We start from the raw sequence: 54,946 nt of genomic DNA on the forward strand, positions 1-54,946 counted from the left end.
GCCCGGGAACGCACTGAACAATACAGGTCCCGGCGCCCTTCGTTCAAACCGCTCGCAGATGGCGCAGCAGTCCGCGCCGCCCGGCCCGCATCATCAGGCGGTGGTTGAGGCGGAAGAGCGGGCGTCCAGGCACGGCCAGCCGCCTGAGCAGGGGCTTGGTCACCTCCACGACCTGGTCGTACCGGGCCAGCGTCCCCGGCCCGGCCGCCGTGACGGTCCAGCGGGCCCAGCCCTCGATGTCTCCGGACACGGTGACCTCCAGCACACCTGCGTCGGGGGCGCGGCGGGTCTGCCGTGCGGTGAAGGTCATGTCGTAGGGCAGCAGGGAGCGGATGGTGATCACGCCCGTGTCGGCGTCCAGCCGGGTCACCGCGCGGACCTGCGGCCACCAGAGCGGATAGTCCTCGGGCCGCTCCAGCACCGCGTACACGGCGGCCGGCGGGGCGGGCAGCGGCCACAGGCTGCGGAAGCGGTAGTGGGTCCAGTCCATGGGGGGAGTGTGCCCGTGCCCGTGCCGTGCATAAATCTGAGTACGCGTACTCATGTGCCGCGCCGTGGTGTGGACCAGACTCGGGGGCGAGCGCCGCCGCCCGTGCGACGGCGCTCCCCTTCACCCGCCCCGGGCCCCGGCCAGGGCATCCGGTCGCCGAGCAGCGCCAGGTACTCGATGGCCGCGAGGCCGTAGAGCGCGGTGTCGTTGCTGGACACCCAGCTCACCTCGCCGCCTTCGACCAGGGTGGCCGCTCCGGTCAGCCTCTCTTGAACCTGGGCATGTCGACCAGGTCGGATCGGACGACCGTCGGGTCGGTGACGATGCCTGCCTTGACGCGGTGGTAGCCGTCGGTCCACCACTCTTTTGTCGATGACGAGCGCCATGGTGTGGGAACCGACGGGAATTCCGAGCTGCATTCCGTCGGCCTCGCCGACCTTCGCCACACCGTCCCGGAAGTGATCCAGGGTCAGATTGCCTGCCTGCCCTTGGGACTTGAGGTCGAGCAGAATTCCTCGCTTGTCGTACTTCCGGAGAAAGGTGACGGCGTTTTGGAAAACGTCCGGCGGATTACCACCGGCGGCCTGGGTCTGGAACTTCTCCCAGAAGGACTGGTACGTCTGGAAGCCGGCCTTGACCTTGATCTTCGGATACTTCTTCGGCCGGTACGGGCAGTGACGCGTCGGTGGCCGGTACGAGCGTCGGCGGCTCGGCCGGAGTGGACGCGTGGGCGTGCCCGCCGCATGCGAGGCGGAGAGATGGATCGCGTAACGGTCGGGGTGCGCCCGTCGCCCTTTCGGTGATCGCCGCTCTCTCCCTCCGATCGGCCTCTGTGCACGGGCCCCTGGAGGCGCGCCAGCTCCAACGCTGGGTGTCGAGGGTGAACGGCACGGCCGGCGTCGCGAGCGGTCGGTCCTGCCGACGCCGCAGGGCCGGGCAACCTTGCCTCGGCCCCGCGAGCCGTCGCGCCTGCCCACATCCTCCGACGACCGACGCCCCGACGCCCCGACGCCCCGACGCCGTGAGCCATCGATCGCGTCGGCACCGGTGGGGCGAGCGGGTCCGCCCCGGTGCCACGAGCAAGCAGCCCTGTCGGCGCCAGCCGGACTAGCCGCATCCAGACGCCGTGAGCCATCGATCGCGCCGGCACCCGCGACCTGAGCAGGCTTGCCGGCACCTTGGCCCGTCGGCCGCGTCAGCACCACTCAAGCAAGCCGCGTCACCCCGGCCCGAGCAGCGCCCTCCGGCCGAGCCACGTCCGGCTGCCGGGAGGGTCCACCGCGCGGTGCCGGGCGGATTCGCCCGCGTCCCGCCCGCGCCGCGTCAGGAGGCCGTGTGCCGGTACCGGGTGCCGTGGGACGGAGTGCCAGGAGGGCGTTCCCTACCGGGATGACCCGCAGGTTCGGACGCCGGGCGGCACGAGGTTCCGCCCGCGCTGGGTCCTCCGCCCAGCCGCCACAGCCCGTGGACCGCACCGCCACCATCCCCCGCGGCCCGCATCGCCGCCTCCGCCCAGGCGCCACTCCGCCCGCGCCGGCCTCCGCCCGCGCGCCACCTGGGCGCACGTCTCCACCATCCCCCACACCGCGGCCCTGCGCCCGCGCGGGCGCCCCTGCCCTGTCTGCCCCGCGTGCGCGAAAACGCCGACGGCCCACCTGCTGTCGTGCAGGTGGACCGTCGGTCCGGGTGGGCGATACTGGGTTCGAACCAGTGACCTCTTCGGTGTGAACGAAGCGCTCTCCCACTGAGCTAATCGCCCGGGCGCAGGAAGAACATTACCCCATGTCAGGGGGTGCCTCCGACCAGGCCCGGGGCGGCGGAGCCGGAGTCACTGGTCCTTGATCTTCCAGGGCACGGCCAGGCCGAACTTCCACAGGTAGACCCCCGCCAGCGTGCCCACGATCACCAGCCCGATCGCCGTCAACGTGATGTTGCGGCGGCGCACCCTGGGGTCGAGGGCTCGCTGGGCGGCCTCGGTGACCTTGCGTTTGGTCCAGCGGAGCACGAGCTGCGCCCAGACGAACTCGGTCGCCCAGATCGCCATGCCGCCGAAGATCACCACCCAGCCGGGTCCCGGCAGCGGCAGCATGATGATGCCCGCGACCACGACCGCGAGGCCGACCACGAAGACGCCGACCTGCCAGCTCAGGTGCAGCAGCCGGCGGGCCTTGATGAATTCCGGCGCCCGGGAGCCGAGCCCGCTGCCGTCCTCGCGCCCGGCCTCCTGCCCGGCCCCCGGCCGGTCCGCGTTCGCGCTGTCCGCTGCCACGGCGGCCCCGCCCGGCTCGTCACTCCCCGTATTCATACAGACAAACCCTACCGGAGTGAATCCAGTCACCGGAATGGACGTAGGTCTCGTACGAGTTCTCGGCCGGAAGAGTTACGTAAAGACACGCAAAACCCTCAGAGGGGTTTACAACGGCATCGTAGGTGGCATGTCGATTTCGCCGACGTGCGAATCCCCGAGCGCACACTGAGCGAAAGGCCCTGGCGCTTATGAACACCACGGTCAGCTGCGAGCTGCACCTGCGCCTCGTTGTGTCGAGCGAGTCCTCCCTGCCTGTCCCCGCAGGCCTGCGGTACGACACGGCCGACCCCTACGCCGTGCACGCCACCTTCCACACCGGAGCCGAGGAGACCGTCGAGTGGGTGTTCGCCCGCGACCTCCTCGCCGAGGGGCTCCACCGGCCCACCGGCACCGGCGACGTCCGTGTCTGGCCGTCGCGCAGCCATGGTCAGGGCGTCGTGTGTATCGCCCTCAGCTCCCCGGAGGGGGAAGCCTTGCTAGAGGCCCCGGCGCGGGCCCTGGAGTCCTTCCTGAAGCGAACCGACGCCGCCGTGCCGCCCGGCACGGAACACCGGCACTTCGATCTGGATCAGGAGCTCTCGCACATCCTGGCGGAGAGCTAGGTCGCGCCCCACGAAAGCAGCCCGGCGCCGTCCACTCGGGGAGACGGCTCGGGCCAAGACAACCGCATACGGCACAGGCCGGCGCCGTCACCGTGAGCGAGTAACGGGACGGAGTCGGCCCGTGCACGCCTGCCGCGCCGCGGGAACCGTGGTGGGCACGGCGGCGTTCTACCGGCAAGCGAGTCGGGCGGTGGACGGTGCGGCGAACGGGGTTGTCGCTACCATCGGCCAGCATCGGCGGGCGTCCGCCCGACCCCCAGGCCAGGGAGCGAAACGTGCTGATCACCCACGACACCCGGTGCGCCCTCGACACCGTGGTCGATCTGGTGAACACCGCGCCGGAGGACGACGCGGCGGCGGACGGACTGCCCGATGTCCCGGCTCTCGCGGATTTCGTACGAAACCACGAGATCAGCGATGTCGGTGTGCTGTCGGAGTTCGACCTCTCAGCGGTGCGCAGGGTGCGGGGGCGCTTCGCGGCGATCTTCGCCGCCTCTGACCCGCGCGCGGCCGCAGGGCTGATCAACGAGCTGGTCGCCGCCGCGGGCACCACCCCGCGCCTGACCGACCACGACGGCTACGACTGGCATGTGCACTACTTCGCCCCCGGCGCCTCCGTGGCCGACCATCTCGCCGCCGACTGCGGGATGGCACTCGCCTTCTTCGTGGTGGCCGGCGAGCAGGAGCGGCTGCGGCGCTGCGAGGCACCGGACTGCCGGCGCGCCTTCGTCGACCTCTCCCGCAACCGCTCACGCCGCTACTGCGACAGCCGCACCTGCGGGAACCGGCTGCATGTGGCCGCCTACCGGGCCCGGCGCAAGGAAGCGACCGGCTGAGGCACCGCAGACGCCCACCGCCCGCAGGGCCCGCTGCGGGCGTCCGTCGCGGGGGCGACGTCGGTCCCGGCGGGTGGCGCCGGGACGGACGTGTACGGCTCACAGCAACAGCAGGTCGTGCAGCGCAGCCATGAGGAGCAGACACCCGATCACCGCAAGGAAGATCATCAGCGGTGGCTGGGATAGGGCGAAGAGGCACCCGCGCGGCTCGTCCTTCGGCGGCGCGGCCTCGCTCTCTGTGTCCAGCATCTCGTGGCCGATAATGGCGCAGGAGGCACGGCCTGCGCGATCAACCCACCAACGATATGCGGGAGTTGCCGCATTCCGCGCCATCTCGTCCGACTTGGTTCGACTTGTGAACGGTTCCGGACATGCACGCGACGGTCTGTGTCGTTTCAGCCCGACGGCGCCCGCGGGGCCGTGGCACCCCGCGGCGGCGTACTGCGGTCATATGCCGTGCTTCTTGAGGATGGCCTCGATGTCGCCGAAGTCGTCGCCGGAGCCGGTGGCGCGCGGCGCGGTGGCGGACCCGGCCGCAGGCCGGGTGCCCGCGCACAGCGAGGGCGCGGAGGCCGCGGGGGCCACGGCCTCGGCCTGGTTGGCACGGGCCGCTCTGCGCTCGGCGCGGGTGCCGCCGCGCCGGCGTTCGACCGCCCGGGTGCCCGCGAACAGGAGCCAGGCCGCACCCAGGACGCCGAAGCCGGCCCACGCCGTGGGGCTGAAGGCGGTGTCGGCCAGCCAGCCGACGACCCCCGTCATCACCAGACCGACCGGCACCAGGGAGTAGGCCGCGATGCGGGTCGCCGCGAGGAAGCGCTTGCGGTAGGCCGTGACCACCGCGATGCCCAGGCCCGCCGCGGACACGGCGGAGCAGACGGTCTCGGCAATCATCCGGTCCTCCTGGCGGCTCGGTCGGGGTGGAAAGCGTGCGGTGCGCGGACGCGGCACGGCGCAGCGCCTCCTCCCCCATCCTGCACCGCCTCGTCCTCGCGATGCCACGCTCCCGCGCGAGATCAGGGAGATCTCCGGGTCGCCTCCTCCTGGAGTGCCGGCGAGGTGCCGTACCCCCACGCCCTGGGGTGCCGGTGGGGTGCCGTACCTCCCGTGCACCCCGTGCCCGGCGGCCGTACCGTCCCGATTGGGTCACCCGCGTCCGGCCTGGAAGACTGGTCGGCATGAGCGACTCCTCCCCCGCACGCACCGACGCCCTGGTCCTCGACGTCTGGTGCGAACTGCAGTGCCCGGACTGCCGTACCGCCCTGGACGACGTCCGCGCCCTGCGTGCCCGCTACGGCGACCGGCTGGAGCTGCGGCTGCGGCACTTCCCGCTGGAGAAGCACAAGCACGCCTTCGCCGCCGCACAGGCCGCCGAGGAGGCGCTGGCGCAGGACAAGGGCTGGCCGTACGTGGAGGCCGTACTGGAGCGGGTCGAGGAGCTGGACCGTCGGGGAGAACCCTTCCTGGTCGAGCTGGCCCGTGAACTCGCTCTGGACGCCGAGGAGTTCGACACCGCGCTGATCGACGGCCGGCACATCCTGATCGTGGACGCCGACCAGGCCGAGGGCAAGGCGATCGGCGTGACCGGCACGCCGACGTACGTCATCGGCGGCGAACGCCTCGACGGCGGCAAGAGCCAGGAAGGGCTGCGCGAGCGCATCGAGGAGATCGCCGACCGGCTGCTGGGCGAGCAGGACGCCTGAGCGCCTGGTCCTGGCCCCTAGAGCAGGGGCTTGGCGAGGGAGTGTGCCGTGGTCTCGTAGCCGAGCGACTCGTACAGCCGCTCGGCCGGGGTGTTGCCGGCGAAGACGTTGAGGCCGAGGACCGGCCGGCCGGCCTCGATCGCCTGGCGCTCGGCGAGCAGCATGAGCGTGCGGCCGTGCCCCCTGCCGCGGTGGGCCGCGGCGGTCTCGACGTCGAACACGAACGCCTTGCCGTCCTCCAGGGCCAGCCACAGCGTGCCCACCGGGTCCCCTCGGTGCTCCAGGACGCTGAAGAGCATGCCGTCGGTCGCGAGCCCGTGCGGCAGCAGTCGTTCGTGGTCGTGGCGGGCCTTGGCGCGGGCCGCGGCCTCGGGGAGGCCGCGCTCCGTCCACGTGCGCGCGTACCGCTCGCTCTCGTGCTCCCGCCAGGCGTCGAAGTCGGCCCGCGTCATGGGCCGCGCGGTGCTGCCCGGCGGCAGCTCGGGCGGAGCGGTGCCGAGGCGTTTCTCCATGCCACGGTTGCGCGGGGTGTAGCCCAGGGCACCGAAGAGGCGCAGGGCGATGTCCGCCGGCGCGGGGACGCGTGTCTCGATCTGGGTGCAGCCCCAGCCGCGCGCCACCTCCTCGGCGGCGAGCGCGGCGACCGTGCCCCGGCCGCGGTGCCGGTCGGGCTCGGCGATCCACAGCTCGATCACACGGGCCACCGAGTCGCCCAGGGACGGCGAGGTGCCGAGGTGGATCTCCCCGACGGGACGGCTGTTCACGCACACCTGGTAGCGGCGCGAACGGGTGCCGTCGGCGTGGCGCTGGAGCGGCTCGACCGGCCGCAGGGTCGTGGTCATCACAGGTGTTCTACCCGCAGCCGACGGCCCAGTCAGCCGGTTTTCCCGGACGTCGGTCCCGGCTCAGGGGTCCAGGTCCTGCCCGGCCCGCTCGTCGAAGATCTGCATCGCCTTGGCGGTCACCGGGCCCGGGGTACCGGGCAGCTCACGGTCGTCGACCCGGTGCACGGCCTGGACGTCCCGCAGGGTCGAGGTGAGGAAGACCTCGTCCGCGCGCTCCAGCACGTCCAGCGGGAGGTCGGTCTCCTTGGCGCCCGTCCACTCGACGGCCAGCGCGCGGGTGATGCCGGCGAGGCAGCCGGAGGCGACCGGCGGGGTGTGGATCTCGCCGTCCAGGACGACGAAGACGTTCGACCCGGTGCCCTCGCAGAGCTGTCCGACGGTGTTGGCGAACAGCGCTTCCGAGGCACCGCGTTCGTGGGCGCGGGCGAGGGCCACGACGTTCTCGGCGTACGACGTGGTCTTCAGGCCGGTCAGCGCACCGCGCTCGTTGCGGGTCCACGGGACGGTGACCACGGCGGTGGTGTCCGGGCGGCGGGCGGTCTCGCCGAGGGCGACCATCAGGGTCGGACCGTGGTCGCCGCGGTCGGAGCCGAGCGGGCCATGGCCGCCGGTGTAGGTGATCCGCAGCCGGCCGAGCGGCATCGGGTTCGCCTCCAGGACGGCCGCGCAGGCCTCCCGGACCTCGTCGTGGTCGGGCTCGGGCAGGCCGAGACCCCGGGCCGAGCGGGTGAGACGGTCCAGGTGCCGGGTGAGCGCGAAGGGCCGGCCGTGGGTCGCCTTCACGGTCTCGAAGACGCCGTCGCCGACGGTCAGCCCGTGGTCGAAGGCGGAGACGCGGGCCGACTCGAGGTCCCGCAGTGCGCCGTCCAGCCAGATCCTCATGAGTACACCCCTCCACTCGCGTCGTACGCTCCCGACGCTACCGCGAGCAGTCGGGACGCCTTCAGTTCGGTCTCCCGCCACTCCCCCTCCGGCTCGGATCCCCAGGTGATCCCGGCGCCGGTACCGAAGCGCAGCACCGCGGCGGCTCCGTCGGGCCGGTCGATCCAGAAGGTGCGGATGCCCACGGCCAGCTCGCCCACGCCCCGGTCGGCGTCGACCCAGCCGATGCCGCCGCAGTACGGCCCGCGCGGGGCGTTCTCCAGGGCCTCGATGATCCGCAGGGCGCTCGTTTTCGGCGCGCCGGTCACCGAGCCGGGCGGGAAGGCGGCAGCGAGGAGGTCCGGCCAGCCGGCCGTGTCCAGCAGCTCGCCGCGGACGGTGGACACCAGGTGGACCAGGCCCGGGTGCTTCTCCACGGCGCACAGGTCCGGGACGGTCACGCTCCCGGTCGTACAGACACGCCCGAGGTCGTTGCGGACCAGGTCCACGATCATCACGTTCTCGGCGTAGTCCTTCTCCAGGAGGTCCGCCTCCGTGCGTCCGGTGCCCTTGATGGGGCCCGACTCCACGACACGGCCGTCCCGGCGCAGGAACAGCTCGGGCGAGGCGGTGGCGATCTCCACCCCGTGCTCCGGCAGCCGGATCGTCCCGGCGTACGGGGCGGGGTTGCCGCGGGCCAGCAGGGCGGTCAGGGCGTCCACGTCGGCGTCCGGGGCGACCGGCGCGCTGAGCACCCGGCAGAGGTTGGCCTGGTAGACCTCGCCGGCCGCGATGTGCGCGCGTATCCGGCGGACGGCCGCCGTGTACGCGGCCCGGTCCAGGGAGGAGGCCCAGTCCCCCACCGCCGGCCCCCGCCAGTCGCCCGGCACCGGGGCGGGCACCGGTTCCTCGCGTACGTCCGCGAAGCGGGCGCAGGTCAGCCTGCCCTCGAAGTCCGCGCAGACGGCCCAGAAGCCCGCGGAGTCCAGGGCGGCGGGATCACTGGTGACGTCGAGGAGGCCCGTGGCGACGCGGTCGCCGAAGCGGGCCAGGGCAGGCAGCCGGGAAGGGTGGTGGAGCACGGGGTCGAGTCTAGGACGGGTGTCCGAGAGGTGGCCCCGGGATGGCCCAGAGGGGACCCTGACCACGTCGTCCGTCGGAGGCACCGCAGCACGCTGCGCAAACGCGTTTTTGTACTGGCCCGGGAATCCGCTAGAGTTCAACACGTCGCCGGGACGCGGAAGCCGACCGAAACGACAAGCGGACGTAGCTCAGTTGGTAGAGCGCAACCTTGCCAAGGTTGAGGTCGCGAGTTCGAGCCTCGTCGTCCGCTCGAAGGAAGAAGGGGTCATCCCGATCCCCTACACTCCTGGTGGAGTGGCCGAGAGGCGAGGCAACGGCCTGCAAAGCCGTCTACACGGGTTCAAATCCCGTCTCCACCTCCAAGGACGATTAGCTCAGCGGGAGAGCGCTTCCCTGACACGGAAGAGGTCACTGGTTCAATCCCAGTATCGTCCACTGGATCTTCTCGCAAGATCCACGGGTCTTCTCGAAGATCCTCATCCCGCGCGATTAGCTCAGCGGGAGAGCGCTTCCCTGACACGGAAGAGGTCACTGGTTCAATCCCAGTATCGCGCACTGCCTGTGGCCCCTGGGTCACAGCCTGCGGACGATTAGCTCAGCGGGAGAGCGCTTCCCTGACACGGAAGAGGTCACTGGTTCAATCCCAGTATCGTCCACACACCGAAGAAGCCCCCGGCCGCCTCGTGCGGCCGGGGGCTTCTTCGTGGGCTCAGCTGGAGAAGAGCATGTGGGCCCAGCTCTTGTGACCGTGGTGGCCATGGTGACCGTGATGCCCGTGGCCGCCGTGGTGACCGCCGTGCGGGGCACCCCAGGCGGGCGCGGGCGGGGCGGGGTAGGCCTGCGGGGCGACCGGCGGGGCCGGCGGGACGGGCTTGGACCACTGGGCCTCCAGCTGGGTCAGCGCCTCCAGCTCGCCGTAGTCCAGGAAGACGCCCCGGCAGCCGCTGCACTGCTCGATCTGGACGCCGCTGCGGTTGTACGTGTTCATCGGGGCGTGGCACTTCGGACAGTGCATGCTCGGCTCAACTCCTCGCCGGTCGGTTCTGCTTCGTGTTTCCCCAGGACAGACTCCGTCCGGCCCAGGTCGGTTGCAGCCTAATCCCTCTCCGCGGACGCCAACTGGGGTGGAATCGGGGCCATTCGGGCACATGCCTCGACGATTGCCCGTTCCACGTCGTCCAGCGGCCGGCCGGCCGCGTGCGCCTTGACCAGGGCGAGGGCGGCCGTCTGCACGGTCAGCGCGCGGGCCGGTACGTCCAGGGCGGGCCAGGGGTCGCCGGACGCGGGTACGGCGGGACCGCCGGAGCGCTGGTACGCACCGAGGAAGCGGGTCCACGCGTCGGGCGGGAGCAGCCCGCAGGCATACCAGGCGGCCGGGCGGGCGAGGTCCCAGGCAGGGGCGCCGGTTCCCAGGTCGTCGACGTCGATCAGCCGCCAGGGGCCGTCCGGTGCCGGGTGCCGGACCAGCTGGCCGAGGTGCAGGTCGCCGTGGCAGAGGGCGGGGGTGCCGGGCATGGGGGCCTCGGCGCGGGCCCACGCGGGAAGGGCCGCCCAGGCCGCGAGGACGGGATCGGCCGCGGGGTGGGTCTCGGCGCGCAGGGCCGCCCGGAGCCGGGCGACGGCGCGGGCCGCCTTGGCGGGGCCGCGCATCGGGGGCAGGCCGTCGGGCGGGGTCGTCAGGTGCAGGCGGGCGAGGAGGGTGGCGGTGGCCTCCCAGGGGGCCGCGTCCGGGTCATCGGGGTCCACGGGGGCGCCGTACGGCCAGAAGGTCACCAGGCGGTCCTGCAGGGGGGCGGGGGCCGGGGCGAGCGGGGGCAGGAGGACGTCCGGGAGGCGGGCGGCCACGGCCAGGCGCAGGGCCAGCTCGGCGGCGTCGGTAACGGGGGCGTGGGGCTTCGCGACGGTGTCGGCGTGCCCGGCGGCCTTCCCCCTGCCGCTGTCGGCGAGCGGCGGCATACCGGCCAGCGGGTCGGCGGGATAACCACCGGCGCCGGCACCATAGCGGGGGCCGGGTGGGCGGCGGCTCTGGCCTGTGCGGTGAGAGCGGGGAGGAGGGTCAAGGAGGGCCTCGGTGGTCGGGGTGTGCGGGTGAGCGTACGCCGGGGCGCGGGGCGGGGGTGCCTCTTGCCGGGTGCGCGGTGCTGGTGCTGGCGCTCGTGCTGGTGCTGGTGCTGGCGCTCGTGGTGGTGCTGGTGCTGGCGCTCGTGCCGGGCAGGGTTGCCCTGGCGATCGGCGCTCATGCCGGACGGGGTGGCTTCGCTTGCCCGCGCCGGCGGGGTGCCGCTGCGCCCACCCGTGCCGCCCCAGCGGCACGACTGCCCGCAGCGGCAGCGGGACGCACGACTGCCCGAAGCGGCGGGGAGAGGGTCCCTGCCGGGAGGGAGTCGCCTGAACGGCACGACCTGCCCGCAGCAGCGGCGGGGAGAGGGCCCCTGTCGGATGCAAGTCGCCTGAACGGCACGGCGCGGCTGTCCGCGGCGGCGGGGGTGCGGTGGGAGTGCTCTGCGCACCTCGGTCATTGCCGGCGGCGGGGGACGCGGGGACGTGCGCGACCGGGCCACGGTGGAGCCGCAGACGGGCGACGACGGCGCACTGACCGGTGATCGGCGCGGAGCACACGGCACGCCGTGAACGGCGCAATGCCGGCGCAGCTCCCCAGCTGCGCCGGCATTTGTGCCGTCCGCCGCACCCCCGTCCCCACGGGGTTTCATGGATGGATGTCCCCGCCCGGACCGCTCTTCCGGGCCTGGGGCGCCGCTCAGCGCCTCAGCATCACACCCACGGACGACGCCTGTGTGGCCACCGTCTCCCAGCCGTCGAAGACGAGCAGGAGCAGGGCCGCCAGAGGAAGGGCCATGAGCGTCGCCACCAGCGGGTGGCGGCGACCCGTGCGGCGCGGTGCGAACGCCGGGCGTCGCGGTGCCGTGTGGGCCATGGTCCCTCTCCTGACCGTGTCGGTTGTGGTCGGCAGCGGCGGGCGTCTGACCTCGGGGGACGAGTGCTGCACCCGCCGCTTGACCTCAAATCTAGGCGCGGAGCGTGCGCCGGGCGTCATGCCCTCGTACCGATTGCCGGGCCTCCCGGAGGATGAGCCATGACCTGGGAAGTACTCCCCTGGGTGGAGACGCGGGTCCGCGTCTCGGGGTCTTCCCGGAGGGGTCGCCCGCTGTGTCCGGTCATTTCCGAAGCGTCCATCAGGGCCGGAACGAGTGACTTCGATCACTTCGACCGGGGAAGGGGGATGCGGTGTGTCCGTGTGGCGCCGCGCCCCGCGGCCTGGCCTCGCGCGGGTCCGGGGTGTCCGCCGGGTGGGGGCACGGACCGGCGCCACCTGCCGCCGCGTATCCCCAACACCCCTGCACCGGTGATCGGTTGAGGGCACGGACAAGTCAAGGCCCCCGCGTGTGACGACTTCCTGACCGCGTATCACCTGGTGCCAAGGGCCCCCACAATCCGTCGGTCCCGGAGGGCGCGGCCTCTGCGCGCAGGCGGCCGGGGAAACGTAAGCTGTGCCACGTCACAGGGACCGGGCAGCGGGGATGAACATGGCGATGATGCGCCTGAGGCGCGAGGACCCGCGCGTCGTCGGCTCGTTCAGGCTTCACCGACGGCTCGGCGCGGGCGGGATGGGCGTGGTCTATCTCGGCTCCGACAAGAAGGGGCAGCGGGTCGCGCTGAAGGTGATCCGGCCCGATCTCGCGGAGGACCAGGAGTTCCGGTCGCGGTTCGCCCGTGAGGTCTCGGCGGCCCGGCGGATCAGGGGCGGCTGCACGGCCCGGCTGGTCGCCGCGGACCTGGAGGCGGAGCGGCCCTGGTTCGCCACGCAGTACGTCCCTGGCCCCTCCCTGCACGACAAGGTCGCCGACGAGGGCCCGCTCGTCGCGGCAGACGCGGCGTCGATCGGCGCGGCGCTGTCGGAGGGGCTGGTCGCCGTGCACGAGGCCGGTGTCGTCCACCGGGACCTCAAGCCCTCCAACATCCTGCTGTCCCCCAAGGGGCCGCGGATCATCGACTTCGGCATCGCCTGGGCCACCGGCGCCTCCACGCTCACGCACGTCGGCACGGCGGTCGGCTCCCCCGGCTTCCTCGCGCCCGAACAGGTGCGCGGCGCCGCCGTCACCCCCGCGACGGACGTCTTCTCGCTGGGCGCGACCCTCGCCTACGCCTCCACCGGCGACTCACCCTTCGGGCAGGGCAGTTCCGAGGTGATGCTGTACCGGGTGGTGCACGAGGAGCCGCATCTGCACGGCGTACCGGACGCGCTCGCCCCGCTGGTCCGGGCCTGTCTGGCGAAGGACCCCGACGAGCGGCCCAGCACGCTGCAGCTGTCGCTGCGGCTCAAGGAGATCGCCGCGCGTGAGGCACAGGGCATGGCCGAGGCACGGCCGCCCGCGCCGCGCGCCGCGGAGGCGGACCGGCCCACCGGGCGGCTCGTCGACACCTACTCCGAGCAGCAGCGCACCCAGCGGCGCACGTCCCCCGGCACGCCCGTGCCGCGCGGCGGCGCCCCCTCCCGGAGCGGTGTGCCGACGCGCGGCGGGGCGGCCCCCCGGAGCGGCAGCGGCGCGCGCGGCACCGGTACGGGTGTCCCGGTCCGGTCGGGCTCCGCGCGCCCGACCCCGCCCCCGCGGGGCGGCGGCCGGCGCTCGGGCAGCGGGAACCGTCCGGCCGCGCGCAACGGTTCCGGGCGGCCGGCGCGGCGTACGCCGGGCGGCGGACGGCGACCGGCCAATCCCCGGCTGCTGCGCCAGCGACTGTTCGTGTTCGTGGTGGTGACGCTGCTCGTGGCGCTGGGCATCGCGGTGGCGCAGGGCTGCCAGGGTCCGGCACGCGGGCTCGGCGACATCGGCGACCAGCGGCCGCACAACGCGCAGCCGACGTACCGGCCGGCGGACACCGGCCGGCCGGTGTCCGACCAGCAGGAGTCGACGCTGAGCCGCGACGTCGGCCACTGACGAGGCCTTCGGCAGGGCTCCCGCCTCGGAAGGCGGCCGGTGGCAGTGAAGAGCGGGGCCGGGCCGGCGGTCAGGGGCGGGGGCGTCCGGTGGCCACCGCGTAGAAGGCGACCGCCGCGGCCGCGCCCACGTTGAGCGAGTCCACGCCGTGGGACATCGGGATGCGGACCCATTCGTCGGCGGCGACCAGGGCCTGGGTGGACAGTCCGTCCCCCTCGGCGCCGAGCATCAGCGCCACCCGGTCCATCTGGTGCGGGGCGGCCTCGTCGAGGGAGCGGGCCTTGTCGTCCGGGGTGAGCGCGAGCAGCGTGAAGCCGGCTTCACGGACCGAGTCCAGGCCCTTGGGCCAGCTCTCCAGACGGGCGTACGGCACCGAGAACACCGCGCCCATGGACACCTTGACGCTACGGCGGTACAGCGGGTCGGCGCAGTCGGGCGAGAGCAGGACCGCGTCCATGCCGAGCGCGGCGGCCGAGCGGAAGATCGCGCCGATGTTGGTGTGGTCGTTGACCGACTCCATGACCACGACCCGGCGGGCCGAGCGGAGCAGCTCGGCGGCCGTCGGCAGCGGCTTGCGCTGCATGGAGGCGAGTGCGCCGCGGTGTACGTGGTAGCCGGTGACCTGCTCGGCGAGTTCGGGACTCACCGCGTAGACCGGGGCCGGGAGTTCGTCGATGACGTCGCGCATGACGTCGATCCACTTGGCCGAGAGCAGCATGGAGCGCATCTCGTAGCCCGCTTCCTTGGCCCTGCGGATGACCTTCTCGCCCTCGGCGATGAACAGGCCCTCGGCGGGTTCGCGTTTGCGGCGCAGCTCGACGTCGGTCAGGCCCGTGTAGTCACGCAGGCGGGGGTCGTCGGGATCCTCGATGGTGATGAGATCGGCCACAGGGTGATACTGCCTTGTCCTGGGTGTGGTGCCAACGGCTGGGTACGGGTGCGTTACCCCGGGTTACGCGTGATCAAGCGGCAGGCTCGGGGCCGACCTTCACGACCTCGCCGATGACGATGACCGCCGGCGGCTTCACCTCCGCGGCCCGTACGGTCTCCGCGACGGTCGCGAGAGTGGCGTCCACCCGGCGCTGCGCGGCCGTCGTCCCCTCCTGGACCAGTGCGACGGGGGTCTCGGGCGACTTGCCGTGCGCGACGAGCGTCTCGGCGATCTTCCCGATCTTGTCGACGCCCATCAGGATCACGAGGGTGCCGGTGAGCTTGGCCAGCGAGGGCCAGTCGACCAGGGAGCGCTCGTCCTCCGGGGCCACATGGCCGCTGACGACGGTGAACTCGTGGGCGACCCCGCGGTGGGTGACCGGGATGCCGGCCGCGCCCGGGACCGAGATCGAGCTGGAGATGCCCGGCACCACCGTGCAGGGGATGCCCGCCTCGGCGAGCGCCTGCAGCTCCTCCATGCCGCGGCCGAAGACGTACGGGTCGCCGCCCTTGAGCCGGACCACCGACTTGCCCTGCTTGGCGTGCTCGATGAGCGCGTTGTTGATGGCCTCCTGGGCCATGTAACGGCCGTAGGGGATCTTCGCCGCGTCGATCACCTCGACGTGCGGCGGCAGTTCGGCGAGCAGGTCACGCGGGCCGAGCCGGTCGGCGATGACGACGTCCGCCTCGGCGAGCAGCCGACGCCCGCGGACGGTGATCAGGTCCGGGTCGCCGGGGCCGCCGCCGACCAGGGCGACGCCGGGGGTGCGGGTGCGGTGATGGGGTGCCACCAGCGTGCCGTCGCGCAGGCCCTCGACGACCGCGTCGCGGATGGCGGCGGTGTGGCGGGGGTCGCGGCCGCGCGCGTCCGTGGTGAGCACGGCGACGGTGACGCCCTCGCTGTGGCCGGTGGCCGGGGTCCAGGCGGTCGCCTGGTCGGCGTCGTCGGAGCGGACGCACCAGACACGGTGGCGCTCGGCTTCGGCGGAGGCCTGTGCGTTGGCCTCGGGGTCGCTGGTGGCGATCAGGGCGTACCAGGCCTCGGCGAGGTCGCCTTCCGCGTACGGCCGCCTCTCCCAGATGATTTCACCCGCGTCCGCCATGGCCTCGACGGAGGGGGTGGCCTCGGGGGACACGAGGACGATGTCCGCGCCTGCCGCGATGAGTGCGGGGAGGCGGCGCTGGGCGACCTGGCCACCGCCGAGGACGACCACGCGGCGGCCAAGGAGGCGGAGGCCTACGGGGTAGGCGGGGGGTTCGGCCATGAGGGACGGCTCCTCTGGGGGCGGCGGTGCGATAGCCCTGACGTGCGGATTTTATGCGGGGCTGGGTGGTGGCGGATCAGGTGTCCGGTGGCTGGGCATCGTCGCCGGGTACGGCCCCGTGGGTGGTTGCGCCCACCCGTTCCGCCCCAGCAGAACGCGTGCCCACAACCACCCGGGCGTCGGAGGGGCGCCCGGTACCTCCGTACCGGAGCGGCCGCCTACTTCTCCGTGACTCCCGCCGAGTCGAACGTCGCCACCTCGTGCATCGCCCTGGCCGTGCTCTGGACCAGCGGCAGCGCCAGCAGCGCGCCCGTCCCCTCGCCGAGGCGGAGGTCGAGGTCGACCAGGGGGCGCAGGCCCAGCTTGTTGAGGGCGGCCACATGGCCCGGTTCGGCGCTGCGGTGGCCGGCGATGCAGGCCGCGAGGACCTCGGGGGCGATGGCGCGGGCCACGAGGGCCGCGGCGCCGGCGCTGACGCCGTCCAGGATCACCGGCGTACGCAGCGACGCGCCGCCGAGGAGCAGGCCGACCATCGCCGCGTGCTCGAAACCGCCGATCGCGGCGAGGACGCCGATGGGGTCGGCCGGGTCGGGCTGGTGGAGGTCCAGGGCGCGGCGGACGACCTCGGTCTTGCGGGCCAGCGTCTCGTCGTTGATGCCGGTGCCACGGCCGGTGACCTCCGCCGGGTCGGCGCCGGTGAAGACGGAGATCAGCGCGGCGGATGCGGTGGTGTTGGCGATGCCCATCTCTCCGGTGAGCAGCGCCTTGTTCCCGGCGGCCACCAGGTCGCGGGCGGTCTCGATACCGACCTCGATGGCCGCCTTGGCCTCCTCGCGGGTCATCGCGGGGCCGGTGGTCATGTCGGACGTACCACCGCGGATCTTGCGGGGCAGCAGGCCCGGGGTGGCCGGGAGGTCGGCGGCGACGCCGACGTCCACGACGCACACCTCGGCGCCGACCTGGCCGGCGAAGGCGTTGCAGACCGCTCCCCCGCCCAGGAAGTTGGCCACCATCTGGGCGGTGACCTCCTGCGGCCAGGGAGTGACGCCCTGGGCGTGCACACCGTGGTCGCCGGCGAAGATCGCGACGGCCGCGGGCTCCGGGATCGGCGGCGGGCACTGCCGGGACAGCCCGGACAGCTGCGCGGAGATGATCTCCAGCATGCCCAGCGCGCCGGCCGGTTTGGTCATGCGCTTCTGGCGTTCCCAGGCCTCACCGAGGGCCTTGGCGTCGAGCGGGCGGATCTGTGCGACGGTCTCGGCAAGCAGGTCGTGGGGTTCCTCTCCGGGCAGGGCGCGGCGGCCGTACGTCTCCTCGTGCACCACCCAGGATAGGGGGCGTCGCTTGGACCAGCCGGCCTGCATCAGCTCCGGCTCGTCCGGGAACTCGTCGACGTACCCGACACACAGGTAGGCGACGACCTCCAGATGCTCGGGCAGGCCGAGCGCGCGGACCATCTCCCGCTCGTCGAAGAAGCTGACCCAGCCGACGCCGAGGCCTTCGGCACGGGCGGCGAGCCAGAGGTTCTCCACCGCGAGCGCCGAGGAGTAGGGCGCCATCTGCGGCTGGGTGTGACGGCCGAGGGTGTGCCGGCCGCCCCGGGTGGGGTCTGCGGTGACGACGATGTTGACCGGGGTGTCGAGGATGGCCTCGATCTTCAGTTCCTTGAACTGCTTGGCCCGGCCCTTCGGCAGCGACTTGGCGTAGGCCTCGCGCTGCCGCATCGCCAGTTCGTGCATCGTCCGCCGGGTGTCGGCGGAGCGGATGACGACGAAGTCCCAGGGCTGCGAGTGGCCCACGGAGGGCGCCGTGTGGGCGGCCTCCAGGACACGCAGCAGCACCTCGTGCGGGATGGGGTCGCTGCGGAAGCCGTTGCGGATGTCGCGGCGCTCGCGCATGACCTTCAGTACGGCCTCGCGCTCGGCGTCGGCGTAGCCGGGCGCGGCGGGGCCGGTGGGACGTGCTTCGGCCACGCTCTCTTCTTCCTGGTCGTCGGGCGTGGTCCGCAGCTCGTCCGCATGCTGGACGACATCGGGCGCCTGCTCGGCGTCCGGCACCGCCGGTGCGGGCTCGCCCTCGCGCGGCGCCGGAACGGTGACCACCGGCTCCGGCGCGCCCTCCGCGGGCACGACGAGGGGCTGCGGCGGGGTCGGCGCGAGGTGCGGAGTGGTGGGCACCTGGCCCTCGACGGGCACGAACTGCCCGAGCGGCAGCTCCGGGTGCGTCGCCGGCGGGGCGTCGGCCGGGAGCGGCCCGGCCTGCTCGACCTGGTCGGCGGGGGTCGGTTGACCGGGGGTCTCCGGGTGCGCGGCGGGGGCGGGCTGCGTCTGCGGGCCGGCGGGGGCGCCGGGGCCGGTTGCGGGGGCCGCGGCGGCGATCTGGTGGACGGCTTCCGGTGCGGCCGGCTCGGGCTGGGCCGGCGGTGCCACGGCGTCCTCGGCCTGCAGGGTGCCGGGCAGGGCCTCGGCGGGGGGCGTCACGGGTTCGGCCAGCTGGGGCCCCTGGGCCGGGTAGGGCAGCGGCTCCGGTGCGGCAGCGCCGTCAACGGCGGCCGGGACCGGTGCGGCGCCCTGGGCCCCGGAGGCGACGGGGGCCTCGGTCACCGTCGCCTCCGGCGCGGGAGCCGGGGTGCCGGGCTCGGGCACGGCCGCCTGCTCGGGGGCCGGTACGGCTCCGGCGGCGGGCGCGGGCTGCGCGACGGCGGGCGGTGCCTCCACCACGCCGGGCTGCTGCGGCGCCACGGCGACGGGGGTGTTCGGGTGGGCCTGCGCGGGGGCGGCGACCTCGCCCTGGACCGCAACGGCCTCCGGGGCGGGCTGCGCCACGTCCGGTGCCTCCGGCGCGGGTACGGCGTCCACGCCCTGGACTGCACCGTCGGCGACCGTGACGGCCGGCCCGGCGACCGGCACGTCCTGCGCCTGCGGCACGCTCTCGCTCACGCCGGGCTGAACGGGCTCGGGCTGAACGGGCTCGGACAGAACGGGCTCGGACAGAACGGGCTCTTCGGGCTGGTGGATCCCGGCCGCCTGGCCGCCCTCGGACGGCGGAGGAACCTCGCCCGGCTGCGCACCGTCAGCCGGCTGGGGAACCCCGCCCGACTGCGCCGCTTCGGACGGCTGAGCGATCCCGGGCTGCTGAGCGACCCCGGACGGCAGTCCGGCGTCGCCCGGCTGACCCCCTTCGGACGGCTGAGCGGCCCCGGCCTGCGGGACGACCTCGCCCGGCTGAGCGGCTGCGCCCTGCTGGGCGGCCTCGGACGGCTGAGCGACCTCACTCGGCTGGGCGACCTCACCCGGCTGAGCAATCCCAGGCTGCTGGGCAACCTCGGACGGCTGGGCAACGTCGCCCGGCTGAGCGACCCCGGACGGCTGTACGGCCTCACCCGGCTGAGTGGCCTCGGACGGCTGGGCAACCCCCGACGGCTGAGCGACCTCAGGCTCCTGGGCAACCCCGGACTGCGGTACGGCCGCGGGCATCTCCGTGGCAGTGCCCGCCGGGACGTCGCCCGGCGTCTGCCCCGATGCCGCCGGGGCCCCGGTCTCCTGGCCGGGCACGGTGCCCTGCTCACCCGGATGCGTCGGCGTCTGCTGTACGGGGGCGGCGTGAGCGGCCGCTGTGTCCGCCTCCTCGGCGGGGGCCCCACCGGATTCCGGCGCCGGCGCCTCGGCCGCGGGCCCACCGTCACCGGCGACACCGGCGGGGGCCTCGACGCCGCCGGCCACGGCGGCCGTACCGTCGGCGGACTGCGTCTCGGGTGCGCCCTGGCCGTCCTCAGGGGAAACCTGGTGGACGCCCGCCGGTTCCTGCTGCTGTTCCTGAACGGCCTCGGGCGAGGGGTACACCCCGTCGTGGCCGTGCGCGGGCTGTACGCCGTCATGGCCGTGCACCACCTGCGCGGTGCCCGGTGCCGGTGCGACCGCCTGGTTGGCGAGGCGGGCGACGGCGGCCTGGGCGGCGCCGGACGGATCGGCCTGGGCGGCGCCGGTGGCGTCGGCGGCCGGATCAACCGTTTCGGCTGCCGCTGCCGGCATGCCGACCTGGGCCGCTGCGGGGGCTGCGGGCGCCGCGCCCCAGGGGGCCGCGCTCTGCGGGGCCATGTCGTGCAGCGGCTGGGCGTCGAGGTACTCGGGGCCGGCCGCGGGCGGACCCGGCTGCCGTACCGGCGCTCCGGCCGGACCACGGTCGGCGAGGGAGCGCACGGGGCTGGCGGAGGCGTCGGGGATCGGGGGGCCGAGGTGCAGCGGACGGCGCGACGGCTGCGGCGCGGCCGACGGGTCCTGCGGGGCCGAGAGGATGGGCGACGGCGGCACGGAGACCGGGGCCGGGTTCGGCAGGCGGACGCCGCTGAGGTCGACGGAGCCGCTGTCCCGGCCGGCCGTCTCGTGCGGGCCCGGCTCGTGCACGGCCTCGAGGACCGGTTCCGGAGCGGGTGGCGGTACCTCGTTGCCCCACGCACCCTGGGCGCCCGGCAGCAGGAGGTCCTCGTCCTCGGCGGGTGCCTCGGAGAGGTAGGCGTACGCACCGTGCGCGGCGACGCCCGGCTGTTCCACCATGCCTGCGCTCTCCGGCTGTCCCTCGGCCGGGACCTGGCCGGTGTCGGTCATGCGTACCCCTCGCCCATCGGTTAGTGCTTCTACGACCAGCTCACCCGGAACGGCGCACCGACCGCCCGTAGTGAAGAACGAGCGTCCGTGCCCAGCGGCACGAACGACCCGCCGGAAAAGGCGACAAAGCCATTCAGTGGCATTGTCCCGGCCGTTCCGCCGTCGCGACAGCATGATCCGCGACAGTCCGCTGTGGACTGCGCCACGTTGCGCGTCCTCCGGTTCCGCAGTACCACACCCACCCCAAAACGGGCGTGCTTTCCGGACATTGGCGAACGAAGTTCCGGACCGCCCGGTGTGGCACAACGATCGGCCAGCCTACCGCGCGCGGTACGACAACCGGATCACGGGGCGCGATCGGGAAGAATGCCGCTGAGCAGGAACGCAACGCTCCGCTCGGTCTCCGTCCAGGCGCGGGTGTCGAGTTCGACGGACTGCAGCAGGGCGCATTCGACGCGGTATCCGTGCTCGGTCAGGTCGCGGCCGACGAGTTCGGCCTCGTCGCGGGTCGCCGCATGGGTGACGATGCGCTGCGGACGCCGGTCGGCGACCGCGGAGACGATGGCCGCTCCCCCGCCGCCGACCCGGACGACGTCCGGCTCGGGCAGGTTCTCCAGGACGTGCGGGGCGGTGCCCTGGACCACCTGGAGCTGTACGCCGAACCGTCGCGCGGCCGCCTCGGTCCGGGCGCAGGCGCGCGGGTCCCGGTCGACGGCGATGACGGCCGCCCCGGCGCGCGCGGCCTCGGTGGCGAAGGCGCCAAAGCCGCAGCCGATGTCCCACACGAGGTCGCCGACGCGGGGACCGAGGCGGGCGAGCTGGGCGGCGCGCAGCAGTTCCGTCTCGCCCTCGCCGAGGCGGCTGACGGTTCCGTCGCCGTAGGTCTCGTCGGGCTGCACCCAGCCGCGCGGTCCGGCGCCCGGGTCGCGCCCGGCGATCCAGCCGCCGCCCTCCCCCGCGCCGGCCGGGCCGCCGATGACGATGACGACGTTGGGGTCGCGCCAGGTGTGGTCGGCTGCGTTGTCGGAGGTGACGACGCTGACCTGCTCACGTTCGGTGCCCAGTTCCTCGCAGATGACGAAGGTCCGGTGCACGCCTTCCAGCAGCAGCCCGAGTTCGGCGGGTCCGGCGCCCGGTGCGGTGAGGACGGCGACCTTGGCGTGGGCCCGGCAGACGTTCACGGCCCGGCGCAGGGTGCGCGGGTGGGCGACGACGACCTGGGCGTCGTCCCAGGGCATGCCGGCGCGGGCGAAGGCGGCGGCCACGGAGGAGACGGCGGGGACGACCTCGACCTCCAGGCCGAACTCCGGTGCGCGCAGGGTGCGTACGACGCCGAAGAAGCCGGGGTCGCCGTCGGCGAGCACGACCGCGGTGCCGCGGTGGGCGGCGATCCGGCGGGCGGCGAGCGCGACACTGCCCAGGCGGACGCGTTCGGCGGCGGGCGGGACCTCGGGCAGCGCCAGGTGGTGGGCGGCGCCCGCCACCAGCGTGGCGGCGCCGAGGGCGGCGCGTGCCGCGGCGGTCAGCGGCGAGCCGTCCCAGCCGATCACCGTGACCCGGTCGGCCATCGTCGTCTCTCTCCAGGTCTTCGCAGGTCGTCAGGGGGGATAGGGGCCCGTGGGGGCTCCGTGAGGGTACCTGGTGAGGCGCGAGGGGTCAGTTCCAGTCCGCGTACGACGTGAAACCGGCCGCGTCGTCCGACTGCTCGCCGGCCCCGGCCAGGTCCTCTGGCAGCAGGCTCCAGACGATGACATCGGTGCGGACGTCCGCCCACGTGCCGTCGCCGGACCTGCTGCGCGCTATCCAGGCGTTGCGCAGGATGCCCTCGCTGATGCAGCCGATCTTCTGGGCGACCTGCTGGGAGGCGGTGTTGTCGGCGGTGGTGCGCAGTTCCAGGCGTTCGAACTCCTGGTCGCGGAACAGCCATTGCGCGGTGGCCAGGGCGGCCTCGGAGGCATAGCCCTCACCGCGGGCCCACGGGGCGATGACGTAGGCGATCTCCGCCGAGCGCACCCGCCAGTCGGTGTTGCGCAGATGGACGGTGCCGACCAGCCGCTGGGTGAGGAACTCGTCGACGGCGAACACGATGCCGCGGCCGTCGGCGCGTTCGGCCGGGGCGAGGGCGGTGATCCAGTCCCGGGCGTCGGCCTCGGTGTAGGGCTGGGGGACGGAGGTCCAGGCGGTGACCAGTTCGTCGTTCATCATCTCGGCGAAGGCCTCGATGTCGGACTCCTCGAAGGGGCGCAGGACCAACCGCTCCGTGCTGATGGAGACGTTGGGAAAGGTGCCAGTCATGCGCCGCTCCGTAACTTCGGAAAAACCTTCAGGGCCTGCTGAACTGCCCAGCATGCAGCATGAAACCACTGAACCGCACGACGGGGCCCACCCCCGGTGAGGGAGTGGACCCCGTGCGTCACGAAACGCCGTAAACGTGCCGTCGGCCGCGGTTCAGCCGGTTCAGAAGGACGGGATGACCGAGCCCTGGTACTTGTCCTCGATGAACTTCTTCACCTCGGGCGAGACGAGCAGCTTGGCGAGCTTCTTGACGCGCGGGTCCTTCTCGTTGCCCTTCTTCACGGCGAGGAAGTTGCCGTACGGGTTGTTCTTCGCCGACTCCAGGACGAGGGCGTCCTTGGCGGGCTTGAGGCCCGCGGAGATGGCGTAGTTGCCGTTCACGACGGCGGCGTCCACGTCGTCCAGGGAGCGCGGGGTCTGGGCCGCCTCGACCTCCTTGAACTTGAGGTTCTTGGGGTTCTTGGCGATGTCCTGCGCGGTGGCCTCGTTGCCGGCGCCGGCCTTGAGGGTGATGAGCCCGTTGGCGGCGAGCAGCTTCAGGGCGCGGGCCTCGTTGACGGCGTCGTTCGGCACGGCGACGGTCGCCCCGCTCTTCAGGGCGTCGGCCTTCTTGACCTTGTGGGAGTACAGGCCGAGCGGCTCCAGGTGCACCGTGACGACGGGCACGACGTGGGTGCCGTGCTTGCTGTTGAAGTCGTCCAGGTACGGCTGGTTCTGGAAGTAGTTGGCATCCACCGAGCCGTCCTCGGTCGCCGTGTTCGGCGTGATGTAGTCGGTGAACTCCTTGACCTCCAGGTCGAGGCCCGCCTTCTTCGCCAGGTTCTCCTTGACGAAGTTCAGGATCTCGGCGTGCGGGGTCGGGCTCGCGGCGACGACCAGCGGGCCGCTGTAGTCGTGGGAGCCGGAGGAGCTGCCGGAGCCGCAGGCGGTAAGCCCGAAGGTGAGGGCTCCGGCGGCGAGGACGGCGGTGGTGAACTTGGCGGTGTTACGCACGAAAAGTGCCTTTCCTGAGGGGTGGTGCGACCCCGTGTGGTGACGGGGAGTCTGTGAGGTGCCGCTCGCACGCAGCGGTGCGGCCTACGCGGCCTTGCCGACGTCGGCCGCCGCCGGCTCCTTCGCCTTCAGCAGGCGGAGCCTGGGCGCCGGGCCGGAGCGGCCGCCGCGGCTGTGCAGGGTGCGGGCCGCGAAGTCGCCGACGAACTGGATCAGGGAGATCACGACGGCGAGGACGGCGACGGTGATCCACATCAGCTGGGTCTCGAAGCGCTGGTAGCCGTAGCGGACGGCGAGGTCGCCGAGGCCGCCGCCGCCGACCGTGCCGGCCATGGCGGAGTAGCCGATGAGGGCGATGATCGTGGTGGTGGTGCTGGCGATCAGCGAGGGCAGGGCCTCGGGGACCAGGACCTTGCGGACGATCGTCCAGGAGTTGCCGCCCATGGACTGCACGGCTTCGACGAGACCGTTGTCCACTTCGCGGACGGCCGTCTCGACCAGGCGGGCGAAGAACGGGATGCCGCCGATGGCGAGCGGCACGATCGCGGCGGTCGTACCGATCGTCGTCCCGGTGACCCAGCGCGTGAAGTTCATCAGCGCGACCATCAGGATGATGAACGGCATGGACCGGCCGATGTTCACGATCTGGCCGATCACCTTGTTGGCGAGGACGTTCTGCAGCAGGCCGCCCCGGTCGGTGAGGACGAGCAGGACGCCGAGCGGGAGCCCGACGGCGACGGCGATGAGGGTGGACCACAGCACCATCTGGAACGTCTCGGAACACGCCTGCGACAGCAGCGGCTGCATCTCGGACCAGGTCACTTGGCCCCCTCCTTCACCAGCACGGGCGCCTGGCCCTCGGGTCCGACGACGTCGATCTGCAGGCCCTGTTCGCGCAGGAAGCCGATCGGCACCACGTTGTCCTCGTAGCGGCCGGGCAGTTCGATGCGCATCCGGCCGATCTGCAGGCCGCCGACGGTGTCGATGGCGGCGCCGAGGATCGAGATGTCGACGTTGTAGGTACGCGACAGCTGGGAGATGACCGGCTGGGTGGCGGCCTCGCCGTGGAAGGTGACGTCGAGGACGGTCCGGTCGGCGCCGGTGGCCTCGCCGCCCACCGGGAACAGCGCGGCGGCCAGCTCCGAGCCCGGGGTGGCGAGCAGCTCGCTGACCGTGCCGGACTCCACGATCCGGCCCTTCTCCATGAGGGCGGCGGAGTCGCAGATCGACTTCACGACGTCCATCTCGTGGGTGATGAGCAGGACGGTCAGGCCCAGCTGCCGGTTCAGGTCGCGCAGCAGCTGGAGGATGGAGCGGGTGGTATCCGGGTCGAGGGCGCTGGTGGCCTCGTCGGAGAGCAGCACCTTGGGGTCGCCGGCGAGCGCGCGGGCGATGCCGACGCGCTGCTTCTGGCCGCCGGAGAGCTGTGCCGGGTGGGCCTTGGCCTTGTCGGCGAGGCCGACCAGGTCGAGCAGTTCGAGCGCCTTGCGCGAGCGTTCCCTGCCGGACGTGCCGAGGATCTCCAGCGGCAGTTCGACGTTGTCCTGCACGGTCCGCGAGGCGAGCAGGTTGAAGTGCTGGAAGACCATGCCGATCCGGCTGCGCGCCCGGCGCAGCTCCTTGCCGGCGCGCGGGCCGCGTCCGGCGAGGGCGGTGAGGTCCTGCCCGGCGACGGTCACGGTGCCGGAGGTGGGGCGCTCCAGCAGGTTGACGCAGCGGATGAGGGAGGACTTGCCGGCGCCGGACTGGCCGATGACGCCGTAGACCTCGCCTTCGCGGACGTGGAGATCGACGCCCTGCAGGGCGGTGACCTCACGGCCGCGGGAGCGGTAGACCTTGGTGAGGCCCGAGGTGGTGATCACAGGATTTCCGTCACTGTCGAGTGCGCGGGCGTGGGTGTGCCCGGGCACGGGTGCATGCGGTTCAGGCATGAGGAGTGGATGTGTGTCTCGTACGGCTTGGCGCACGGACATGCCACGGCTCTCGCTTCGGGGCGCGAGGCTCAGCTGATGCGGGGGCCCTCTAGAAGGCGCACATTCGACACATCAGGCGACACATACAACGAGCACCGGGCGTCATGGTCGCCTCGGTCGCAAGGATGCGGCAGCTCGTCGTGGTCATGCGATCAGTAAACCAGACGTACGGTCCTGACCGGCCGCCGCTGTCCGGATGGTGGACAGTGGCGGACAGGCGGTGCCCCGGGTTCAGCGGCGGACGGAGATCTCCACGCCCCCGTCGGTGACCAGTGCCGACAAGGCCGACAGGTCCTTCACCACCAGGTCGGCGTCCAGCTCCTCGGCGCGGTGGGTTGTGGCCAATGCCACGGTGGTCATTCCGGCGGCGCGGCCGGCCTGGAGTCCGGCCGGGGCGTCCTCGAAGACGACGCAGTGGGCCGGATCGACGCCGAGCTGCCGGGCGGCGAGCAGGTAGGGCTCGGGATCGGGCTTGCCGCGGGTGATGTCGTCGGCGGCGATCAGTGTCTTGGGCAGGATGCCGACGGCGTCCAGGCGGGCCTCGGCGAGCCGGCGGGTGGCGGAGGTGACGACGGCCCAGCGGTCGGCGGGCAGGGAGTCGAGGAAGTCACGGGTGCCGGGCAGCAGCCGTACGCCCCCGTCGGGCACGTCCTCGACCTCCAGCTGCTCGACCCGGGCGACCGCTTCCGGGACCAGGCGGGCGGGCAGCAGGTCGGCGACTATCTCGGCGGCGGGCCGCCCGTGCAGCGCCACGCGCCGGAACTCCTCGGCGGTGATCCCGTACTCCCGGGCCCAGCGGCCCCAGCAGCGCTCGACGGAGTCGAGGGAGGACACGAGGGTGCCGTCGTTGTCGAACAGGAGGGCGTGCGCATGGATCGTCATGGTCTAGACCCTACGGTGTACGACAGGGGGTACCGCGGGGTCGGCGGCCGGGGTCCGTTTCGGCCGTAATAAGGTCACCGCATGCTCAATGCCCTGACGCTGGCGACCGGGGTCGCCGCGCTGCTTCTCGCCGCCTGGTGCGGCTGGGCCGCCTCCCGCGACCAGCCGACCAAGGACTGGCACTTCATCGGCATGGCCGTGGTGTCGCTGCTGGCCGTGGCGCAGCTGGTGATCGGGATCGTGCAGCTGGCGCGGGGCGAGAAGCCGGAGCAGGGCACGACGATCTTCGTGGCGTATCTGCTGGGTGCGTTCGCGTGCGTTCCGGCGGCGGGGTTCATGTCACTGGCCGAGCGGACCCGCTGGGGCTCGGTGACGGTGGCGGCCGGCGGTGTGGTGCTGGCCGTACTGGAGGTGCGGCTCTATGACATCTGGGGAGGCTGAGGTGACGGCGGTTAAGGAGAAGCCGGCCCGGTTGATCAGCGGGCCGGGCATCCTGCTCGTCTGGTTCTACGGCGTGATGGTCGTCGGCGCGCTGTCGCGGTCGGCGTTCCAGATCGCGACGGAGTTCGACCGGGCACCGCTGGCCTATGTGCTGTCGGCGGTGGCCGGTCTCGTGTACGGCTTCATCACCTACTCGCTCGTCCGCGGCGGGGAGACGGCCCGCAGGGCGGCGCTGGTGTGCTGCGCCGCCGAGCTGGCCGGTGTGCTCCTCGTCGGTACGTGGACCCTGGTCGACCACTCGGCGTTCCCGGACACGACCGTGTGGTCGTACTACGGGGCGGGGTACGTCTTCATTCCGGTGCTGCTGCCGATCTCCGCGATGTACTGGCTGCGGAAGGCGCGGGGCACCGTCACGCCGTAGCCGCGTAGGTGCCCGCCTGCTTCTCCAGAATGATCATCTCTACGCCGTCCGTGCCACGGGAGCGGCCCACCGTCTCGTAGCCGGACCGGCGGTACAGGCGGAGGTTGCCCTCGCTGCGGTGGCCGGTGAAGAGGCGGAACCGGGTGGCTCCCCGTTCCCCCGCCAACGCGGCCTCGGCCGCGCGCAGCAGACGTGCGCCTATGCCGTGGCCCTGCAGGCGGGGGTGGACGCAGAGCTTTCCGATGGCGGCGGCGCCGTCCTCGGTGATCTTGCCGCGCACCGAGCCGACCACCTCGTCACCGAGCCGGGCGACGAAGACGCAGTCGGAGGCGACCTCCTGGCGGACGGAGTCCAGGCTCTGGACCAGCGGGTCGATGCGGTAGTTGCCGTACAGCGCCGCCTCGCTCTGGAAGCACAGGTACTGGAGCCTGAAGATCTGCTCCGCGTCCTGTCCGGTCGCCACCGAGATGGTCACGCTCATGCCCATGTGCGCATGCCTCCCGCTCACCTGATCACCTGTCGTCCCCCACTCCTATCCCCGCACTTCGCGGGAAGCAACCTCCGGCGTGAGCAATCGGCGCAGACAACCGAGACATCTGGAGCGTTCCGGTCCAAGACTTCCCTGTGAGATACCCAACTCCCCCGCGATCTCCCGGTATGTCAGGTCCTCCGGGGAGAGCAGGGCCTCGATGAGCCGGGGACAGCGGCCGGGCAGGCGGTGCACCGCCTCCCGCAGCGCGCGGTACCGGGCGGCCGTGAGGGCGTACTGCTCGGGGTCGGTGCGGGCGTCGTCGGCCGGCTCGGTGCCGTACGGACGCTCCCGGCGGCTGGTGCGGCGGCTGCGGCGGGCCTCGGCACGGACGGCCTTGCGCAGCCAGCCCTGCGGATCCGGCGGCGGCCCCTCGGTCTCCAGGCGTTCCAGCAGGCGGAGCCAGACGGCCTGCTCCAGGTCGCCGGGCTCACTCCCGGCGGCATATGCCTCGGCCGAGGCCTCGGCGCTGAGCAGCGGATGCAGGGCGGCCACCAAGTCGTACGTCATATGCGGAACGACGCGCCGCCCCGGGAGCAGGTTTCCGGGGCGGCGCGCAGACACCCCGAACGGGGTGCGGGAGGGTCGGGCCGTTGACGAGGTCAGCCCGCCAGGAAGTCGGCGCGGGCGAGCAGGCCGGTGTCGGCGTTGTCGGTGAAGACGCCGTCGATGCCGGTCGCGAAGTACGTCCTGAAGGCGCCGAAGGAGTCGCCGTAGGCGTCGGCCGCGCTGCCCTTGCGGTACTCGGCCGGGAGGAACGGGTTCTCGTTGCGCATGGTGTAGGGGTGCAGGACCAGGCCCACCCGGTGCGCGTCGGAGACCAGGGTCGTCGGCTTGGCCAGCGTGCCGTCCGCGTTCTTGGGGATGACGAGGTCCAGGGTCGGACCGATGCCCTGCGCGTAGCCGGCGATCTCCCGCAGGCCCTTGGGCGTGATCAGGTCGGCGACCGTGCGCGGGTCGCCCGCTTCGACGAAGTCGTAGGGACGGCTGTCGGCGGTGGAGAGCAGCACGACGAGCGGGTTGTCCACCAGCTGGTTCAGCTTCTGGATGCTGGTGGGCTCGAAGGACTGCAGGATGACAGGCGAGTTCCGGCCGTCCTTGCCGTACTTGCGCAGCAGCTTGGCGACCCGCTCCTCCAGGCCCAGGCCGAGCTTGCGGAAGTAGGTGGGGTGCTTGGTCTCGGGGTAGATCCAGACCTGCTTGCCGCGCTTGCGGGTCTGCTCGTCCTGCCACTTGAGGACCTCTTCGAACGTGGGGATCTCCCAGCGTCCGTTGTAGAGGGTGTTGTGCGGCCGGTTGGCCGGGATGCGCTCGACGGCCCGCAGGGTCTTCAGCTCGGCGAGCGTGAAGTCCTCGGTGAACCAGCCGGTGGTGGAGACGCCGTCGACGACCTTGGTGGTCTTGCGGCCGGCGAACTCCGGGCGCGCGGCGACGTCCGTGGTGCCGCCTATCTCCGGTTCGTGCCGGCAGACCAGATGACCGTCCTTGGTGGGCACCAGGTCGCCCGCCTCGACCACGTCGGCCCCCAGGTCCAGGGCCAGTTCGTACGAACCGAAGGTGTGCTCGGGGCGGTAGCCGCTCGCACCGCGGTGGCCGATGATCGTGGGCACCGGCAGGCTCTTCAGCCCCCGGCCCCCGCGCCCGGACGTCCGGGCCCCGGCCGCCCCGGCCGCCCCGGCCGTGCCCGGCAGTCCGAGGACCGCCCCGCTCGCGCCGAACACCGCCGCGCCGAGGATCGCCCGCCGTCCGGTGCCCTGCGTCTTCTCGTTCGCCTGGTCGCTGCCCATCAGCGCCCTCCTGCCGTCCGCTCGTGAGTGCGGGCCGATCGTAGGGGCGTGGACATGACCGAAGGGAGTCCTTGGCCGGAACACGCGGGTGGTGGCGGGTGTCCGGTGGGAGGCGGGTGACGACGGACCGCCGGAGTGGCGCCGGAGACCGCGTCACCGGACGGCCCTCCGGGGCGATCTCCGTCACACCGTCACGGGGACGTTACAGCCCGTCCCCGATGCGTCACCGCAGGTAAACCCACGTCAACTCTTCGTAAGACCTCGGTGAACCGGCCGCACCCGATGTGCGCCCACCCCGGGACCGCGAGTAATGTCCTCACCTGCACAGACTCATATCGACCCCTCGGCATCGGAGGACCCGTTGTCCCGCTTCGCGCTCATCAAGGCAGTGCTCGCACCGATCATGCGCCTGATGTTCCGCCCACAGGTGGAGGGCGTGGAGCACATTCCGGGGGACGGTCCGGTCATTCTGGCCGGCAACCACCTCACGTTCATCGACTCGATCGTGCTGCCGGTGGTCACCAAGCGGCAGGTGTTCTTCATCGGCAAGGACGAGTACGTCACCGGTAAGGGCGTCAAGGGCCGCCTGATGGCGTGGTTCTTCACCGGTGTCGGCATGATCCCGGTGGACCGGGACGGCGCGAGCGGCGGTGTGGCCGCCCTGATGACCGGGCGGCGGATCCTGGAGGAGGGGAAGATCTTCGGGATCTACCCCGAGGGCACGCGCTCGCCCGACGGCCGGCTGTACCGGGGCCGTACCGGGATCGCGCGGCTGACGCTGATGACCGGTGCGCCGGTGGTGCCGTTCGCGATGATCGGCACGGACAAGCTGCAGCCGGGCGGCCGGGGCATCCCGCGTCCCGGCCGGGTCACCGTCCGCTTCGGCGAGGCCATGGAGTTCTCCCGGTACGAGGGCATGGACCGGGACCGCTATGTGCTGCGGGCCGTGACCGACTCCGTGATGGCGGAGGTCATGCGGCTGTCCGGGCAGGAGTACGTGGACATGTACGCCACGAAGGCGAAGGCCGCCTAGCCCCGTCGCGCCCGGCCGGCTCGGCGCGGGCGTCCCTCCGCCAGATGGAATCTGACGCCGACACAGCGGACATTCGGCCGTATGCGTTGGTTATATGAGCACACGACATGTCTGATTCAGGCATGTACAAACCTTCTCGGCGTATTCTGCTCCGCACCCCGATCGCCGCAGTCGGCGCGGGAATCCTGGCAGCCTGCACCGAAGGCGGTGACGCGCCCGGCTCCGGCCCGCAACGCGCGAGCGGCGGAGGGAAGTTCGTCCCGGCCGGACCCAGGGGGTACGTCAACCCGTCGGATCCGGAGGTGCTCGCGGCCGAGCGCCGACGCGGATCCGGCGGCCAGGTGCGCACCTTCAGGTTCACCGCCGAGGAGGCGAAGCTGGATCTGGGCGGGCTGTCCGTGCGGACCTGGGCGTACAACGAGGAGGTGCCGGGCCCGCTGGTGCGTGTCACCGCCGGTGACGTGCTCGACCTGACGCTCGCCAACCGGCTGCCCACCACGACCACACTGCATTCCCACGGGGTGCGGCTGCGGTGCGACATGGACGGCGTGCCGGACCTGACCCAGCAGGCCATCCGCCCCGGGGACGACTTCCGCTACCGCTTCACCGTCAGGCACCCGGGGACCTATCTGCTGCACTCGCACGTCGGACTGCAGCCCGACCGGGCGCTGTACGCGCCGCTCGTCGTCGACGACCCGAAGGAGACTCTCTCCTACGACAAGGAGTGGATCGTCGTCCTGGACGACTGGCTCGACGGCGTCGAAGGCTCCACCCCCGAGCAGGTCCTGAGCCAGCTCAGGCCCGGCGGCTCCATGGACATGGGGAACATGGCCATGGGCCCCGGTCACGCCGGCCCGAGCCCCCGCCGGCCCGCGGTCGCGCACCCGTCGCCGTCCGGGACGCCCGCGGGCCCCTCCCGGGTGCTGCACTCGTCCCGCAGCCGCATGCTCGACGGGGAGGGCGGCAGCGTCGCCTACCCCCACTACCTGGTCAACGGGCGCCTGCCCGGCCGGCCGTCGGTGTTCCGCTGCCGGCCGGGCGACCGGGTCCGGTTGCGCTTCGTCAACGCCGGTTCCGAGACCGCCTTCCGGGTCGCGCTGGCGGACCACAAGATGACCGTCACCCACACCGACGGCTACCCCGTGGAGCACAAGAAGACCGACGCCCTGCTCATCGGCATGTCGGAGCGGTACGACGTGCTGGTCACCGTCCGGGACGGTGTCTTCCCCCTGGTCGCGGTCCCCGAGGGCAAGAAGGGCCAGGCCCTCGCCGTCCTGCGCACCGACAAGGGGAGCGGAAACCTTCCCTCGGGCGACGTCCGCCCGGACGAACTGGACGGGGAGACCGTCCCCGCCCGCCGCCTCGTGCCGCAGGACTCCGTGGCCCTCGACGACCGTGATCCCGACCGCGAGATGCGCATCAGGATCACGGGCAGCATGAGGAGGTACGACTGGGGGTTCGACCACCAGGCCTACTCCGAGCGGCAACGCCACCCCGTCCGCGCCGGTGAACGGGTGCGGCTCACCCTCATCAACGCCACCAGCATGTGGCATCCGATGCACCTGCACGGGCACACCTTCGCGCTGGCCGGACTGGACTCCGTCGGGGCGCGCAAGGACACCGCGATCGTGCTGCCGCACCGGAAGCTGGTCCTCGACTTCGACGCCGACAATCCCGGACTGTGGATGCTGCACTGTCACAACCAGTACCACTCGGAGAGCGGGATGATGACGGTGCTCGGTTACAAACGGTGAGGTCCGGGGCGTTCGAGGGTCGCGCTCACCCGGCGCTTTCCAGTCGCTGGCCCTTCAGCAGGAACCACGCCGCCGCTGCCGTCCCCAGCAGGACCACCGCTCCCGCGCCCGAGGCCAGCTGGAGGCCGTGGACGAAGGAGGCACGGGCCGCGTCGAGCATCTGCTCGGCCGCGTGCTGCGGCATGTGCGCCGACGCCTCCACCGCCGCGCCCAGTGACTCGTGGGCCGTGGCGGGGGTGCCCGTCGGGCCGGTGAAGTCGCGGTAGACGCCCGTCACGATGGAGCCCAGGAGGGCGATACCGAGAGCCGCGCCCAGTTCGTACGCCGTCTCGGAGACCGCCGAGGCGGCGCCTGCCTGGTCCTTGGGGACGCTGGAGAGGATGACGTCCGCGGTGACCGTGAAGGAGAAGCCCGCGCCGATGCCCACGACCAGGAGGGCGGCGCCGAGGACCGGGTAGCCGGTGGACCGGCCGAGCGTCGTCAGCGCGGCCAGGGCCAGGCCGACGGCCGCCAGACCGCCCGAGACCACCGCCCGTACCGAGAAGCGGCGCGCCGCGCGGCCCGCGACCAGACCGGCCGCCACCGCGCCGACGGCGGCGGGCAGTTCGGCCAGGCCCGCCTCGAACGGGCGTCTGCCCTGGACGAGTTGCAGGTACTGGGAGAGGAAGAACACCAGGCCGGACATGCCGAGCACGGTCAGCAGGTCGGCGAGGACCGCACCACTGAAGCCACGGCGCCGGAACAGACGCATGTCCAGCAGCGGGGACGGCATGGTGAGCTGGCGGTGCACGAAGCCGTAGAGCGCGGCGGCGCCCAGCAGGCCGGCGGCGCACGTGGTCCATGTCAGGCCGTGGGTCGCGGCCTCCTTGACGGCGTACACGACGGCGATCATGCCGACCAGCGACAGCACGACGCTGCTCAGGTCCCAGGGGCCGGGGGCCGGGTTGCGGGACTCGGGCAGGGTGCGGATGCCGACCAGGACCAGGACCGCCATCACGGGCAGGTTGATCAGGAAGACCGAGCCCCACCAGAAGTGTTCGAGGAGGAAGCCGCCGGTGATCGGGCCGACGGCCGTGCCGGCGGAGGCGGTCGCGCCCCAGATGCCCACGGCGAGGCTGCGTTCGCGCGCGTCGTGGAAGATGTTGCGGATCAGGGCGAGGGTCGCGGGCATCAGAGTCGCGCCCGCGACACCGAGCAGGGCCCGCGCCAGGATCATCAGTTCGGGAGTCGTCGCGTAGGCGTTCAGGACGGACAGCGCGCCGAACGCCGTGGCGCCGCCGAGCAGGATCCGCTTGCGGCCGATGCGGTCGCCGAGGCTGCCCATGGAGACCAGCAGGCCGGCGATGACGAAGGAGTAGACGTCACCGATCCACAGCAGCTGGGTGCCGGTGGGGTTGAGGTCTTCGCTGATGTACGGGGTCGCCAGGCCGAGGACGGTGGCGTCGACGGCCACCAGCAGCACGGCCAGGACGAGGACGGAGAGCGCGAGCCAGCGGCCCGGGCGCTTCTCCACCTCCGCCGCGCGAGCCGGCTGCAGGGTGCTGGTCATGATTCCTCTCTTCGCAGAGCACCGCCGAGCAGCAGCTCGGCGATCATGGTCGGGAAGTCACGGGCGGCCACGCGGCCGTCCAGGGTGGCCCAGGCGCCCGAGGCGATCAGGCCGTACAGCGCCTCGGTGAGCCAGACCGGGGTGAGGTCGATGCGGAACTCGCCGGCCTGCTGTCCGCGCTGGAACAGGGCGCCGATCCGGGCGTCGAGCCGCCGCCAGCCGTCGTGCTGCCGCTCGCCCTCCCACAGCTGGTTCTCGCCGTAGAGGAAGGCGAGCAGCCCGGCGGCCGGCTGGATCTCGCGCAGGAGCCGGCGTACGGCGTCGGCGGCGGAGCCCTCCTCCGGGCGGGCCCGGTCCAGGGCGGCGTCGCACTCGGCGATGCCGAGCGCCTCCAGCGCCCGTACGAGAGCGTCCCGGCCGGCGAAGTGGCGGTGCAGCGTGGCGCGGCTGATTCCGGCGGCCTTGGCGACCTCGTCCATGGTCGCGGTGGACTTGCGGGTCAGCAGGGCGGCTGCGCTGCGCAGCACGTGGTCACGGTCGAGGGCCATGAGACAAGGATAGCCCACATGAGACATTCATGTCTCACAATAGCCATGAGTGACTCATTACCGCTGGTCAGAGCGGGTGATCGTCAGTGCCAGGGCAGCTGTCCGCGCCGCTCCCAGTAGGCGCGAGGGTCCTCGGCGAGCGCGGCGAGGCGGGTCAGCTGGTCCGCGTCGAGGTCGACGGCGGGAGCGTGGAGGTTGGAGGCGAGCTGGGCGACGGTCGCGGCGCCGGAGAGGACGACGCCGGCCCAGGGCTGGCGCAGGATCCAGGCGAGGGCCACGGCGTCGCAGCCCAGGGAGGTCTCCTCGGCGACGGCCCGCAGCGCCTGCGGTGCGTGCGGCGCGGCCAGCCGGCCGTTGGCCATGCCCTCCTTGACGATCACCGTCAGCCCGGCGTCGTGCGCCTCGGCGAGCGCGGGCCCCGCCGAGGTCTCCAGCACGTTGTACGTCGACTGGACGGTACGGAAGAGGGGCTCGCCGTCGACCGTCACGGCGAGCGCGGCGCGGACGGCGTCGGCCTGGGCGGGGCCGCTGGTGGAGAAGCCGATGGTCAGGCCCTGGGCGGCGGCCTCGGCGAGCCGGGCGTGCAGGTCCTTGTCGGTCAGGGCCGGGCTGTCCGGGGTCACCGAGTGGATCTGGTAGAGGTCGAGCCGGTCACCGAGCAGTGCGTCGGTCTCGGCGCGCTGCCGCTCGTAGGTGGCGAGGCCGTGGTCCTTGACCTCGTGCGTCTCGGCGTCCGCCGACCAGCCCGCCGTGTACGTGTAGCCCCACTTGCTGCCGATGACCACGTCGTTCACCTCGGGGCGGGCGTTCAGCCAGTCGGCGAGGAATTCCTCCGAACGGCCGTAGGAACGCGCGACGTCGAAGTAGCGGACGCCCTGGGCGTACGCGGCGTCGAGGAGTTCGTGGCTGCGGGTGCGCAGCGTGTCGACACTGCGGTCGTCCCCGAGGTCGTCGTCGCGGCCGAGGTTGATGTAGCCGGGGCGGCCGACCGCGGCGAGACCCAGTCCGATGTGGCAGGTGGGGGTTGTCGCTGTCGCCAGGCGGGCGAAGGGCATCGCGGGCTCCGTTCGGTCGGCTCCGGTACGGCTCCCGACCAACGTAACCCGTGATGACCTTCGCCTCGGAGCCGGGTTCGTGCGGTGCGTCGGCGGGTGCGGGTGCGCTGTGGCTGCGAGGGGCGCCGCGGCTCAGCTCTTCGTCCTGGCCCGCGCCCACTCGTGCTGGGCCGCCACGTCCGCCTTGACCTCGGTCAGCTGGACCGCGACCGCGCTGGGCGCCGTGCCGCCACGGCCGTTGCGGGAGGCGAGGGCACCCGGGACGTTGAGGACGGACCGCACCTGGGGGGTGAGATGCGCGGAGATCTTCGCGAACTGCTCGTCCGTGAGGTCGTCCAGCTCCTTGCCCTCGGCCTCGGCCACCTTCACGCACTCGCCGGCGACCTCGTGCGCCACGCGGAACGGCACGCCCTGCTTGACCAGCCACTCGGCGATGTCGGTGGCGAGCGAGAAGCCGGCCGGGGCCAGTTCCTCCATGCGCTCGCGGTTGACCGTCAGGGTGGCGATCATGCCGGTGAAGGCGGGAAGCAGCACCTGCAGCTGGTCGCAGGAGTCGAAGACCGGCTCCTTGTCCTCCTGCAGGTCGCGGTTGTACGCGAGGGGCAGGGCCTTCAGGGTCGCGAGGAGACCGGTGAGGTTGCCGATCAGCCGGCCGGACTTGCCGCGCGCCAGCTCGGCGATGTCCGGGTTCTTCTTCTGCGGCATGATCGACGAGCCCGTGGAGAACGCGTCGTGCAGGGTCACGAAGGAGAACTCCTTCGTGTTCCAGATGATGATCTCCTCGGCGATCCGGGAGAGGTTCACGCCGATCATGGCGGTGATGAAGGCGAACTCGGCGACGAAGTCACGCGAGGCCGTGCCGTCGATGGAGTTGCCGACACTGCCGTGTTCGAAGCCGAGGTCCCGTGCGACCGCCTCCGGGTCCAGGCCCAGCGAGGAGCCGGCGAGGGCGCCGGAGCCGTACGGGGAGACCGCCGTGCGGTCGTCCCACTGGCGCAGGCGCTCCGCGTCCCGGGACAGGGACTGCACATGGGCGAGGACGTGGTGGGCGAAGAGCACCGGCTGGGCGTGCTGCAGATGGGTGCGGCCGGGCATCGCGACGTCCGGGTGGGCCTCGGCGAGGCCGATCAGGGCGTCCTGGAGGTCGGCGATCAGGCCGCCGATCGTGCGGGCCTGGTCCCTGAGGTACATCCGGAAGAGGGTCGCCACCTGGTCGTTGCGCGAGCGGCCGGCGCGCAGCTTGCCGCCGAGGTCGGGGCCGAGGCGCTCCAGCAGGCCGCGCTCCAGGGCGGTGTGCACGTCCTCGTCGGCGACGGTGCCCACGAAGGCGCCGGAGGCCACGTCCGCCTGCAGCTGGTCGAGCCCGGCGATCATACGGGTCAGCTCGTCCTCGGTGAGGAGTCCCGCCTTGTGCAGCACGCGCGCGTGGGCACGCGAGCCGGCGATGTCGTACGGCGCGAGCCGCCAGTCGAAGTGGACGGACGCGGACAGCTTGGCCAGGGCCTCGGCGGGACCGTCGGCGAAACGGGCGCCCCAGAGCCGTACGTCACCGCTGTTGCTGCTCACTTGCGCTGCTCCTAGAGAGGGGGTGGATGTGCGGACCGTAGGCACCGTACTCACGCGAGGTCCCGCCGGGCGGCGATCTTCGACGACAGGCTGTAGATGTCGATGAAGCCCTTGGCGGCGGCCTGGTCGAAGGTGTCGCCGGTGTCGTAGGTGGCGAGGTGGAAGTCGTACAGCGACGACTCGGAGCGCCGGCCGGCGAGTACGACGCGCTCGGTCACGGGTTTCTCCTCACACTGCACTTGCTGTCATGCATGAGTATGCAGAACGCTGCATGATTCGTCAATCAAGGACAGGGTGATCGATCAGGGGCAGGGCTGAACGGATGAAATCGCTTTCCCGCACTTCCCTCCGCACGCAGGCGCCGCGTGGTCCACATCGATCCGACCGGAGTGAGGCATCCGTATGTCCAGGGCTCTTCCGAAGTACGACAGGCGTCGCGTGGCGCTCATCGGCGGTGCCGCCGCCGTGGTGCTGTCCGGCGCGGTGATCGCCGGCTCGGCCCTCGCCGGAACCCCCGCGCAGAGCGACGGCGCCGCGCGGGCCCGCACCCTGGCGAGTCCCGGCACGATCACCTGCCCGGACGTCGCCTCCGAGCTGCCCGCCGTGCCCGCCTCCGCCCGGGCCGAGGTCGACCGCAACCTCGCCCTCCTCCAGACCCAAGCCGACAAGCGCTTGCAGACCAGCGCGGGCCAAGGCGGACCCCACTTCGTCGACAACGCCATCCTCGGACCCCTCAAGGACAAACGCGCCTCCACCATCGACCGCATCGCCCTCGCCATCGGCCGCACCACCACCAAACCCACCGGCCTCGCCCCCCCCATCCTCGGACCCCTCAAGGACAAACGCGCCTCCACCATCGACCGCATCGCCCTCGCCATCGGCCGCACCACCACCAAACCCACCGGCCTCGCCCCCCTGGCCGCCTGCGCCCTGAACGCGACCGGGGGCGCAGCCGGCAAGGCGACCGGTTCGGCACCAAGCGCGGCCGCCTCCCGGCAGGCGGGCACCGGCGCGACAGCCGGAGGAAACCCCGGGACCGGCACGATCACCTGCCCGGACGTCGCCTCCGAGCTGCCCGCCGTGCCCGCCTCCGCCCGGGCCGAGGTCGACCGCAACCTCGCCCTCCTCCAGACCCCCCCCTGGCCGCCTGCACGCTCACACGGTGAGGCGGCAGCCCGCCGTGGCCGCCCCCGGCCGGGCGGCCACGGCGGGCCCGGGCGGCGGCCTCTTCCGGAATTCCTCAGACGGGTGAAGGAGTTGCCCCGATAATCGTTAGACATGGGAAAGACTTATGAACGCATCGACGGCAGGCTCCGGACGTTCATCGAGGAGCAGCCCGTCTTCTTCACGGCGACCGCCCCGCTGGCCGGCGACGGCACGGTCAACCTCTCCCCCAAGGGCCTGCGGGGATCCTTCGCCGTCATCGACGGACTGACCGTGGCCTACCTGGACTTCGCCGGCTCCAACGCGGAGACCATCGCCCACCTCAGGGAGAACGGCCGCATCACCCTGATGTGGTGCGCCTTCCAGGGCCCCCCGAACATCGTGCGCGTGCACGGCCGGGGCGAGCCGGTCTTCCGCGACGACCCGCGCTTCCGGGAACTGCTCGCCCACTTCCCGGACATCGACCACACCGCGCACGGGCTGCGCGCCGTCATCGTGGTGCACGCCGAACTGGTGCGCGACACCTGCGGGTACGCCGTCCCCTACATGGCGTACGAGGAGGACCGCGACCTGCACGGACAGCGTTTCGCCCGCGAGGACGACGCCTCGCTGGGCGCCTACTTCGAGAAGAAGGAGCATGTCGGGACGAGTCTGGACGGACTACCCGGGCTGCCGTTGCCGCTTCCGCCGTCTACCGTCTGAGCCATGCGCCCCGGTGTGGTACTCGCCCTTGTGTCCGCGTCCTCGCTCGTCCTGCTCGGTCCCCCCGCGCGTGCCGCCTCCGATCCGCTGCCCGCGCGGATGGCGGACACCGGCGGCGGCAGCCAGCTGATCACCGCGCAGGCGGACCGCACCGACTCCACCTCGGGCACGCTCACCTGGTGGGACCTGAAGGACGGGCAGTGGGTGCAGACGGGCACGGCACCGGCACGGTTCGGAGCGAACGGGCTCGTCGAGGGCGGCTCGCGTACCCAGGGCACGAACACCACGCCGACGGGGCTGTACAGCGTTCCGTTCGGCTTCGGGATCAAGGCGGCGCCGAGCGGGACGAGCATCGAGTACCGGGCCGTGAAGGACAGTTCGTGGTGGTGCCAGGACAACGACTCGACGTCGTACAACCGATGGGTGGATCCGTTGCCGGGCGACTGCCGGGAGACGGAGTCCGAGCACCTCGTCTCGTACGCGACGCAGTACACGTACGCGCTCGTGATCGGCTTCAACTACGACCAGCCGGTACGCGGGCGCGGCGCCGGCATCTTCCTGCACGTCAACGGAACGGGGGCCACGGCGGGCTGTGTGTCGGTGCCCCAGGACGCGATGGATCGGATCCTGCGGTGGGTGGTGCCCGGGAAACAGGTGCATGTCGCCATCGGGACCGTGGACGGGACCACGGCTCTCACCCGGTACTGACGTACGGTCCGCCCGCGCGGCGGAGCCGGGATGCCGGCGCGGGCTCGCGTCCGCTCAGGCCGGAAGGCGGACCGTGAACGTCGTGGAACCCGGGCCGCTCTCCAGGCCCACCGTCCCGCCGTGCGCCTCCGCCACCGCCGCCACGATGGACAGGCCCAGGCCCGCCCCGCCGCCGGGAGCGCCGGCTCGGCGGCGGTGTTCCGCCCGGGTGAAGCGCTCGAAGACATCGGGCTGGACGCCCTCGGGGACGCCGGGTCCGTCGTCGTGGACGGCGAGGACGGCCGCGTCGGTACCGGCCTGCAGCGTCACCGTCACCTTGGTGCCGACGGGGGTGTGCACCCGCGCGTTGGCCAACAGGTTGGCCACCACCTGGTGGAGGCGGTGGGCGTCGCCCGGGACCGTCACCGGTTCCTCCGGCAGGTCCAGGGTCCAGCGGTGGTCGGGGCCGGTGGCGCGGGCGTCGGTGACCGCGTCCAGGACCAGGTGGGTGAGGTCGACGGGCCGGCGCTCCAGGGGCCGGCCGGCGTCGAGCCGGGCCAGCAGGAGCAGGTCGTCGACCATCTCGCCCATGCGGGCCGACTCGGCCGTGATGCGGTGCAGGGCGCGGGTCACCTCGGGGGGAACCGGGCCCGGATGGAGGAGCGCCAGTTCGGCGTGGCCACGGACCGAGGCGACCGGGGTGCGCAGCTCGTGGCTGGCGTCGGCGGCGAAGCGGCGCAGCCGCTCCTCGCTGGCGTGCCGTTTGGTCAGCGCGTCCTCGACATGGCCGAGCATCCGGTTGAAGGCGCCGGCGACCCGGCCGACCTCGCCGTCCGGGTCGGCGTCCGGAGCGCGCGCCGGCAGCGCCACCTCACCGCTGGCCAGCGGAAGCTCGCTGACCCGGGTGGCGGTGGCGGCGACCCGGCTGAGCGGCCGCAGTGACCAGCGCACCCAGAGGGCCCCGGCCACGCCGGTCACCACCAGGGCCAGGCCGAAGACGCTCGCGGCGACCAGTTCCAGCCGGTGGACCGTGGCCTGCACCGGCTCCAGCGGCAGGCCGACGATCAGCACGTCGCCGTCCCGGCCGGCGGAGGCGACGACGCGGTAGTCGTCCAGGGCGGACAGTTCGACGGTGTGGGGCCGGCCGTCGGCCGGCACCCGGGCCAGGCGTTCGCCGTCCCGGGCCGTCAGGCCGACGCCCAGGTCGGCGGACGGGTCGCCGCCCCGGATGAGGCCCTTGTTGGTGACCCGGCCGTTCAGCAGCCGCGCCCCGAAGGTGCCGGTCGCCATCCGGCGGGTGTCACCGTGTTCGTCCCCGTCGTGGTCGTCCTGCAGCCTGCCGTTGTGTTCCAGGCTCTCGGGAAACCGGGTGCCGACCTGGGCGAGCTGCTCGTCCAGGCGCTGGGTGAGGAAGCCGTTCAGCTCGACGACGGCGGCCAGGCCCACGGCCGCGCAGCTCACCGCCAGCAGTACCACCAGGCCGGCGGTGAGACGAGCGCGCAGGGTGCGGGGCCACGACGGCCGGGGCAGGCGGGGCAGCCGGCTCACTTGGTCACCGGCTTCAGGACGTAGCCCGCTCCGCGCACGGTGTGGATCATGGGCTCGCGGCCCGCGTCGACCTTCTTGCGCAGGTAGGAGATGTACAGCTCCACGACATGGGCGCGGCCCCCGAAGTCGTACGACCACACCCGGTCGAGTATCTGCGCCTTGCTCAGGACCCGGCGCGGGTTGCGCATGAGGAAGCGGAGCAGTTCGAACTCCGTGGGCGAGAGTTCGATCAGTTCGCCGGCCCGGGTGACCTCGCGGGCCTCCTCGTCCATCACCAGGTCGCCCACGGCGAGGCGCGGCCCCTCCTCCAGCTGACGCGCCATGCCCGCCCGGCGCAGCAGGCCGCGCAGCCGGGCGACGACCTCCTCCAGGCTGAAGGGCTTGGTGACGTAGTCGTCGCCGCCGGCCGTGATGCCGGCGATCCGGTCCTCGACCGCGTCCCGCGCCGTGAGGAAGAGCACACAGACGTCGGGCTTCACCCCGTGCAGGCGGCGCAGCACGGCGAAGCCGTCGGTGTCCGGGAGCATCACGTCCAGGACGACGGCGTCGGGCAGCAACTCGCGCGCGGTGGTCAGGGCCGAGGCGCCGTCGCCGGCCGCGCGCACCTCCCAGCCCTCGTAGCGCAGGGCGCCGGTGAGCACCTCCGCGAGGTCGGGGTCGTCGTCGACGACGAGGACGCGCAGCGGGGTGCCGTCGGGGCGGGTGAGGGCCGGGCGGCCGGACCGGGTGGTGTTCATCGCGTCTACCAGCATCACCCAGGTGGCGGGGTGGGACGTACCGCCCGCCCTCTGAGTTTTCTCTGAGTGCGCGCACCCGCTTGCTGAACGCGGGCTGGGAACGCCCTCTGAGTCTCCTCTGAAAGGCCTGGTCAGGGGACCGCTCAGAGGTGGTTCAGAGCTTCACCGCGCACAGTGGCCCGGTACGCCGGACGAAGGTACGCCGGACGAAGGGACAGCGACTGATGACCACCGTGGACGCGCGGCACGCGGCCCCGCCGGTGCCCCTGACCGCACGGCGCTCCCCCGCGGGGCCCGTGCTGGCCGTGCTGTGGGCGGGGGCGGCGGCCGTGACGGCGCTCTGGTGGGCGGACACCGGGTCCGTGGTCGGTACGGCCGGCTGGCTGACCGGCGCCGGGCGGATCGCCGGGCTGCTGTGCGGGTACGTCTGCGCGGTGCTCGTCGGCCTGATGGCGCGGGTGCCGCTGCTGGAGAGGCGGATCGGCTCGGACCGGGTGGCCCGCTGGCACGCGATGGCCGGCCGGTACACGGTCTGCCTGCTCGTCGCGCACATCGTGCTGATCCTCGCCGGGTACGCGGCGCAGGACCGGGCCTCGCTCTGGCACGAGACGGTGACCGTCGTCCTGGACTACCCGGACATGCTCAAGGCCACCGCCGGCACGGTGATCCTGTTCGCGGTGGGGATCACCTCGGCCCGGGCGGTGCGCCGCCGCACCAGCCACGAGTTCTGGTACCACGTCCACCTGCTGACGTACGCGGCCGTCTTCCTCGCCTTCTTCCACCAGCTGACGCTGGGGGACGAGTTCAACGGCAAGCCGGTCGCGACCGCCCTGTGGTACGCGCTCTACCTGGGCGTCGCGGCCCTGGTGCTGTGGTTCCGGATCCTCGCCCCGGTCCGGCTCAACCGGCGCCACCGGCTGCAGGTGGAGTCGGTGCACCAGGAGGCCCCGGGGGTGTACTCGGTCGTCGTGCGCGGGCGGCACCTCGACGAACTCGGCGCGCGGCCCGGGCAGTTCCTGCGCTGGCGGTTCCTCGGCGCGGGCCTGCGCTGGACGTCGACGCCGTACTCGTTGTCCGCGCCGCCGCGCCCGGACCGCCTGCGCATCACGGTCAAGGCGCTCGGCGGCCACAGCGCGGCCGTGGCGCTGCTGCGGCCCGGCACCCGGGTGTGGGCGGAGGGCCCGTACGGCTCGCTGACCGCCGACCGCGCCGCCGGCCACCGCTCCCTGCTGATCGCGGCCGGTGTCGGGGTCACCCCGCTGCGCGCGCTGTTCGAGACGCTGCCCGGCGAGGTCACCCTGCTCTACCGGGCGCGCCGGGTCGAGGACCTGGCGCTGGGCGGCGAACTGGAGGCGATCGCCCGCTGGCGCGGCGCACCGGTGCTGTACGCGCTGAACGGTCCCGGGGGCGAGCGCCCGCCCCTCACGGCGGAGTCGCTGCGCGCGACCTTCCCCGGGCTGGCCGGCCACGACGTCTACCTGTGCGGGCCGGACGGCTTCGCGCGGGACGTGTACGAGGCGCTGCGGGCGGCCGGGGTGCCGGACCGTCGTATCCACCACGAGTCGTTCGAACTGTGAGGGCCCGGAAGTGCACGCGTTGAAGAAGAGCCGTCCGCTGCGCCGCATCGTGCTCGCCGGTGCCGCGACCGTCTCCGGAATGGTGCTGCTGCTGTCGCTGAAGCCGCACACGGCTCCCACGCCGGCGTCGGCGAGCGCGAAGCCCCCGGCCGCGTCCGGTGGTTCGAGCCCGTCGGCCGGCTCCACCGCGGGTGCCGAGGAGGCCTTCGGGAGCGCCACCGGCGACACCGTCCAGACCCGCTGGGGACCGGTCCAGGTGCGGGTGACGGTGCAGGGCGGCCGGCTCACGGACGTGACGGCGGTGCAGTACCCGCAGGACAACCCGCGCGACCAGGAGATCAACGGGTACGCCCTGCCCCAGCTGCGGCGCGAGGCGCTGGCCGCGCAGAGCGCGCGGATCGACGCCGTGTCGGGAGCGACGTACACGAGCGACGGTTAGCGCCAGTCACTCCAGTCCGCGCTGGACTCGGCCGGGTTCTGAACACTCAGCGCATGCGACACGTATCTCTGGGCCAAGGGTCAAGTCCCCACGGAGGAACCGTGACCACCACGCTCGCAGGCGGACGTGCCGCCCGCCGCCAGACGATGCGCCGCATCCGCCCGCGCCGCTCACCGGCCGTCCCGCTGCTGCTCGCCGTCTGGGCGGGCGCGGCGGCCGTGCTGTGGCTCTGGTGGCACAACACACCGTCCATCGCCGACGACAACAGCAAGATCCTCAACGCGGGCCGCATCACCGGCCTGCTGGCCGGCTATCTGATGGCCCTGGTCGTGCTCCAGATGGCGCGCGTACCGGCGCTGGAGCGGCGGGTCGGCTCGGACCGGGTGGCCCGCTGGCACGCGATGAGCGGCCGCTACACGCTCTGTCTGATCGTGGCCCATGTGTTCCTGACCATGTGGGGGTACGCGCTCCAGGCGGGCAAGTCGCTCGGCGACATCGTCCAGCAGACCATCGACTCCATCAACCAGCTGCCCGACATGGGCAAGGCCGCCATCGGCACCGGTCTGTTCGTGCTCATCGGCCTGAGCTCGGTCGGCGGGATCCGCCGCCGGCTGCCGTACGACACCTGGTACCACGTCCATCTGCTGACCTACGCGGCGGTGTTCCTGACGTTCTGGCACCAGATCACCACCGGCAACGACTTCGCGGTCGAACCCGCCGCCAAGACCTTCTGGTACGGGCTGTACGGCACCGTCACCGCGCTGGTGATCTGGTACCGCATCCTCACCCCGATCCGGCTGAACCTCCGTCACCGCATGCGGGTGGAGGCGGTCATCGAGGAGACGCCGGGCATCGTGTCGGTGCTGATCGGCGGGCGGAGGCTGCACCGGATGGGCGCGGAGGCGGGGCAGTTCTTCCGCTGGCGGTTCCTCGCCCCCGGGATGCGCTTCAGCTCGCACCCGTACTCGCTGTCGGCGGCCCCCCGCCCGGACATGCTGCGGATCACGGTGAAGGCGATCGGGGACCACAGTGCCCGGCTGCGCGAGCTGACGCCCGGCACCCGGGTGTGGGCGGAGGGCCCGTACGGTGCGATGACCGCGCAGCGCCGCAGCCGGGGCAAGGTGCTGCTGGTCGCGGGCGGGGTGGGCATCACGCCGATGCGGGCCCTGTTCGAGACGCTGCCCGGCGCGGCCGGTGACATCACCCTGCTCTACCGGGCCAACAGCACCCAGGACCTGGCGCTGTGGGACGAGCTGGCGAAGATCGCCGACGAGCGGGGCGCCCGGCTGATGTACGCGGTGAACAGCCCGGAGGGCGAGCGGCCGGACATCTCCGCGGAGAACCTCCAGCGGAAGATCCCGGACATCGACCACCACGACGTGTTCATGTGCGGCCCGGCCGGGTTCGCGCAGTCGGTGTACGAGGCGCTGCGCGGCGCGGGGGTCCCCGCCCGCCGCATCCACCACGAGTCGTTCGAGATGTGAGCAGGAGCTGCGAAGCCATGAGGAAGAGCCACCCGATCCGGCGGGTCGTCCTGGCCACGGCCGCCACCGTGTCCGGTGTCGTACTGCTGCTGTCGCTGAAGCCGGCGTCCGATCCGGCCTCGGCGTCGGCGGTGGGCGCGGCGGCGCAGCAGTCACCGCAGGGCGGCACCGGGGGTGGCGCGCAGGCCTCCGCCGGCTCCGGCACGGTGACCGGTGACGCGACGCAGACGCAGTACGGGACCGTGCAGGTACGGCTGACCGTCGCCGGCGGCAAGGTCACCGGGGCGGAGGCCGTACAGGCGCCCAAGGGCGGCCTCAGCGACCAGAAGACGGCCATGGCGGTACCCAAGCTCAACCAGGAGGCCGTCGCGGCGCAGAGCGCGCAGATCGACTCGGTGTCCGGGGCGACGTACACGAGCACGGGGTACAAGAAGTCACTGCAGTCGGCGCTGGACAAGCTGAAGCCGTCGTCGGCGTCCGCCGGCGGGGCCGCCCAGGCGCGCACCGTCACCGGAAAGGTCGCGCAGACCCAGTACGGGCCCGTCCAGGTGCGCGTCACCGTCGCCGGCGGCAAGGTCACCGGGGCGGCGGCCGTACAGGCCCCCAAGGGCGGCCTCAGCGACCAGAAGACGGCCATGGCCATACCCAGGCTCAACCAGGAGGCCGTCGCGGCCGGGAACGCCGACATCGACGCCGTCTCCGGCGCCACCTACACCAGCACCGGCTACAAGCAGTCGCTGCAGTCCGCGCTGGACCAGGCCGGTGGCTGACACGGTGGCCGGGCCTGCCGAGGCTCCCCCCGCGGTGCGTCACGCGGAGGAGGTCATGGGGACCGTCTTCTCCTTCGACGTCCGCGGCGGGGATGCGCGTGCGGTACGCGAGGCGCTCGCCGAAGCGGTGGCCGGACTGCACCGGGCGGACGCGGTCTTCAGCACCTACCGGGAGGACAGCGAGGTCTCGCGGCTGGCCCGGGGGGAGCTGACCGTGGCGGAGTGCGCGCCGGAGGTGGCGGAGGTGCTGGACCTCGCGGCCGAGGCGGAACGCAGGAGCGACGGCTGGTTCAGCCCGCGCTACCGGGGGGCGCTGGATCCCACCGGCATCGTCAAGGGCTGGGCGGCGGAGCGGGCCGCACGGCTGCTGGCGCGGGTGGCCGGGGTGCGCGGGGTCAGCGTGAACGGGGGCGGGGACGTCCAGATGCTGGGTGCGCCGGAGCCGCACCGGCCGTGGCGGGTCGGCGTGTCCGATCCCCTGCGTCCGGGCGGGCTGGCGGCGGTGATCTCGGCCGCGGGGGCGGACGAACTGTCGGTGGCGACGTCGGGCACGGCCGAGCGGGGCGCGCACATCGTGGACCCGCGGACGGGCCGGCCGGCGGTCACGGACCTGGTGTCCGTGACGGTGGTGGGGCCACGGCTGACCTGGGTGGACTGCTGGGCCACGGCGGCGTTCGCGATGGGTTCGCGGGCGGGACTGGAGTGGCTGGAGTCGCTGCCCGAGGCGGAGGCGCTGCTGATCACGGCCGGTGACGAGGTGCGGTGCACCGGGGGGCTGGCCGCGCGACTGGGTTGAAAATGGAATTTCTTCCGGAAACAGCCATCCCATTCCCGCCCTGACACGTATCTCCTGTGCAGCAAGTTTCGGGAGGAACGCAATGGCTATCTTCAGCAGTCTCTTCCCGGCCATGCGCCGGGACCACGGCGATGACTCGTCGGGCCACGACTTCTCGGGTCACGGTCACGACCACGGTGACCACGGCCACGGTCACGGCGACCACGGCCACGGTCACGGCGACCACGGCCACGGTGACCACGGAGGCCATGGCGGCCACGGTGGCCACGGCGGCCACGGCGGCTACTGACCACACACAAGGCTGAGCGGGCCCGGGGCCGGAGGACCCAGGTCCGCTCCCCCGATCCCCCGATCCCCGAGGAACGCATCCCATGGCGCATCTCCTGCGGCGTCTGCTCTCGGTCGGGGACACCTCCGACGCCGTCGTCGACGCCGCGCCCCCTGTCTCCCCACGGGCGGTGTTCCGGCGGTTCTGGCCCTACACGCGCGGCGGCCGTCGCTGGCTCGTGCCCGTCCTCTTCTTCAGCCTGCTCGGCCCGGCCGTGGACGCCGCCGAGATCTGGCTCTTCAAGGTCGTCGTGGACGGTGTGCTCGTCCCCCGCGACCTGCGGCCGCTGCTGTGGATCGCGCCGGCGTACCTGGGGCTCGTCGTCTTCTCCGGGATCCTGGGGTTCGCCGACGACGTGCTGTCCACCTGGGTCGGCGAGCGCTTCCTGCTCTCTCTGCGCTCCGACGTGTTCCGGCACGTGCAGGGGCTTTCGCTCGGCTTCTTCGAACGCCGGCGACTCGGCGACGTGCTGTCCCGCGTCACGGGGGACGTCGACTCGGTGGAGACGTTCCTGCTCTCCGGGGTGGCGGACATCCTCTACTACGTGGTCCAGCTGGGTGTCTTCCTGGGCCTGCTGTTCTACCTGCGGTGGGACCTGACCCTGCTGGCCCTGGCCATCGTGCCGCTGTTCTGGGTCGCCGCCCGGCACTTCTCGCGGCTGATCAAGGCCGCGTCGCGGGAGCGCAGGCGGCGCAGCGGCTCGCTCAGCGCGATCGCCGAGGAGGCGCTCGGCAACGTCGCCCTGGTCCAGGCGTACAACCGGCAGGGGTGGGAGGAGCGCCGGTTCGAGCGGGAGAACATCGGAAGGTTCCGGGCGGCGATGGCCTCGGCCCGGATCCGGTCCGTCTACGGGCCCCTGGTCGAGATGATCGAGGTGACGGGCGTTCTCGCGGTGCTGGGCCTCGGCACCTGGAAGCTGGCCCAGGGACACCTGACGCTGGGCGGCCTGCTGGTGTTCCTCGCGTTGATCGGCAAGCTCTACGGCCCGGTGCACGGCCTGTCCGGGCTCGGCACCACCTTCTACGCGGCCTCCGCCTCGGCCGAGCGGATCATCGAGTTGCTGGACCAGCGCCCGCAGGTCGTCGACGCCCCGGGCGCCCGGCGGATCGGCCGCGCGCGGGGCGAGGTGGAGTTCGACGGCGTCTGCTTCCGCTACCCCGGTACCTCCTCGTGGGCGCTGTCGGACGTCTCCTTCCGGGTGGCTCCCGGGGAGACCCTGGCATTGGTCGGGGCGAGCGGCGCCGGCAAGTCCACGGTCGCCAAGCTCCAGTTGCGCTTCTACGACCCGGACCGGGGCGCGGTCCTGCTCGACGGATCGGACCTGCGGGAGCTGAGCCCGACCGACGTACGGGAGAACATCGCGGTGGTGCTCCAGGAGACGCTCGTCTTCCACGGCACCGTGCGCGAGAACATCGCCTACGGCCGGCCCGGTGCCGGTGAGGCGGACATCGTCGCGGCGGCGCGTGCCGCCGACGCCCACGAGTTCATCGAGCGGCTCCCGGAGGGCTACGACACGCTGGTCGGCCAGCGGGGCCGGACGCTGTCCGGCGGGCAGTGCCAGCGCCTGGCGATCGCCCGCGCGATGATCAGGGACGCCCCGGTGCTGCTGCTGGACGAGCCGACCACGGGGCTCGACGCCCGCTCCGGGCGGCGGATCATGGAGCCGTTGCGCCGGCTCATGGCCGGGCGGACCACCGTCGTCATCTCGCACAACCTGCTGACCGTCCGCGACGCCACGCGGATCGTGGTGCTCGACCACGGCCGGGTGGTGGAGACCGGCGCCCATGCCGAACTGCTCCGCGTGGAGGGGACGTACGCCCGCTTGCACCGGCTCAGCGCGGGCACGGTGCTGTCATGAGCGGCCGAGAGCCCCTCCCGCCGGGCGCGAGGCCGGCGCCGGGGTACGAGGTCCTGGCGCATCTGACGCGCACCGGCTGGCAGGACGTCTACGACGCCTGGAGCGAGGAACGGGCCTGCCGTTGTGTGCTCAAGCTGGTGCGGACGGACCGGCGGGGCGAGGCGCGCCTCGGTGAGCGGCTGCTGCGGGAGGGCCGGTGGCTGCGGGAGTTCAGCCATCCGCACCTGGTCCGCGGCTACGACGTCGTGGCGTCGCCCGAGCCGCTCGTCGTCCTGGAGACGCTGACCGGTGAGACGCTGTCCCACCTCGTGCACCGGTTGCGGCGCCGGCCGGCCGCGGCGGACGTGGCGCTGCTCGGCACGCAGCTGTGTTCCGCGGTCCACTATCTGCACGGCCGGGGCCTGCTGCACCTGGACCTCAAACCGGCCAACGTGGTGGTCGAGCGCGGTCATGCGAAGGTGCTGGACCTGAGCCTCGCGCGGCCGCCCGGGCCGGCGCCCGCCGAGCTGGGCACGTTCGGCTACCGGGCTCCTGAGCAGGCGCGCGGCGGTCCGCTCACGGCCGCCGCCGACGTGTGGGGCATCGGCGTCACGCTGTTCGAGGTGGCGTGCGGCGAGACGCCGCTGCGCCGCGGCGGGACCGGGGCGGGGGACGAGGCCGGGACGGACGACGGCGTCACCGGCGGCCGGGACGACCGGTACGACGGCACCGGCGACCCTGACGACCGGTGTCCGCAGTCGGAGGGGAGCGCCCCGCCCATCGCCTCCCTGCGGCGTCTGCCGCCCGCGCTCGCCGCCGCCGTCGACATATGTCTGCGGCCCGAACCGGCGGCCCGGCCCGCGGTCGCCGAACTCGCCGCCGCCCTGGCGGCGACGCTGCCCCCGGCGTGCCGTCCGTGCGCCGGACGCGCTGTGTCTCAGGTGTCCCCCGGCTCGACCACATGGCCCTTCGCCAGATGAGCCGTGGCGAGGACGGTGCCGTCCGGAGAGGTCAGCCGGGCGCGGAGGACGGCCGACAGGTCGCCGGGAGCCCCCACGCCCCAGTCACCACGGCCGCCGCGCACGGAGAAGTTCCCGACGTGGACCATGCTGCCGTCCGCACGCTCGAGAAGACAGGCGACCGTTCCGGTGTAGGAGCCGCGGCGCCCGGAGAGATCGACGGACATGAAGATCCAGCCGGGGCTTCCGGGGTGGGCGTAGAACTCGCCGACCGGCCGGCCGCTGGCCGCGATCATGTCGCCCATCAGCATGGGCTCGGACACGGTGGTGGGCGCGCTCGCCGTGACCTGCTGGACGGCGGTGCCCACCGCCCAGCCGGCGAACCCGACGGCGACCGCGAGCGTGGTGGCGACCGCGGCGAGCCGCATCCGGGCCCGGCCGCGGAAGTTCCGGGTCGCCCGGCCGGCCGCGCGCGCGCCTGCGGAGCCCTCCTGCGTGACCGCCTGCTGGGCCAGCCTGCGCGCCACCCGGGTCTCGAAGCCGGGGGGCGGGTCGCTGTCCGGCAGCAGGCCGATCAGCCGGTCGCCGACCAGGGTCAGTTGCCGGATGTACTCCCGGCAGTCCGCGCACCCGTCCAGATGGGCGACCGCCTCGGCCCGCTCGCTGCCGCACAGCACGCCCAGCGCGAGCTCGGCGCCGATCTCCCGCAGCTTGTCGCAGTTCCAGTCACTGGACATGGTCGCCTCGCTGCGGAGACACGAGGGTGGTGCGCAGCTTCGCCATCGCGGCCCTGACCCGGGTCTTGGCGGTGCCCAGCGGGATCCCCTCCCGCTCGGCGATCTGCCGGGCCGTCAGTCCGTAGATGCCCGCCATCACCAGGGCCCGCGCCTGTTCCCGTGGCAGTCGCGCCACGGCGGCCCGCAGTTGCGAGGAGGCCTCGTCGGCCAGGGCCCACTGCTCGGGGGTCTCGGTGACGGCGTCGAGGAGGGCGTCGAGGTCCTCGGACGCCATCGGCTCGCTCCGGCGCGCGCGGACGGCGTCGACGGCCAGGTTGTGCGCGATGGTCGTCAGCCAGGTGGCGACCGAGCCGCGGCGCGAGTCGTAGATCTGGGCATGCCGCCAGGCTCGCTCGAACGTCAGCTGGGCGACGTCCTCGGCGACTTGCTGATCACGGGTGACCGCCATGGCGACTCCGAAGACCCGGTGCTGGAACCTCCGTACGAACGTGTCCGCGAGTTCCGGATCACCGGTGGCCAGCCCGGACAGCAGAGCCTCGTCCGGGAGGCGGCTCACAGGGAACCGGAAACCCGACACACCTCTGTATACGGCCGAGGGCCGCCACGGGATTGCCCGACCGCCTGCCCGCCCGCCACGGAAGATCACATTCCCATTCTGCGCCGACCGGCAGGCCGCCGCATGCGGGGTCAGTGACCGTTCTGCGCCAGCCGCAGCAGATGGTCCGCCAGGGCCTGCCCCCCGGCCGGCTCGCGGCTGATCAGCAGCAGCGTGTCGTCACCGGCGATGGTGCCCAGGATGTCGTGCAGTTCGGCCTGGTCGATGGCCGAGGCCAGGAACTGGGCCGCGCCCGGCGGGGTGCGCAGGACCACGAGGTTGGCGGACGCCTCGGCGGAGATCAGCAGCTCCTGGGACAGACGCCGCATGCGCTCCTCCTTCGCGGACTCCCCCAGCGGCGCGCGCGGGGTGCGGAAGCCGCCCTCGCTCGGCACCGCGTAGATCAGCTCGCCGTCGGTGTTGCGGATCTTCACCGCGTTCAGCTCGTCGAGGTCGCGGGAGAGCGTCGCCTGGGTGACGCTCAGCCCGTCGTCGGCGAGCAGCTTCGCCAGCTGGCTCTGCGACCGCACCGCCTGCCGGTTGAGGATGTCCACGATCCGGCGGTGCCGCGCGGTACGGGTCTGCGGCACGGCTGGTCCGGCACCCGCCGCCTGCTCGTGGTCCTGCGCCTGGCTCATCGTCGTCCTATTCTGCGGATCGTCCGTCCCCATCCACTGGGTTCGCTGTGTCGAGGATTCCGGGCAGCGCCCGGAGGAAGGCACCCACCTCGTCGTCGTGGAGGTTCAGCGGAGGCATGAGCCGTACGACGTCGGGGGCGGGCGCGTTCACCAGGAACCCGGCCTCCTGGGCCGCCTGCTGCACCTGTTGCGCGCGCGGCCCGGTGAGCACGATACCCAGGAGCAGGCCGGCACCCCGCACATAATCGATCAACGGGTGGCCCAGCCCCTCGATTCCCTCGCGCAGCCGCTCGCTCTGCCGCTTGACGTTGTCGAGCAGCCCCTCGTTCGCGATGGTGTCGAGGACGGCGAGTCCGGCGGCGCAGGCGACCGGGTTGCCGCCGAAGGTGGTGCCGTGCTGACCGGGCTGGAGGAGCTCGGCGGCCCGGCCGAAGGCGACCGTGGCGCCGAGCGGCAGGCCGCCGCCGAGCTGCTTGGCGAGGGTGACGACATCGGGCAGGACGCCCTCGTGGGCCTGGTACTCGAACCAGGTGCCGGTGCGGCCGATGCCGGTCTGCACCTCGTCCAGGACCAGCAGGGCGCCGGTGGCGGCGGTGATCGCGCGGGCGGCCTTCAGATAGCCGGCCGGCGGCACGACGACCCCGTTCTCGCCCTGGATCGGCTCGATGACGACGAGCGCCGTCTCCTCCGTGACCGCCGCGGCGAGCGCCTGTGCGTCGCCGTAGGGCACATGGGTGACGTCGCCGGGCAGCGGCCGGAACGGGTCCTGCTTGGCGGGCTGGCCGGTGAGCGCGAGGGCGCCCATCGTGCGGCCGTGGAAGCCGCCGGCGGTGGCGACCATGTGGGTGCGCCCGGTGAGCCGGCCGATCTTGAAGGCGGCCTCGTTGGCCTCGGCGCCGGAGTTGCAGAAGAAGACCCTGCCCTCCCGGCCGAAGAGCTGCAGCAGCCGTTCGGCGAGGGCGACGGTGGGCTCGGCCATGAAGAAGTTGGAGATGTGGCCGAGGGACGCGATCTGCCTGCCGACGGCCTCCACGATCGCCGGGTGGGCGTGGCCGAGGGCGTTGGTCGCGATACCGCCGACGAAGTCGTGGTACTCCCGGCCGTCGGCGTCCCACACCTTCACGCCCTCGCCGCGGACGAGGGGCAGCCGCGGGGTGCCGTAGTTGTTCATGAGCGCGCCCTGCCAGCGCTCGGTCAGCTCCTGGTTGCCCTGGTGGCCCGTCACTGTGCGTCCCCCTCGCGTTCGTCGGGCACGACCATCGTGCCGATGCCCTCGTCGGTGAAGATCTCCAGCAGGATCGAGTGCTGGACCCGGCCGTCGATGACGCGGGCGGTGCGCACGCCGTTGCGCACGGCGTGCAGGCAGCCCTCCATCTTCGGCACCATGCCGGAGCTCAGCTCCGGCAGCAGCTTCTCCAGCTGGGAAGCGGTGAGGCGGCTGATCACCTCGTCGGAGTTCGGCCAGTCCTCGTAGAGTCCCTCGACGTCGGTGAGGACCATGAGGGTTTCGGCGCCCAGTGCCGCAGCGAGTGCCGCAGCCGCCGTATCAGCATTGACGTTGTAGACATGTCCGTCGTCCTGACTGCGGGCGATCGAGGAGACGACCGGGATGCGGCCGTCGGCCAGCAACGCCTCGATCGCGCCCGTGTCGATGTCGGTGATCTCGCCGACCCGTCCGAGGTCGACGAGTTCCCCGTCGATCTCGGGCTGGTGCCTGGTGGCGGTGATGGTGTGCGCGTCCTCGCCCGTGAGGCCGACGGCGAGCGGCCCGTGCTGGTTGAGCAGGCCGACCAGCTCGCGCTGCACCTGCCCGGCGAGCACCATCCGTACGACGTCCATGGCGTCCTCGGTGGTGACGCGCAGGCCCGCCTTGAACTCGCTGACGATGCCGTGCCGGTCGAGGGCCGCGCTGATCTGCGGGCCGCCGCCGTGCACGACGACCGGTTTGAGGCCGGCGTGCCGCAGGAAGACGACGTCCTGGGCGAACGCGGCCTTCAGCTCCTCGTCCACCATGGCGTTGCCGCCGAACTTGATGACGACGGTCTTGCCGTGGTGCCGGGTCAGCCAGGGCAGCGCCTCGATGAGGATCTGGGCCTTCGGCAGGGCCGTGTGCTTGCGAGTGCTCATGACGAGTAGGCGCTGTTCTCGTGGACGTAGTCGGCGGTCAGGTCGTTGGTCCAGATCGTCGCGGTCTCGGTGCCCGCGGCCAGGTCGGCGACGATGTGCACCTCGCGGTAGCGCATGTCGACCAGTTCGCGGTCCTCTCCGACGCTGCCGTTCCTGCACACCCAGACGCCGTTGATGGCGACGTTGAGGCGGTCCGGATCGAAGGCGGCCCGGGTGGTGCCGATCGCGGAGAGCACGCGGCCCCAGTTGGGGTCCTCGCCGTGGATCGCGCACTTGAGGAGGTTGTTGCGGGCGATGGAACGGCCCACCTCGACGGCGTCCTCCTCGCTCGCCGCGTTGACCACCTCGACCTTGATGTCCTTGCTGGCGCCCTCGGCGTCGCCGATGAGCTGGCGGCCGAGGTCGTCGCAGACCCGCGTGACGGCCTCGGCGAACTCGTCGTACCCGGGAGTGATGCCGCTGGCGCCGGAGGCGAGCAGCAGCACGGTGTCGTTGGTGGACATGCAGCCGTCGGAG

General features: G+C 72.6%; 52 protein-coding genes, 7 tRNA genes and 4 pseudogenes (2 of these 63 only partly in view). 24 read left to right on the top strand and 39 right to left on the bottom strand.

Annotated elements, in window-relative coordinates; genetic code table 11:
- The 6 genes and pseudogenes from IO33_RS0107950 to IO33_RS0107970 form a co-directional block, all read right to left on the bottom strand.
- Positions 1-4: transfer RNA gene (locus IO33_RS0107950), tRNA-Val, on the bottom strand (it extends 68 nt beyond the left edge of the window).
- A gap of 39 nt (positions 5-43) precedes the next feature.
- Positions 44-490, bottom strand: a complete 447-nt coding sequence (locus IO33_RS0107955; protein ID WP_031161855.1) for an SRPBCC family protein — start codon at positions 488-490, stop codon at positions 44-46.
- A gap of 143 nt (positions 491-633) precedes the next feature.
- Positions 634-759: pseudogene (locus IO33_RS54450) on the bottom strand (exo-rhamnogalacturonan lyase family protein); the annotation flags it as partial.
- Between the two features lie 81 nt (positions 760-840).
- Positions 841-1,149, bottom strand: a pseudogene (locus IO33_RS52290) (ABC transporter substrate-binding protein); the annotation flags it as partial.
- A gap of 1,028 nt (positions 1,150-2,177) precedes the next feature.
- A tRNA-Val gene (locus IO33_RS0107965) sits at positions 2,178-2,249 on the bottom strand.
- 69 nt (positions 2,250-2,318) lie between these two features.
- Positions 2,319-2,795 carry a TIGR02611 family protein gene (locus tag IO33_RS0107970; RefSeq protein ID WP_031161856.1) on the bottom strand — a complete coding sequence of 159 codons (477 nt, stop codon included), beginning with the start codon at positions 2,793-2,795 and terminating at the stop codon, positions 2,319-2,321.
- 191 nt (positions 2,796-2,986) lie between these two features.
- On the opposite strand from IO33_RS0107970, the gene IO33_RS0107975 reads away from it, so the two are divergent.
- Together IO33_RS0107975 and IO33_RS0107980 are read left to right on the top strand one after the other, a co-directional pair.
- A complete protein-coding gene (locus tag IO33_RS0107975; protein WP_004002642.1) occupies positions 2,987-3,400 on the top strand; it encodes an SsgA family sporulation/cell division regulator in 414 nt (137 codons plus the stop codon).
- A 275-nt stretch (positions 3,401-3,675) separates the two neighbouring features.
- Complete coding sequence (locus IO33_RS0107980) at positions 3,676-4,236, top strand: CGNR zinc finger domain-containing protein (RefSeq protein ID WP_031161858.1); 561 nt, start codon at positions 3,676-3,678, stop codon at positions 4,234-4,236.
- Between the two features lie 99 nt (positions 4,237-4,335).
- Here IO33_RS0107980 and IO33_RS51095 read toward each other — a convergent pair whose 3' ends face one another.
- Both IO33_RS51095 and IO33_RS0107990 read right to left on the bottom strand, forming a co-directional pair.
- Positions 4,336-4,485, bottom strand: coding sequence for a hypothetical protein (locus IO33_RS51095; protein ID WP_023552049.1), 150 nt, complete (start codon positions 4,483-4,485; stop codon positions 4,336-4,338).
- Positions 4,486-4,683: 198 nt separating this feature from the next.
- Positions 4,684-5,127 (bottom strand): hypothetical protein, encoded by a 444-nt coding sequence (locus IO33_RS0107990; RefSeq protein ID WP_031161861.1) that lies wholly within the window; start codon positions 5,125-5,127, stop codon positions 4,684-4,686.
- 284 nt (positions 5,128-5,411) lie between these two features.
- Here IO33_RS0107990 and IO33_RS0107995 point away from each other — a divergent pair, with 284 nt between their 5' ends.
- The gene (locus IO33_RS0107995; RefSeq protein WP_031161863.1) at positions 5,412-5,936 is read left to right on the top strand and encodes a DsbA family protein; all 525 of its coding nucleotides are present in this window, start codon (positions 5,412-5,414) and stop codon (positions 5,934-5,936) included.
- A gap of 17 nt (positions 5,937-5,953) precedes the next feature.
- On the opposite strand, the gene IO33_RS0108000 is transcribed toward IO33_RS0107995, so the two are convergent.
- From IO33_RS0108000 to IO33_RS0108010, 3 genes are all read right to left on the bottom strand, one after another.
- On the bottom strand, positions 5,954-6,778 hold the full coding sequence (locus IO33_RS0108000; protein WP_031161865.1) for a GNAT family N-acetyltransferase: 825 nt from the start codon (positions 6,776-6,778) through the stop codon (positions 5,954-5,956).
- Positions 6,779-6,841: 63 nt separating this feature from the next.
- A complete protein-coding gene (locus IO33_RS0108005; RefSeq protein ID WP_031161867.1) occupies positions 6,842-7,663 on the bottom strand; it encodes an aminotransferase class IV in 822 nt (273 codons plus the stop codon).
- Positions 7,660-8,724 (bottom strand): chorismate-binding protein, encoded by a 1,065-nt coding sequence (locus IO33_RS0108010; protein WP_031161870.1) that lies wholly within the window; start codon positions 8,722-8,724, stop codon positions 7,660-7,662. Before IO33_RS0108010 ends, IO33_RS0108005 begins: the two co-directional genes overlap by 4 nt.
- Before the next feature lie 178 nt (positions 8,725-8,902).
- On the opposite strand from IO33_RS0108010, the gene IO33_RS0108015 reads away from it, so the two are divergent.
- From IO33_RS0108015 to IO33_RS0108035, 5 genes are all read left to right on the top strand, one after another.
- Positions 8,903-8,975, top strand: a tRNA-Gly gene (locus tag IO33_RS0108015).
- A 38-nt stretch (positions 8,976-9,013) separates the two neighbouring features.
- Positions 9,014-9,087, top strand: a tRNA-Cys gene (locus IO33_RS0108020).
- A 1-nt stretch (position 9,088) separates the two neighbouring features.
- Positions 9,089-9,160, top strand: a tRNA-Val gene (locus IO33_RS0108025).
- Between the two features lie 48 nt (positions 9,161-9,208).
- Positions 9,209-9,280 (top strand) — tRNA-Val (locus IO33_RS0108030).
- 29 nt (positions 9,281-9,309) lie between these two features.
- Positions 9,310-9,381, top strand: a tRNA-Val gene (locus IO33_RS0108035).
- Positions 9,382-9,434: 53 nt separating this feature from the next.
- Here IO33_RS0108035 and IO33_RS0108040 read toward each other — a convergent pair.
- The 3 genes and pseudogenes from IO33_RS0108040 to IO33_RS51100 all read right to left on the bottom strand — a co-directional run bounded on the left by IO33_RS0108040 (position 9,435) and on the right by IO33_RS51100 (position 11,660).
- On the bottom strand, positions 9,435-9,740 hold the full coding sequence (locus tag IO33_RS0108040; RefSeq protein WP_031161872.1) for a TFIIB-type zinc ribbon-containing protein: 306 nt from the start codon (positions 9,738-9,740) through the stop codon (positions 9,435-9,437).
- An 80-nt stretch (positions 9,741-9,820) separates the two neighbouring features.
- A pseudogene (locus tag IO33_RS0108045) lies at positions 9,821-10,725 on the bottom strand (phosphotransferase).
- 758 nt (positions 10,726-11,483) lie between these two features.
- Complete coding sequence (locus IO33_RS51100) at positions 11,484-11,660, bottom strand: hypothetical protein (RefSeq protein ID WP_031161876.1); 177 nt, start codon at positions 11,658-11,660, stop codon at positions 11,484-11,486.
- Between the two features lie 604 nt (positions 11,661-12,264).
- Here IO33_RS51100 and IO33_RS0108055 point away from each other — a divergent pair.
- On the top strand, positions 12,265-13,680 hold the full coding sequence (locus IO33_RS0108055) for a serine/threonine-protein kinase (RefSeq protein WP_031161878.1): 1,416 nt from the start codon (positions 12,265-12,267) through the stop codon (positions 13,678-13,680).
- Between the two features lie 70 nt (positions 13,681-13,750).
- On the opposite strand, the gene IO33_RS0108060 is transcribed toward IO33_RS0108055, so the two are convergent.
- The 9 genes from IO33_RS0108060 to IO33_RS0108100 form a co-directional block, all read right to left on the bottom strand.
- Positions 13,751-14,569: a TrmH family RNA methyltransferase gene (locus IO33_RS0108060; protein ID WP_031161880.1), complete on the bottom strand. Its 819-nt coding sequence runs from the start codon at positions 14,567-14,569 to the stop codon at positions 13,751-13,753.
- Positions 14,570-14,642: 73 nt separating this feature from the next.
- Complete coding sequence (cobA, locus tag IO33_RS0108065; RefSeq protein WP_031161882.1) at positions 14,643-15,875, bottom strand: uroporphyrinogen-III C-methyltransferase; 1,233 nt, start codon at positions 15,873-15,875, stop codon at positions 14,643-14,645.
- Between the two features lie 218 nt (positions 15,876-16,093).
- Positions 16,094-20,479: a nicotinate-nucleotide--dimethylbenzimidazole phosphoribosyltransferase gene (gene cobT / locus IO33_RS45850; protein ID WP_031161884.1), complete on the bottom strand. Its 4,386-nt coding sequence runs from the start codon at positions 20,477-20,479 to the stop codon at positions 16,094-16,096.
- A 344-nt stretch (positions 20,480-20,823) separates the two neighbouring features.
- On the bottom strand, positions 20,824-22,047 hold the full coding sequence (gene cbiE / locus IO33_RS0108075) for a precorrin-6y C5,15-methyltransferase (decarboxylating) subunit CbiE (RefSeq protein WP_031161886.1): 1,224 nt from the start codon (positions 22,045-22,047) through the stop codon (positions 20,824-20,826).
- An 88-nt stretch (positions 22,048-22,135) separates the two neighbouring features.
- On the bottom strand, positions 22,136-22,774 hold the full coding sequence (locus IO33_RS0108080; RefSeq protein ID WP_031161888.1) for a GNAT family N-acetyltransferase: 639 nt from the start codon (positions 22,772-22,774) through the stop codon (positions 22,136-22,138).
- Between the two features lie 162 nt (positions 22,775-22,936).
- Complete coding sequence (locus IO33_RS0108085) at positions 22,937-23,767, bottom strand: MetQ/NlpA family ABC transporter substrate-binding protein (RefSeq protein WP_031161890.1); 831 nt, start codon at positions 23,765-23,767, stop codon at positions 22,937-22,939.
- Between the two features lie 84 nt (positions 23,768-23,851).
- Positions 23,852-24,589, bottom strand: coding sequence for a methionine ABC transporter permease (locus tag IO33_RS0108090; RefSeq protein ID WP_031161893.1), 738 nt, complete (start codon positions 24,587-24,589; stop codon positions 23,852-23,854).
- Positions 24,586-25,629 (bottom strand): methionine ABC transporter ATP-binding protein, encoded by a 1,044-nt coding sequence (locus tag IO33_RS0108095; RefSeq protein WP_031161895.1) that lies wholly within the window; start codon positions 25,627-25,629, stop codon positions 24,586-24,588. Before IO33_RS0108095 ends, IO33_RS0108090 begins: the two co-directional genes overlap by 4 nt.
- 342 nt (positions 25,630-25,971) lie before the next feature.
- On the bottom strand, positions 25,972-26,622 hold the full coding sequence (locus IO33_RS0108100; protein WP_031161897.1) for an HAD family hydrolase: 651 nt from the start codon (positions 26,620-26,622) through the stop codon (positions 25,972-25,974).
- 81 nt (positions 26,623-26,703) lie between these two features.
- On the opposite strand from IO33_RS0108100, the gene IO33_RS0108105 reads away from it, so the two are divergent.
- Together IO33_RS0108105 and IO33_RS0108110 are read left to right on the top strand one after the other, a co-directional pair.
- Positions 26,704-27,063 carry a hypothetical protein gene (locus IO33_RS0108105; RefSeq protein ID WP_031161899.1) on the top strand — a complete coding sequence of 120 codons (360 nt, stop codon included), beginning with the start codon at positions 26,704-26,706 and terminating at the stop codon, positions 27,061-27,063.
- A gap of 1 nt (position 27,064) precedes the next feature.
- Positions 27,065-27,484, top strand: a complete 420-nt coding sequence (locus tag IO33_RS0108110) for a hypothetical protein (RefSeq protein WP_031161901.1) — start codon at positions 27,065-27,067, stop codon at positions 27,482-27,484.
- Here the strand turns inward: IO33_RS0108110 and IO33_RS0108115 are convergent.
- From IO33_RS0108115 to IO33_RS0108125, 3 genes are all read right to left on the bottom strand, one after another.
- On the bottom strand, positions 27,474-27,971 hold the full coding sequence (locus IO33_RS0108115; protein WP_031161903.1) for a GNAT family N-acetyltransferase: 498 nt from the start codon (positions 27,969-27,971) through the stop codon (positions 27,474-27,476). The genes IO33_RS0108110 and IO33_RS0108115 overlap by 11 nt on opposite strands.
- A gap of 45 nt (positions 27,972-28,016) precedes the next feature.
- Entirely contained in the window at positions 28,017-28,523 is a 507-nt protein-coding gene (locus tag IO33_RS0108120; protein WP_031161905.1) for an RNA polymerase sigma factor, read from the bottom strand.
- A gap of 92 nt (positions 28,524-28,615) precedes the next feature.
- The gene (locus IO33_RS0108125; protein WP_031161907.1) at positions 28,616-29,800 is read right to left on the bottom strand and encodes a glycerophosphodiester phosphodiesterase; all 1,185 of its coding nucleotides are present in this window, start codon (positions 29,798-29,800) and stop codon (positions 28,616-28,618) included.
- Between the two features lie 361 nt (positions 29,801-30,161).
- Here IO33_RS0108125 and IO33_RS0108130 point away from each other — a divergent pair, with 361 nt between their 5' ends.
- Complete coding sequence (locus tag IO33_RS0108130) at positions 30,162-30,833, top strand: lysophospholipid acyltransferase family protein (RefSeq protein ID WP_031161909.1); 672 nt, start codon at positions 30,162-30,164, stop codon at positions 30,831-30,833.
- 122 nt (positions 30,834-30,955) lie between these two features.
- On the top strand, positions 30,956-32,587 hold the full coding sequence (locus tag IO33_RS0108135; protein ID WP_031161912.1) for a multicopper oxidase family protein: 1,632 nt from the start codon (positions 30,956-30,958) through the stop codon (positions 32,585-32,587).
- A 25-nt stretch (positions 32,588-32,612) separates the two neighbouring features.
- On the opposite strand, the gene IO33_RS0108140 is transcribed toward IO33_RS0108135, so the two are convergent.
- The 5 genes and pseudogenes from IO33_RS0108140 to IO33_RS47095 form a co-directional block, all read right to left on the bottom strand.
- Complete coding sequence (locus IO33_RS0108140; protein WP_031161914.1) at positions 32,613-34,136, bottom strand: MFS transporter; 1,524 nt, start codon at positions 34,134-34,136, stop codon at positions 32,613-32,615.
- Positions 34,133-34,684, bottom strand: a complete 552-nt coding sequence (locus tag IO33_RS0108145; RefSeq protein ID WP_031161916.1) for a TetR/AcrR family transcriptional regulator — start codon at positions 34,682-34,684, stop codon at positions 34,133-34,135. Before IO33_RS0108145 ends, IO33_RS0108140 begins: the two co-directional genes overlap by 4 nt.
- Before the next feature lie 83 nt (positions 34,685-34,767).
- A complete protein-coding gene (locus IO33_RS0108150) occupies positions 34,768-35,739 on the bottom strand; it encodes an aldo/keto reductase (protein ID WP_031161919.1) in 972 nt (323 codons plus the stop codon).
- A 132-nt stretch (positions 35,740-35,871) separates the two neighbouring features.
- Positions 35,872-37,305 carry an argininosuccinate lyase gene (gene argH / locus IO33_RS0108155; protein WP_031161922.1) on the bottom strand — a complete coding sequence of 478 codons (1,434 nt, stop codon included), beginning with the start codon at positions 37,303-37,305 and terminating at the stop codon, positions 35,872-35,874.
- A gap of 50 nt (positions 37,306-37,355) precedes the next feature.
- A pseudogene (locus tag IO33_RS47095) lies at positions 37,356-37,514 on the bottom strand (argininosuccinate synthase); the annotation flags it as partial.
- A gap of 193 nt (positions 37,515-37,707) precedes the next feature.
- Between IO33_RS47095 and IO33_RS52295 the strand changes: the two are divergent.
- From IO33_RS52295 to IO33_RS0108175, 3 genes are read left to right on the top strand one after another with little or no spacing between them, the layout of a single operon-like run.
- Positions 37,708-38,574 carry a hypothetical protein gene (locus IO33_RS52295; RefSeq protein ID WP_051926550.1) on the top strand — a complete coding sequence of 289 codons (867 nt, stop codon included), beginning with the start codon at positions 37,708-37,710 and terminating at the stop codon, positions 38,572-38,574.
- Positions 38,575-38,583: 9 nt separating this feature from the next.
- Positions 38,584-39,171 carry a pyridoxamine 5'-phosphate oxidase family protein gene (locus IO33_RS0108170; protein ID WP_031161927.1) on the top strand — a complete coding sequence of 196 codons (588 nt, stop codon included), beginning with the start codon at positions 38,584-38,586 and terminating at the stop codon, positions 39,169-39,171.
- Positions 39,172-39,174: 3 nt separating this feature from the next.
- Positions 39,175-39,879: a L,D-transpeptidase family protein gene (locus IO33_RS0108175; RefSeq protein WP_031161929.1), complete on the top strand. Its 705-nt coding sequence runs from the start codon at positions 39,175-39,177 to the stop codon at positions 39,877-39,879.
- A 54-nt stretch (positions 39,880-39,933) separates the two neighbouring features.
- Here IO33_RS0108175 and IO33_RS0108180 read toward each other — a convergent pair whose 3' ends face one another.
- Entirely contained in the window at positions 39,934-41,406 is a 1,473-nt protein-coding gene (locus tag IO33_RS0108180; RefSeq protein WP_051926553.1) for a sensor histidine kinase, read from the bottom strand.
- A complete protein-coding gene (locus tag IO33_RS0108185; protein WP_031161933.1) occupies positions 41,403-42,143 on the bottom strand; it encodes a response regulator transcription factor in 741 nt (246 codons plus the stop codon). The genes IO33_RS0108180 and IO33_RS0108185 overlap by 4 nt, the downstream gene beginning before the upstream one ends.
- A gap of 224 nt (positions 42,144-42,367) precedes the next feature.
- Between IO33_RS0108185 and IO33_RS0108190 the strand changes: the two genes are divergently transcribed.
- The 8 genes from IO33_RS0108190 to IO33_RS0108225 all read left to right on the top strand — a co-directional run bounded on the left by IO33_RS0108190 (position 42,368) and on the right by IO33_RS0108225 (position 50,354).
- Positions 42,368-43,720, top strand: a complete 1,353-nt coding sequence (locus IO33_RS0108190; protein ID WP_031161934.1) for a ferredoxin reductase family protein — start codon at positions 42,368-42,370, stop codon at positions 43,718-43,720.
- A 10-nt stretch (positions 43,721-43,730) separates the two neighbouring features.
- A complete protein-coding gene (locus IO33_RS43965) occupies positions 43,731-44,159 on the top strand; it encodes an FMN-binding protein (RefSeq protein ID WP_051926555.1) in 429 nt (142 codons plus the stop codon).
- Positions 44,160-44,260: 101 nt separating this feature from the next.
- Positions 44,261-45,643: a ferredoxin reductase family protein gene (locus IO33_RS0108200; protein ID WP_031161935.1), complete on the top strand. Its 1,383-nt coding sequence runs from the start codon at positions 44,261-44,263 to the stop codon at positions 45,641-45,643.
- Between the two features lie 17 nt (positions 45,644-45,660).
- The gene (locus IO33_RS0108205; protein ID WP_031161936.1) at positions 45,661-46,413 is read left to right on the top strand and encodes an FMN-binding protein; all 753 of its coding nucleotides are present in this window, start codon (positions 45,661-45,663) and stop codon (positions 46,411-46,413) included.
- A complete protein-coding gene (locus IO33_RS0108210; protein WP_245235734.1) occupies positions 46,406-47,209 on the top strand; it encodes an FAD:protein FMN transferase in 804 nt (267 codons plus the stop codon). Before IO33_RS0108205 ends, IO33_RS0108210 begins: the two co-directional genes overlap by 8 nt.
- 82 nt (positions 47,210-47,291) lie before the next feature.
- Positions 47,292-47,498: a hypothetical protein gene (locus tag IO33_RS0108215; protein WP_031161938.1), complete on the top strand. Its 207-nt coding sequence runs from the start codon at positions 47,292-47,294 to the stop codon at positions 47,496-47,498.
- An 82-nt stretch (positions 47,499-47,580) separates the two neighbouring features.
- Positions 47,581-49,395, top strand: coding sequence for an ABC transporter ATP-binding protein (locus IO33_RS0108220; protein ID WP_031161940.1), 1,815 nt, complete (start codon positions 47,581-47,583; stop codon positions 49,393-49,395).
- Positions 49,392-50,354, top strand: coding sequence for a serine/threonine-protein kinase (locus IO33_RS0108225; RefSeq protein WP_063765747.1), 963 nt, complete (start codon positions 49,392-49,394; stop codon positions 50,352-50,354). The genes IO33_RS0108220 and IO33_RS0108225 overlap by 4 nt, the downstream gene beginning before the upstream one ends.
- Here IO33_RS0108225 and IO33_RS0108230 read toward each other — a convergent pair.
- The 6 genes from IO33_RS0108230 to argJ all read right to left on the bottom strand — a co-directional run.
- Entirely contained in the window at positions 50,312-51,070 is a 759-nt protein-coding gene (locus IO33_RS0108230; RefSeq protein ID WP_031161944.1) for an anti-sigma factor family protein, read from the bottom strand. The two genes, IO33_RS0108225 and IO33_RS0108230, sit on opposite strands and share 43 nt — an antisense overlap.
- Positions 51,060-51,647, bottom strand: a complete 588-nt coding sequence (locus tag IO33_RS0108235) for an RNA polymerase sigma factor (protein WP_031161946.1) — start codon at positions 51,645-51,647, stop codon at positions 51,060-51,062. Before IO33_RS0108235 ends, IO33_RS0108230 begins: the two co-directional genes overlap by 11 nt.
- Positions 51,648-51,757: 110 nt before the next feature.
- On the bottom strand, positions 51,758-52,303 hold the full coding sequence (locus tag IO33_RS0108240) for an arginine repressor (protein WP_031161948.1): 546 nt from the start codon (positions 52,301-52,303) through the stop codon (positions 51,758-51,760).
- A gap of 7 nt (positions 52,304-52,310) precedes the next feature.
- Positions 52,311-53,528 (bottom strand): acetylornithine transaminase, encoded by a 1,218-nt coding sequence (locus tag IO33_RS0108245; protein ID WP_031161950.1) that lies wholly within the window; start codon positions 53,526-53,528, stop codon positions 52,311-52,313.
- Entirely contained in the window at positions 53,525-54,430 is a 906-nt protein-coding gene (gene argB, locus IO33_RS0108250) for an acetylglutamate kinase (protein ID WP_031161953.1), read from the bottom strand. The genes IO33_RS0108245 and argB overlap by 4 nt, the downstream gene beginning before the upstream one ends.
- Positions 54,427-54,946 carry the end of a bifunctional glutamate N-acetyltransferase/amino-acid acetyltransferase ArgJ gene (argJ, locus tag IO33_RS0108255; RefSeq protein ID WP_031161955.1) on the bottom strand. Its footprint extends 632 nt past the window's final position, so 520 of the gene's 1,152 nt are visible here — the last part of the coding sequence; the start codon falls outside the window, past its right edge — the gene reads right to left on this strand; its stop codon occupies positions 54,427-54,429. Before argJ ends, argB begins: the two co-directional genes overlap by 4 nt.

The organism is Streptomyces durhamensis, from assembly GCF_000725475.1.
GTDB classification, from domain to species: domain Bacteria; phylum Actinomycetota; class Actinomycetes; order Streptomycetales; family Streptomycetaceae; genus Streptomyces; species Streptomyces filipinensis.

What these genes read in the sequence shown, in the direction of transcription:
- IO33_RS0107955 (WP_031161855.1), bottom strand. Translation starts at nt 490, where the DNA reads ATGGACTGGACCCACTACCGCTTCCGCAGCCTGTGGCCGCTGCCCGCC.
- IO33_RS0107970 (WP_031161856.1), bottom strand. Translation starts at nt 2,795, where the DNA reads ATGAATACGGGGAGTGACGAGCCGGGCGGGGCCGCCGTGGCAGCGGAC.
- IO33_RS0107975 (WP_004002642.1), top strand. Translation starts at nt 2,987, where the DNA reads ATGAACACCACGGTCAGCTGCGAGCTGCACCTGCGCCTCGTTGTGTCG.
- IO33_RS51095 (WP_023552049.1), bottom strand. Translation starts at nt 4,485, where the DNA reads ATGCTGGACACAGAGAGCGAGGCCGCGCCGCCGAAGGACGAGCCGCGC.
- IO33_RS0107990 (WP_031161861.1), bottom strand. Translation starts at nt 5,127, where the DNA reads ATGATTGCCGAGACCGTCTGCTCCGCCGTGTCCGCGGCGGGCCTGGGC.
- IO33_RS0107995 (WP_031161863.1), top strand. Translation starts at nt 5,412, where the DNA reads ATGAGCGACTCCTCCCCCGCACGCACCGACGCCCTGGTCCTCGACGTC.
- IO33_RS0108000 (WP_031161865.1), bottom strand. Translation starts at nt 6,778, where the DNA reads ATGACCACGACCCTGCGGCCGGTCGAGCCGCTCCAGCGCCACGCCGAC.
- IO33_RS0108005 (WP_031161867.1), bottom strand. Translation starts at nt 7,663, where the DNA reads ATGAGGATCTGGCTGGACGGCGCACTGCGGGACCTCGAGTCGGCCCGC.
- IO33_RS0108040 (WP_031161872.1), bottom strand. Translation starts at nt 9,740, where the DNA reads ATGCACTGTCCGAAGTGCCACGCCCCGATGAACACGTACAACCGCAGC.
- IO33_RS51100 (WP_031161876.1), bottom strand. Translation starts at nt 11,660, where the DNA reads ATGGCCCACACGGCACCGCGACGCCCGGCGTTCGCACCGCGCCGCACG.
- IO33_RS0108055 (WP_031161878.1), top strand. Translation starts at nt 12,265, where the DNA reads ATGAACATGGCGATGATGCGCCTGAGGCGCGAGGACCCGCGCGTCGTC.
- cobA (WP_031161882.1), bottom strand. Translation starts at nt 15,875, where the DNA reads ATGGCCGAACCCCCCGCCTACCCCGTAGGCCTCCGCCTCCTTGGCCGC.
- cobT (WP_031161884.1), bottom strand. Translation starts at nt 20,479, where the DNA reads ATGACCGACACCGGCCAGGTCCCGGCCGAGGGACAGCCGGAGAGCGCA.
- cbiE (WP_031161886.1), bottom strand. Translation starts at nt 22,047, where the DNA reads ATGGCCGACCGGGTCACGGTGATCGGCTGGGACGGCTCGCCGCTGACC.
- IO33_RS0108080 (WP_031161888.1), bottom strand. Translation starts at nt 22,774, where the DNA reads ATGACTGGCACCTTTCCCAACGTCTCCATCAGCACGGAGCGGTTGGTC.
- IO33_RS0108100 (WP_031161897.1), bottom strand. Translation starts at nt 26,622, where the DNA reads ATGACGATCCATGCGCACGCCCTCCTGTTCGACAACGACGGCACCCTC.
- IO33_RS0108105 (WP_031161899.1), top strand. Translation starts at nt 26,704, where the DNA reads ATGCTCAATGCCCTGACGCTGGCGACCGGGGTCGCCGCGCTGCTTCTC.
- IO33_RS0108115 (WP_031161903.1), bottom strand. Translation starts at nt 27,971, where the DNA reads ATGGGCATGAGCGTGACCATCTCGGTGGCGACCGGACAGGACGCGGAG.
- IO33_RS0108120 (WP_031161905.1), bottom strand. Translation starts at nt 28,523, where the DNA reads ATGACGTACGACTTGGTGGCCGCCCTGCATCCGCTGCTCAGCGCCGAG.
- IO33_RS0108125 (WP_031161907.1), bottom strand. Translation starts at nt 29,800, where the DNA reads ATGGGCAGCGACCAGGCGAACGAGAAGACGCAGGGCACCGGACGGCGG.
- IO33_RS0108135 (WP_031161912.1), top strand. Translation starts at nt 30,956, where the DNA reads ATGTACAAACCTTCTCGGCGTATTCTGCTCCGCACCCCGATCGCCGCA.
- IO33_RS0108140 (WP_031161914.1), bottom strand. Translation starts at nt 34,136, where the DNA reads ATGACCAGCACCCTGCAGCCGGCTCGCGCGGCGGAGGTGGAGAAGCGC.
- IO33_RS0108145 (WP_031161916.1), bottom strand. Translation starts at nt 34,684, where the DNA reads ATGGCCCTCGACCGTGACCACGTGCTGCGCAGCGCAGCCGCCCTGCTG.
- IO33_RS0108150 (WP_031161919.1), bottom strand. Translation starts at nt 35,739, where the DNA reads ATGCCCTTCGCCCGCCTGGCGACAGCGACAACCCCCACCTGCCACATC.
- IO33_RS52295 (WP_051926550.1), top strand. Translation starts at nt 37,708, where the DNA reads ATGTCCAGGGCTCTTCCGAAGTACGACAGGCGTCGCGTGGCGCTCATC.
- IO33_RS0108170 (WP_031161927.1), top strand. Translation starts at nt 38,584, where the DNA reads ATGGGAAAGACTTATGAACGCATCGACGGCAGGCTCCGGACGTTCATC.
- IO33_RS0108175 (WP_031161929.1), top strand. Translation starts at nt 39,175, where the DNA reads ATGCGCCCCGGTGTGGTACTCGCCCTTGTGTCCGCGTCCTCGCTCGTC.
- IO33_RS0108185 (WP_031161933.1), bottom strand. Translation starts at nt 42,143, where the DNA reads ATGAACACCACCCGGTCCGGCCGCCCGGCCCTCACCCGCCCCGACGGC.
- IO33_RS0108190 (WP_031161934.1), top strand. Translation starts at nt 42,368, where the DNA reads ATGACCACCGTGGACGCGCGGCACGCGGCCCCGCCGGTGCCCCTGACC.
- IO33_RS0108205 (WP_031161936.1), top strand. Translation starts at nt 45,661, where the DNA reads ATGAGGAAGAGCCACCCGATCCGGCGGGTCGTCCTGGCCACGGCCGCC.
- IO33_RS0108215 (WP_031161938.1), top strand. Translation starts at nt 47,292, where the DNA reads ATGGCTATCTTCAGCAGTCTCTTCCCGGCCATGCGCCGGGACCACGGC.
- IO33_RS0108220 (WP_031161940.1), top strand. Translation starts at nt 47,581, where the DNA reads ATGGCGCATCTCCTGCGGCGTCTGCTCTCGGTCGGGGACACCTCCGAC.
- IO33_RS0108225 (WP_063765747.1), top strand. Translation starts at nt 49,392, where the DNA reads ATGAGCGGCCGAGAGCCCCTCCCGCCGGGCGCGAGGCCGGCGCCGGGG.
- IO33_RS0108230 (WP_031161944.1), bottom strand. Translation starts at nt 51,070, where the DNA reads ATGTCCAGTGACTGGAACTGCGACAAGCTGCGGGAGATCGGCGCCGAG.
- IO33_RS0108240 (WP_031161948.1), bottom strand. Translation starts at nt 52,303, where the DNA reads ATGAGCCAGGCGCAGGACCACGAGCAGGCGGCGGGTGCCGGACCAGCC.
- argB (WP_031161953.1), bottom strand. Translation starts at nt 54,430, where the DNA reads ATGAGCACTCGCAAGCACACGGCCCTGCCGAAGGCCCAGATCCTCATC.